The 55,204-nt window shown below is 71.2% G+C and carries 61 protein-coding genes (1 of these 61 cut by a window edge); 41 read left to right on the forward strand and 20 right to left on the reverse strand.

Annotated elements, in window-relative coordinates:
- The 5 genes from cysD to AB0878_RS24425 form a co-directional block, all read right to left on the reverse strand.
- Positions 1-587 (reverse strand): sulfate adenylyltransferase subunit CysD (cysD, locus tag AB0878_RS24405; RefSeq protein WP_366582553.1); only part of this gene is annotated, 587 nt, incomplete at its 3' end.
- A 20-nt stretch (positions 588-607) separates the two neighbouring features.
- Positions 608-1,303: a phosphoadenylyl-sulfate reductase gene (locus AB0878_RS24410; protein WP_366582554.1), complete on the reverse strand. Its 696-nt coding sequence runs from the start codon at positions 1,301-1,303 to the stop codon at positions 608-610.
- A complete protein-coding gene (locus AB0878_RS24415) occupies positions 1,300-1,458 on the reverse strand; it encodes an Insertion element protein (RefSeq protein WP_354874043.1) in 159 nt (52 codons plus the stop codon). Before AB0878_RS24415 ends, AB0878_RS24410 begins: the two co-directional genes overlap by 4 nt.
- Complete coding sequence (locus AB0878_RS24420) at positions 1,455-3,146, reverse strand: nitrite/sulfite reductase (protein ID WP_366582555.1); 1,692 nt, start codon at positions 3,144-3,146, stop codon at positions 1,455-1,457. The genes AB0878_RS24415 and AB0878_RS24420 overlap by 4 nt, the downstream gene beginning before the upstream one ends.
- A 126-nt stretch (positions 3,147-3,272) precedes the next feature.
- Positions 3,273-3,359, reverse strand: coding sequence for a putative leader peptide (locus AB0878_RS24425; RefSeq protein ID WP_354874210.1), 87 nt, complete (start codon positions 3,357-3,359; stop codon positions 3,273-3,275).
- A gap of 269 nt (positions 3,360-3,628) precedes the next feature.
- On the opposite strand from AB0878_RS24425, the gene hemW reads away from it, so the two are divergent.
- The gene (gene hemW / locus AB0878_RS24430) at positions 3,629-4,837 is read left to right on the forward strand and encodes a radical SAM family heme chaperone HemW (RefSeq protein WP_366582556.1); all 1,209 of its coding nucleotides are present in this window, start codon (positions 3,629-3,631) and stop codon (positions 4,835-4,837) included.
- A gap of 72 nt (positions 4,838-4,909) precedes the next feature.
- Positions 4,910-5,830, forward strand: coding sequence for an NADP-dependent oxidoreductase (locus AB0878_RS24435; protein ID WP_366582557.1), 921 nt, complete (start codon positions 4,910-4,912; stop codon positions 5,828-5,830).
- Here AB0878_RS24435 and AB0878_RS24440 read toward each other — a convergent pair.
- Positions 5,820-6,527: a TetR/AcrR family transcriptional regulator gene (locus AB0878_RS24440; RefSeq protein ID WP_366582558.1), complete on the reverse strand. Its 708-nt coding sequence runs from the start codon at positions 6,525-6,527 to the stop codon at positions 5,820-5,822. The genes AB0878_RS24435 and AB0878_RS24440 overlap by 11 nt on opposite strands.
- A 96-nt stretch (positions 6,528-6,623) precedes the next feature.
- Between AB0878_RS24440 and AB0878_RS24445 the strand changes: the two genes are divergently transcribed.
- From AB0878_RS24445 to AB0878_RS24460, 4 genes are all read left to right on the forward strand, one after another.
- Positions 6,624-7,031 (forward strand): SgcJ/EcaC family oxidoreductase, encoded by a 408-nt coding sequence (locus AB0878_RS24445; protein ID WP_366582559.1) that lies wholly within the window; start codon positions 6,624-6,626, stop codon positions 7,029-7,031.
- 37 nt (positions 7,032-7,068) lie between these two features.
- Entirely contained in the window at positions 7,069-8,268 is a 1,200-nt protein-coding gene (locus tag AB0878_RS24450; protein ID WP_366582560.1) for an amidohydrolase family protein, read from the forward strand.
- An 81-nt stretch (positions 8,269-8,349) separates the two neighbouring features.
- Positions 8,350-9,165, forward strand: a complete 816-nt coding sequence (locus tag AB0878_RS24455) for a siderophore-interacting protein (protein WP_366582561.1) — start codon at positions 8,350-8,352, stop codon at positions 9,163-9,165.
- Positions 9,166-9,175: 10 nt separating this feature from the next.
- A complete protein-coding gene (locus tag AB0878_RS24460; protein ID WP_366582562.1) occupies positions 9,176-10,396 on the forward strand; it encodes a serine hydrolase domain-containing protein in 1,221 nt (406 codons plus the stop codon).
- A 44-nt stretch (positions 10,397-10,440) separates the two neighbouring features.
- Here AB0878_RS24460 and AB0878_RS24465 read toward each other — a convergent pair whose 3' ends face one another.
- The 6 genes from AB0878_RS24465 to AB0878_RS24490 all read right to left on the reverse strand — a co-directional run bounded on the left by AB0878_RS24465 (position 10,441) and on the right by AB0878_RS24490 (position 17,070).
- On the reverse strand, positions 10,441-11,664 hold the full coding sequence (locus tag AB0878_RS24465; RefSeq protein ID WP_366582563.1) for a glycoside hydrolase family 71/99-like protein: 1,224 nt from the start codon (positions 11,662-11,664) through the stop codon (positions 10,441-10,443).
- A 113-nt stretch (positions 11,665-11,777) separates the two neighbouring features.
- Entirely contained in the window at positions 11,778-12,293 is a 516-nt protein-coding gene (locus tag AB0878_RS24470) for a pyridoxamine 5'-phosphate oxidase family protein (protein WP_366582564.1), read from the reverse strand.
- A 39-nt stretch (positions 12,294-12,332) separates the two neighbouring features.
- Positions 12,333-13,331 (reverse strand): TIGR03842 family LLM class F420-dependent oxidoreductase, encoded by a 999-nt coding sequence (locus AB0878_RS24475; RefSeq protein WP_366582565.1) that lies wholly within the window; start codon positions 13,329-13,331, stop codon positions 12,333-12,335.
- A 10-nt stretch (positions 13,332-13,341) separates the two neighbouring features.
- A complete protein-coding gene (gene hydA, locus AB0878_RS24480; protein WP_366582566.1) occupies positions 13,342-14,736 on the reverse strand; it encodes a dihydropyrimidinase in 1,395 nt (464 codons plus the stop codon).
- Positions 14,736-15,578 (reverse strand): nitrilase-related carbon-nitrogen hydrolase, encoded by an 843-nt coding sequence (locus AB0878_RS24485; protein WP_364066729.1) that lies wholly within the window; start codon positions 15,576-15,578, stop codon positions 14,736-14,738. Before AB0878_RS24485 ends, hydA begins: the two co-directional genes overlap by 1 nt.
- Positions 15,529-17,070, reverse strand: a complete 1,542-nt coding sequence (locus AB0878_RS24490; RefSeq protein ID WP_366582567.1) for an NCS1 family nucleobase:cation symporter-1 — start codon at positions 17,068-17,070, stop codon at positions 15,529-15,531. Before AB0878_RS24490 ends, AB0878_RS24485 begins: the two co-directional genes overlap by 50 nt.
- A 230-nt stretch (positions 17,071-17,300) precedes the next feature.
- On the opposite strand from AB0878_RS24490, the gene AB0878_RS24495 reads away from it, so the two are divergent.
- The 3 genes from AB0878_RS24495 to AB0878_RS24505 all read left to right on the forward strand — a co-directional run bounded on the left by AB0878_RS24495 (position 17,301) and on the right by AB0878_RS24505 (position 20,650).
- Entirely contained in the window at positions 17,301-17,996 is a 696-nt protein-coding gene (locus AB0878_RS24495) for a response regulator transcription factor (RefSeq protein ID WP_366582568.1), read from the forward strand.
- Positions 17,993-19,039 carry a HAMP domain-containing sensor histidine kinase gene (locus AB0878_RS24500; protein ID WP_366582569.1) on the forward strand — a complete coding sequence of 349 codons (1,047 nt, stop codon included), beginning with the start codon at positions 17,993-17,995 and terminating at the stop codon, positions 19,037-19,039. The genes AB0878_RS24495 and AB0878_RS24500 overlap by 4 nt, the downstream gene beginning before the upstream one ends.
- Before the next feature lie 72 nt (positions 19,040-19,111).
- Positions 19,112-20,650: a DUF4173 domain-containing protein gene (locus AB0878_RS24505; RefSeq protein ID WP_366582570.1), complete on the forward strand. Its 1,539-nt coding sequence runs from the start codon at positions 19,112-19,114 to the stop codon at positions 20,648-20,650.
- Here the strand turns inward: AB0878_RS24505 and AB0878_RS24510 are convergent.
- Both AB0878_RS24510 and AB0878_RS24515 read right to left on the reverse strand, forming a co-directional pair.
- Positions 20,647-21,018, reverse strand: coding sequence for an SSI family serine proteinase inhibitor (locus tag AB0878_RS24510; RefSeq protein ID WP_364066719.1), 372 nt, complete (start codon positions 21,016-21,018; stop codon positions 20,647-20,649). The genes AB0878_RS24505 and AB0878_RS24510 overlap by 4 nt on opposite strands.
- Before the next feature lie 28 nt (positions 21,019-21,046).
- Positions 21,047-22,696: a PucR family transcriptional regulator ligand-binding domain-containing protein gene (locus AB0878_RS24515; protein WP_366582571.1), complete on the reverse strand. Its 1,650-nt coding sequence runs from the start codon at positions 22,694-22,696 to the stop codon at positions 21,047-21,049.
- A gap of 146 nt (positions 22,697-22,842) precedes the next feature.
- On the opposite strand from AB0878_RS24515, the gene AB0878_RS24520 reads away from it, so the two are divergent.
- The 4 genes from AB0878_RS24520 to AB0878_RS24535 all read left to right on the forward strand — a co-directional run bounded on the left by AB0878_RS24520 (position 22,843) and on the right by AB0878_RS24535 (position 26,746).
- Complete coding sequence (locus AB0878_RS24520) at positions 22,843-24,333, forward strand: CoA-acylating methylmalonate-semialdehyde dehydrogenase (protein WP_366582572.1); 1,491 nt, start codon at positions 22,843-22,845, stop codon at positions 24,331-24,333.
- Positions 24,334-24,448: 115 nt separating this feature from the next.
- On the forward strand, positions 24,449-25,315 hold the full coding sequence (locus AB0878_RS24525) for an aldo/keto reductase (protein ID WP_366582573.1): 867 nt from the start codon (positions 24,449-24,451) through the stop codon (positions 25,313-25,315).
- Positions 25,312-26,139, forward strand: a complete 828-nt coding sequence (locus AB0878_RS24530; protein ID WP_366582574.1) for an oxidoreductase — start codon at positions 25,312-25,314, stop codon at positions 26,137-26,139. Before AB0878_RS24525 ends, AB0878_RS24530 begins: the two co-directional genes overlap by 4 nt.
- A 25-nt stretch (positions 26,140-26,164) precedes the next feature.
- A complete protein-coding gene (locus tag AB0878_RS24535) occupies positions 26,165-26,746 on the forward strand; it encodes a TetR/AcrR family transcriptional regulator (RefSeq protein WP_366582575.1) in 582 nt (193 codons plus the stop codon).
- Here the strand turns inward: AB0878_RS24535 and AB0878_RS24540 are convergent.
- The 4 genes from AB0878_RS24540 to AB0878_RS24555 are packed head-to-tail and all read right to left on the reverse strand — an operon-like array spanning position 26,733 to position 29,525.
- Complete coding sequence (locus AB0878_RS24540) at positions 26,733-27,248, reverse strand: hypothetical protein (protein ID WP_366582576.1); 516 nt, start codon at positions 27,246-27,248, stop codon at positions 26,733-26,735. The genes AB0878_RS24535 and AB0878_RS24540 overlap by 14 nt on opposite strands.
- Positions 27,245-28,510: a hypothetical protein gene (locus tag AB0878_RS24545; protein WP_366582577.1), complete on the reverse strand. Its 1,266-nt coding sequence runs from the start codon at positions 28,508-28,510 to the stop codon at positions 27,245-27,247. The genes AB0878_RS24540 and AB0878_RS24545 overlap by 4 nt, the downstream gene beginning before the upstream one ends.
- On the reverse strand, positions 28,507-28,830 hold the full coding sequence (locus AB0878_RS24550; protein WP_366582578.1) for a type VII secretion target: 324 nt from the start codon (positions 28,828-28,830) through the stop codon (positions 28,507-28,509). The genes AB0878_RS24545 and AB0878_RS24550 overlap by 4 nt, the downstream gene beginning before the upstream one ends.
- Entirely contained in the window at positions 28,830-29,525 is a 696-nt protein-coding gene (locus AB0878_RS24555; RefSeq protein ID WP_366582579.1) for a YbaB/EbfC family nucleoid-associated protein, read from the reverse strand. The genes AB0878_RS24550 and AB0878_RS24555 overlap by 1 nt, the downstream gene beginning before the upstream one ends.
- Positions 29,526-29,660: 135 nt before the next feature.
- On the opposite strand from AB0878_RS24555, the gene hrcA reads away from it, so the two are divergent.
- The 18 genes from hrcA to AB0878_RS24645 all read left to right on the forward strand — a co-directional run bounded on the left by hrcA (position 29,661) and on the right by AB0878_RS24645 (position 44,701).
- Positions 29,661-30,686 (forward strand): heat-inducible transcriptional repressor HrcA, encoded by a 1,026-nt coding sequence (gene hrcA / locus AB0878_RS24560; protein WP_366582580.1) that lies wholly within the window; start codon positions 29,661-29,663, stop codon positions 30,684-30,686.
- Between the two features lie 36 nt (positions 30,687-30,722).
- Complete coding sequence (dnaJ, locus tag AB0878_RS24565; protein WP_366582581.1) at positions 30,723-31,889, forward strand: molecular chaperone DnaJ; 1,167 nt, start codon at positions 30,723-30,725, stop codon at positions 31,887-31,889.
- A gap of 3 nt (positions 31,890-31,892) precedes the next feature.
- Positions 31,893-32,645: a 16S rRNA (uracil(1498)-N(3))-methyltransferase gene (locus AB0878_RS24570; protein ID WP_366582582.1), complete on the forward strand. Its 753-nt coding sequence runs from the start codon at positions 31,893-31,895 to the stop codon at positions 32,643-32,645.
- A 479-nt stretch (positions 32,646-33,124) separates the two neighbouring features.
- On the forward strand, positions 33,125-33,481 hold the full coding sequence (locus AB0878_RS24575; protein ID WP_366582583.1) for a histidine triad nucleotide-binding protein: 357 nt from the start codon (positions 33,125-33,127) through the stop codon (positions 33,479-33,481).
- Positions 33,482-33,571: 90 nt separating this feature from the next.
- Positions 33,572-34,651, forward strand: coding sequence for a PhoH family protein (locus AB0878_RS24580; RefSeq protein WP_366582584.1), 1,080 nt, complete (start codon positions 33,572-33,574; stop codon positions 34,649-34,651).
- Positions 34,648-35,229, forward strand: a complete 582-nt coding sequence (gene ybeY / locus AB0878_RS24585; RefSeq protein ID WP_366582585.1) for an rRNA maturation RNase YbeY — start codon at positions 34,648-34,650, stop codon at positions 35,227-35,229. Before AB0878_RS24580 ends, ybeY begins: the two co-directional genes overlap by 4 nt.
- 9 nt (positions 35,230-35,238) lie before the next feature.
- Positions 35,239-36,588: a CNNM domain-containing protein gene (locus tag AB0878_RS24590; RefSeq protein WP_366582586.1), complete on the forward strand. Its 1,350-nt coding sequence runs from the start codon at positions 35,239-35,241 to the stop codon at positions 36,586-36,588.
- Positions 36,581-36,916: a cytidine deaminase gene (locus AB0878_RS24595; protein WP_366582587.1), complete on the forward strand. Its 336-nt coding sequence runs from the start codon at positions 36,581-36,583 to the stop codon at positions 36,914-36,916. The genes AB0878_RS24590 and AB0878_RS24595 overlap by 8 nt, the downstream gene beginning before the upstream one ends.
- On the forward strand, positions 36,916-37,815 hold the full coding sequence (gene era / locus AB0878_RS24600) for a GTPase Era (protein WP_366582588.1): 900 nt from the start codon (positions 36,916-36,918) through the stop codon (positions 37,813-37,815). Before AB0878_RS24595 ends, era begins: the two co-directional genes overlap by 1 nt.
- Positions 37,816-37,875: 60 nt before the next feature.
- A complete protein-coding gene (locus AB0878_RS24605) occupies positions 37,876-38,235 on the forward strand; it encodes a CD225/dispanin family protein (protein WP_366582589.1) in 360 nt (119 codons plus the stop codon).
- Entirely contained in the window at positions 38,232-38,681 is a 450-nt protein-coding gene (locus tag AB0878_RS24610; protein ID WP_366582590.1) for a DUF2752 domain-containing protein, read from the forward strand. The genes AB0878_RS24605 and AB0878_RS24610 overlap by 4 nt, the downstream gene beginning before the upstream one ends.
- Positions 38,682-38,876: 195 nt before the next feature.
- Positions 38,877-40,070: an RDD family protein gene (locus tag AB0878_RS24615; RefSeq protein WP_366582591.1), complete on the forward strand. Its 1,194-nt coding sequence runs from the start codon at positions 38,877-38,879 to the stop codon at positions 40,068-40,070.
- Positions 40,071-40,191: 121 nt separating this feature from the next.
- Positions 40,192-40,650, forward strand: coding sequence for a CD225/dispanin family protein (locus tag AB0878_RS24620; RefSeq protein WP_366582592.1), 459 nt, complete (start codon positions 40,192-40,194; stop codon positions 40,648-40,650).
- 57 nt (positions 40,651-40,707) lie between these two features.
- Positions 40,708-41,469: a DNA repair protein RecO gene (gene recO / locus AB0878_RS24625; protein ID WP_285973984.1), complete on the forward strand. Its 762-nt coding sequence runs from the start codon at positions 40,708-40,710 to the stop codon at positions 41,467-41,469.
- Between the two features lie 43 nt (positions 41,470-41,512).
- Positions 41,513-42,349, forward strand: coding sequence for an isoprenyl transferase (locus tag AB0878_RS24630; RefSeq protein WP_366582593.1), 837 nt, complete (start codon positions 41,513-41,515; stop codon positions 42,347-42,349).
- The gene (locus tag AB0878_RS24635) at positions 42,346-42,768 is read left to right on the forward strand and encodes a YbjN domain-containing protein (protein WP_285973986.1); all 423 of its coding nucleotides are present in this window, start codon (positions 42,346-42,348) and stop codon (positions 42,766-42,768) included. Before AB0878_RS24630 ends, AB0878_RS24635 begins: the two co-directional genes overlap by 4 nt.
- Before the next feature lie 131 nt (positions 42,769-42,899).
- Positions 42,900-43,919 (forward strand): permease, encoded by a 1,020-nt coding sequence (locus tag AB0878_RS24640; protein ID WP_366582594.1) that lies wholly within the window; start codon positions 42,900-42,902, stop codon positions 43,917-43,919.
- Positions 43,916-44,701, forward strand: a complete 786-nt coding sequence (locus AB0878_RS24645; RefSeq protein ID WP_366582595.1) for a TIGR03943 family protein — start codon at positions 43,916-43,918, stop codon at positions 44,699-44,701. Before AB0878_RS24640 ends, AB0878_RS24645 begins: the two co-directional genes overlap by 4 nt.
- A gap of 7 nt (positions 44,702-44,708) precedes the next feature.
- On the opposite strand, the gene AB0878_RS24650 is transcribed toward AB0878_RS24645, so the two are convergent.
- Positions 44,709-45,164: a Fur family transcriptional regulator gene (locus tag AB0878_RS24650; RefSeq protein WP_366582596.1), complete on the reverse strand. Its 456-nt coding sequence runs from the start codon at positions 45,162-45,164 to the stop codon at positions 44,709-44,711.
- Positions 45,165-45,166: 2 nt separating this feature from the next.
- Positions 45,167-45,568 carry a metalloregulator ArsR/SmtB family transcription factor gene (locus AB0878_RS24655; protein WP_366582597.1) on the reverse strand — a complete coding sequence of 134 codons (402 nt, stop codon included), beginning with the start codon at positions 45,566-45,568 and terminating at the stop codon, positions 45,167-45,169.
- A 281-nt stretch (positions 45,569-45,849) separates the two neighbouring features.
- Here AB0878_RS24655 and AB0878_RS24660 point away from each other — a divergent pair, with 281 nt between their 5' ends.
- The 10 genes from AB0878_RS24660 to AB0878_RS24705 form a co-directional block, all read left to right on the forward strand.
- On the forward strand, positions 45,850-46,959 hold the full coding sequence (locus AB0878_RS24660) for a hypothetical protein (protein ID WP_366582598.1): 1,110 nt from the start codon (positions 45,850-45,852) through the stop codon (positions 46,957-46,959).
- Between the two features lie 7 nt (positions 46,960-46,966).
- Positions 46,967-47,605, forward strand: coding sequence for a class F sortase (locus AB0878_RS24665; RefSeq protein ID WP_366582599.1), 639 nt, complete (start codon positions 46,967-46,969; stop codon positions 47,603-47,605).
- 75 nt (positions 47,606-47,680) lie between these two features.
- Complete coding sequence (locus AB0878_RS24670) at positions 47,681-48,322, forward strand: class F sortase (protein WP_366582600.1); 642 nt, start codon at positions 47,681-47,683, stop codon at positions 48,320-48,322.
- A gap of 91 nt (positions 48,323-48,413) precedes the next feature.
- The gene (locus AB0878_RS24675) at positions 48,414-49,802 is read left to right on the forward strand and encodes a glycine--tRNA ligase (protein ID WP_366582793.1); all 1,389 of its coding nucleotides are present in this window, start codon (positions 48,414-48,416) and stop codon (positions 49,800-49,802) included.
- Positions 49,803-49,951: 149 nt separating this feature from the next.
- Positions 49,952-50,908: an ABC transporter ATP-binding protein gene (locus AB0878_RS24680; RefSeq protein ID WP_366582601.1), complete on the forward strand. Its 957-nt coding sequence runs from the start codon at positions 49,952-49,954 to the stop codon at positions 50,906-50,908.
- The gene (locus AB0878_RS24685) at positions 50,905-51,645 is read left to right on the forward strand and encodes an ABC transporter permease (protein WP_366582602.1); all 741 of its coding nucleotides are present in this window, start codon (positions 50,905-50,907) and stop codon (positions 51,643-51,645) included. The genes AB0878_RS24680 and AB0878_RS24685 overlap by 4 nt, the downstream gene beginning before the upstream one ends.
- Positions 51,646-51,666: 21 nt before the next feature.
- Positions 51,667-52,890 (forward strand): sensor histidine kinase, encoded by a 1,224-nt coding sequence (locus tag AB0878_RS24690; protein ID WP_366582603.1) that lies wholly within the window; start codon positions 51,667-51,669, stop codon positions 52,888-52,890.
- Positions 52,887-53,492 carry a response regulator transcription factor gene (locus AB0878_RS24695; RefSeq protein ID WP_360600620.1) on the forward strand — a complete coding sequence of 202 codons (606 nt, stop codon included), beginning with the start codon at positions 52,887-52,889 and terminating at the stop codon, positions 53,490-53,492. The genes AB0878_RS24690 and AB0878_RS24695 overlap by 4 nt, the downstream gene beginning before the upstream one ends.
- A 52-nt stretch (positions 53,493-53,544) precedes the next feature.
- On the forward strand, positions 53,545-54,186 hold the full coding sequence (locus AB0878_RS24700) for a YdcF family protein (protein WP_366582604.1): 642 nt from the start codon (positions 53,545-53,547) through the stop codon (positions 54,184-54,186).
- A gap of 144 nt (positions 54,187-54,330) precedes the next feature.
- Positions 54,331-55,204 carry the 5' portion of a deoxyguanosinetriphosphate triphosphohydrolase gene (locus AB0878_RS24705; RefSeq protein ID WP_366582605.1) on the forward strand. The gene runs 404 nt beyond the window's last position, so only the first 874 of its 1,278 coding nucleotides appear in the window; it begins with the start codon at positions 54,331-54,333; its stop codon lies off the right edge, out of view.

The following is a 55,204-nucleotide window of genomic DNA, read 5'->3' on the forward strand; positions in this document are numbered from 1 at the left end:
TTCCACACGTCCGCTTCGGTCCAGTTCGACAACGGGAACACCCGCACCTGCTCGCCCGGACGGTGACGGCCGTTGTAGAGGTTCCACAGCTCCGGCCGCTGCCGCCGCGGCTCCCACTGCCCGAACGAGTTGCGCAGGCTGAAGATGCGTTCCTTGGCCCGCGCCCGTTCCTCGTCGCGGCGGCCGCCGCCGAACACCGCGTCGAACTTGTTCTCCGCGATCGTGTCCAGCAACGGCGTGGTCTGCAGCGGGTTGCGCAGGCCGTCGGCGCGCTCTTCCAGACGGCCGTCGTCGATCCAGTCCTGCACCTTCGCCACCACCAGCCGCAGCCCGTATCTCTCGACGACGCGGTCGCGGAACTCGATGACCTCGTCGAAGTTGTGCCCGGTATCCACGTGCAGCAACGGAAACGGCACCGGCGCGGGCCAGAAGGCTTTGATCGCCAGGTGCAGCAGCAGCGTCGAGTCCTTGCCGCCGGAAAAGAGGATCACGGGCCGGTCGAACTCACCCGCCACCTCGCGGAAAATGTGGATGGCTTCGGATTCCAGCGCGACCAGGTTGTCGACCGCGGGTTCCAGAGTGGTCATCGGTCCCTCTGTGTTCGCCATCAGCCGTGCAGTCCGCACTCGGTCTTCGACTGGCCGGCCCAGCGGCCGCTGCGCGGGTCCTGCCCGGCCTCGACCTTCGCCGTGCACGGCGCGCAGCCGATGGACAGATAACCCACTGACACCAACGGGTTCTCGAGCACGCCGTGGTCGCGGATGTAGCCGTTGAACTCGTCGTCGGTCCACGCGGCGAGCGGGTTGACCTTCACGAGGCCGTTGCGCTCGTCCCAGGTGACGATCGGGGTGTTCGCGCGGGTCGGCGCGTCCACGCGGCGCACGCCGGTGACCCACGCCGAGTACTTCGCCAGCGTGTCGCGCAGCGGCACCACCTTGCGCAGGAAGCAGCACTGGTTGGGGTCCCGGGCGAACAGGTCCTTGCCGTACTCGGCGTCCTGCTCGGCCACGCTCTGCGCGGCCTGCGCGTTGACGATCGTCACGTCGGGGTACACCGTCTGCACGGCGTCGCGCGTGCCGATCGTCTCCGGGAAGTGGTAACCGGTCTCGAGGAACAAAACGTCCACATCGGACTTGACCTGGGTCGCCAGGTCGATGAGCACGGCGTCCTGCATGTTCGACGCGACGATGAAGTCGTCGCCGAACTGCTCGACCGTCCAGCGCAGTGCTTCCTCCGCCGTGGCCTGGGCCAGCTCTTTCTCCGCGCGTTCGGCCAGGGTCCGGTAGTCAGCTGTGGCCGTCATCCGAGCGTCTCCTCCGGTAGGGACAGTCCGTGGAACTTCACCGAGAACCCGCGCCGGCAGGCGCCGCAGAGCCAGCCGCCGTCTTCGGCGGGGCGCAGGTCCTCGTCACCGCAGAACGGGCAATAGTAGGGCACCGCTCGTTCTGTCGAGGTCACTGCAGCAGGCTTTCGTCGGCCCGCCCGACCCACTGCGCGAAGCGCTCGCCGGGCTCGCGGCCCTCGAGGTAGGCGCGGACCACGCGCTCGACGTAGTCGACCAGCTCGTCGGCGACGACCTTGTGCCCGCGCAGCTTGCGGCCGAACCCGGCGTCGAGGCCGAGCCCGCCGCCGAGGTGCACCTGGAACCCCTCGACCTGGCGGCCCTCGGCGTCGGTGACGATCTGGCCCTTGAGCCCGATGTCGGCGGTCTGGATGCGGGCGCACGAGTTGGGGCAGCCGTTGAGGTGCACGCTGACCGGGTTCTCCAGGTCGCCCTGCACGTCGGCGAGCCGCTTCTCGAGGTCGGTGACCAGCGCCTGGGCGCGGGCCTTAGTCTCGACGATCGCGAGCTTGCAGAACTCCAGCCCGGTGCACGCCATCACGCTGCGCCGCCACGGCGAGGGCTTGGTGTGCAGGCCCAGCTCGGCGAGCTCCGTCTCCAGGCCCGGCACCTCGGACTCGGGCACGTCGAGGACCACGAGCTTCTGCTGCGGCGTCAGGCGCACCCGCCCGGAGCCCGCGCGTTCGGCGGCCTTGGCCACGGCCAGCAGCGTCTCGCCGTTCACTCGGCCGGCGACGGGCGCGGCACCGACGTAGAACTTGCCGTCGACCTGCCGGTGCACGCCGACGTGGTCGATCGGGGCGGGCGGCACGTCCGGCGCGGGGCCGTCGAGCAGCGGGCGCTTGAGGTACTTCTCCTCCAGCACCTCGCGGAACTTCGCGGCGCCCCAGTCCTTCACCAGGAACTTGATGCGGGCGCGCGAGCGCAGGCGGCGGTAGCCGTAGTCGCGGAAGACGCTGATCACGCCTTCCCACACGTCCGGCACCTCGTCGCGCGGCACCCAGGCGCCGAGGCGCTGGCCGATCATCGGGTTGGTCGAGAGGCCGCCGCCGACCCAGACGTCGAAGCCCGGGCCGTGCTCGGGGTGGTTCACGCCGACGAACGCGACATCGTGGATCTCGTGCGCCACGTCCTGCTGGCCCGACACCGCGGTCTTGAACTTGCGCGGCAGGTTCGCGTACTGCGGGTCGCCGATGTAGCGGCGCTTGATCTCCTCGATGGCGGGTGTGCCGTCGATGATCTCGTCGGCCGCGATCCCGGCGACGGGCGAGCCCAGGATCACGCGGGGGCTGTCGCCGCACGCCTCCATGGTGGTCATGCCCGCGTTCTCGAGCTTCTGCCAGATCGTGGGCACGTCCTCGATCCGGATCCAGTGGTACTGGATGTTCTGCCGGTCGGTGATGTCCGCGGTGCCGCGCGCGTGCGTCTGGGAGATCTCCGCCAGCACGGCCAGCTGCTGCGTGGTGAGCATGCCGCCGTCGAGGCGCACGCGCATCATGAAGTAGCGGGCGTCCAGCTCCTCGGGCTCGAGCGTGGCCGTGCGGCCGCCGTCGATGCCTTCCTTGCGCTGGGTGTAGAGGCCGAACCAGCGGAACCGGCCGCGCAGGTCACCGGGGTCGATCGAGTCGAAGCCGCCGTGGGCGTAGATGTTCTCGATGCGCGCGCGGGCGTTGAGCGGGTTGTCGTCCTTCTTCGACCGCTCGTTGGGGTTCAGCGGCTCTCGGTAGCCGAGCGCCCACTGTCCCTCGCCGCGCTTCTGCCGCGGCCGGCTCTTCGCGGGGGTTTCACGCGTGGGTGAGGCCATGAGGAGTCCTCCGGTTAGTGGCTCCGGACGCCGCTGAGGTCGTGCCGCTTCGAGGCGGGCGACGGGGATCGCGGCGGGTCCGGCGCCGGCGGTCCAGATGTGGTGGGCTGGGTCGGGCGTCGGGAGTCAGCGGGCAGGCCGGCAGAGCGCGCTCGCGACCCGCAGAAGGTCGACGTGGCGGCGCGCCACGAGAAGGACACCGGCAGGACTCACCGGCCCAGATAACCACGCGTTCAGAACGTGGTTCAAACGCGTCCGGATGGTGGGAGGGCCTGCGCACGGGGCTTGCGCGCGGGCCCGGACTGTGGGTGATCGGGCTCGCTGCCTGCGGTTTTGCCGCCGAACGGGGGTCGCCCGGAAGGCCGCTCGGGAGGGGTTCCGGCCGGCTCGGGTGACGCGGAGGTTCGTTCGGCGGCCGAACTTCCGCCCGGGTGGAGCAGGGCCCGGGTCGCGCCGGGGCGGTGCGAGGGACAATGGACGTCGTGCCTGACGTAGCCGAGCTGCCTGCCGAGACCGGATTGCCCGAAAGTGCCCTGGAGGGGCTCGGGCGACGGCCGTTCGGCGTCTACGTGCACGTGCCGTTCTGCGCCACGCGCTGCGGGTACTGCGACTTCAACACCTACACCGCCGGTGAACTGGGCTCTGCCGCGTCGCCGAGGTCGTGGCTCGACGGGCTGCGCCGCGAGCTGGAGCTGGCCGCGCGGGTGCTCGGGGAGCCGCCGGCGACCGACACGGTGTTCGTGGGCGGGGGCACGCCGTCGTTGCTGGGCGCGGACGGGCTGGCGGAGGTGCTCGAGGTCGTGCGCGACGCGTTCGGGCTGGCGCCGGGCGCCGAGGTCACGACCGAGTCCAACCCCGAGTCGACGTCGCCGGAGTTCTTCGAACGGATCCGGGCGGCCGGGTACACGCGGGTGTCGCTGGGGATGCAGTCGGCCGCGCGGCACGTGCTGCAGGTGCTCGACCGCGTGCACACGCCCGGCCGGCCCGTGGACGCCGCGCGCGAGGCGCGGGCCGCCGGGTTCGAGCACGTGAACCTCGACGTGATCTACGGCACGCCCGGCGAGCGCCCGGAGGACCTGCGGGCCTCGCTCGACGCCGTGCTGTCCGCGGGTGTCGACCACGTGTCGGCGTACGCGCTGATCGTGGAGGAGGGCACCGCGCTCGCCCGCCGCGTGCGCCGGGGCGAGCTGCCCGCGCCCGACGACGACGTGCTGGCCACCGACTACGAGATGATCGACTCCGTGCTCTCGGCCGCCGGCCTGCGGTGGTACGAGGTGTCCAACTGGGCCTCCGGCGACGCGGCCCGCTGCCGGCACAACCTCGGCTACTGGCAGGGCGGCGACTGGTGGGGCGCGGGCCCCGGCGCGCACAGCCACGTGGGCGGCGTGCGCTGGTGGAACGTCAAGCACCCGGCCAAGTACGCGTCGCTGCTGGCGGAGGGGAACAGTCCCGAAGCCGGCCGTGAGCTGCTCACCGAAGAGGACCGGCACCTCGAACGCATCATGCTCGAACTCCGGGTCGCGGAAGGACTCGCGCTCGATGCGCTCGACGCCGCCGGAATCGCCGAAGCCCGCGCCGCTGCGGCGGAAGGACTCCTGGAACCGTCCCTTCTGGACAGTCGCGGCCGCGCCGTGCTCACGGACCGCGGGCGGCTGCTCGCCGACGGTGTGGTCCGTCGCCTGGCCGGCTGAATTTTCGCTCAGCGGGCATAAACCGGGCTGATGGTTCGTTGGTCGAAGTATCGACGAGCGAGGGAGTCGCGCATGCCGCAGGCGGTCAGGTACAGCGAACACGGCGGGATCGACGTCCTGGGAGTGGAAGAGGTCGCCCGTCCGGTGCCCGGTCCCGGCCAGGTGCTCGTGGAGGTCAGAGCCGCCGGGATCAACCCCGGTGAAGCCGCCATCCGCGAAGGCGTGTTCGCGCAGCAGTTCCCGTCGACGTTCCCGTCCGGGCAGGGCAGCGACCTCGCCGGCGTCGTCGCCGAGCTGGGTGCGGGCGTCGAGGAGATCCAGGTCGGTGACGAGGTCATCGGCTTCGTGCACACGCGCTCCAGCCAGGCCGAGTTCGTGCTGGTGGACGCCGAGAACCTGACGCCGAAGCCCAGCGGCGTGTCGTGGGAAGCGGCGGGTGGGCTGTTCGTCGCGGGCACCACCGCGTACGCCGCCGTGCGCGCGGTTCACCTGCACGACGGCGACACCCTCGTGGTGTCCGGTGCGGCCGGCGGTGTCGGCTCCCTGGTCGTGCAGCTGGCGAAGCTCACCGGTGCGACCGTGGTCGGGATCGCGAGCGAGGCCAACCACGCGTGGCTGGCGGAGCAGGACGTGCTCCCGGTGGCCTACGGCGAGGGTCTCGAAGAGCGCCTGCGCGAGGTCACCGGCGGCAAGGTCGACGCGTTCATCGACACCTACGGCGACGGGTACGTCGAGCTCGCGCTGCGCCTGGGTGTCTACACGGGACGGATCGACACCGTGATCGACTTCGCCGCCGCGCAGAAGTACAACGTGAAGACCGAGGGCAACATGGCCGCCGCGAGCGCCGAGGTCATGCGCGACCTCGCTGCGCTGGTGGACAAGGGCCTGCTCGAGGTGCCCGTCGCGGCCACCTACCCGCTGGCGCGGGTGCAGGACGCCTACCGCGAGCTGGAGCGGCGCCACACGCGCGGCAAGATCGTGCTCAAGCCCTGACGAGGCTCTGCAGTCCGCCCACGAACATCGCGAGGGCGAACTCGAAGCGGTCCTTGCTCGTCTCGCCGGTGAAGAACTGCCCCGACTGCAACAGGTTCGGGAACGCACCGGCAGGCAGGGACCGCATGTAGTCGGCCATCTGCCGTTCGCGTTCGGCGACTTCCGCCTCGTCGTAGTCGCCGAACGTCCAGCTGCTCGCCTCGAACGCGTACGCCTTGGCGTACAGGCTCAACGCGTCGCCCGCGAACACCGCCTGTTTCAGATCCAGGCCCCCGGCGCGCAGGATCGCGAGCATCGCCTCGCCCTGGCGCAGCGAGTTCGGCGTGACGGGCACCGGCGTGTTCCACGCGACCTTCGCGATGCCGGGGTAGGCCACCATCGCGCGGACCTGCTGGCGCACCTGCTCTTTCACCTGCTCGGCCCAGTTCCCGGGATCCGGCTCCGGCACCGGCACGTCGCCCAGGACCGCGTCGAGCATGAGCTCGTCGAGCTCCTCCTTGTTGGCCACGTGCGCGTAGAGCGACGCGGGCCCGGTCTCCAGCTGCTGGGCGATCCTTCGCATCGACACGGCCTCGAAGCCCTCGGCGGCGAGCAGGCCCAGCGCCGTCTTCACCACCAATTCCCGTGACAGCAACGGCTTTTCGGCGCGCCGGCGAGGGCTCGGGCCACGGCGCCACGGCGGGGGCGGGACGGTCATGGACAGCAGCCTAGACGAATCGGGCCTTGACTCGAACACCGTTCGCGGATAGAACGGTGTTCGTTACGACGAACGCCGTTCGACAAGGAGCTCACCATGACCGACCGGGAAGAAGTCCTCGCCGTGCTCAGCCGGCTCGCCGACGCCTGGAACAGCGGCGACGCCGCCGCGTACGCGAGTTTGTTCACCGAAGACGCCGATTACGTGACGTTCTTCGGGATGCGCCTGCCCGGCCGCGAGCTGATCGAGAGCTCGCACCGCGCGTTGTTCGAGGGTCCGCTGCGGGGTTCGAAGATCGGGGGACCCGGCGACGCGTCGGTGCGGTTCCCGGCCGAGGACGTCGCCGTCGTCGTCTCCGGCGGCGGTTCGGCGCTCGACGGGGGCGACGCCGTGGCTCAGGGGCGGGAGAGCACCTTGACGTTCGTGCTGGTCCGCTCGGGAACGGGCTGGCTGATCACGGCGTTCCAGAACACCCGGGTGAGCGATCCGCGCGCGGCGGCGTGATCCGATTCGGTCGGACCAGCGCGCTACGGTTCGTCCCGTGTTGATCCGTGATGTCCGCCCCTGGGGTGGCGAGCGCAGCGACGTGGAGCTGACCGGCGACCGGATCGCGGCGGTCCGCCCGCACGACCCGGCCCCGGTCGCCGACGCGATCGAGGGCCGGGGCCGGCTGCTGTTCCCGTCGTTCAGCGACGTCCACGTGCACCTGGACTCGACGCGGATCGGCTTGCCGTTCCGTCCCCACACCGGCGGCCCCGGCGTGTGGGCGATGATGACCAACGACCGTGAGAACTGGCGGTCGGCGGAGGTGCCGCTGCCGGAGCGGGTGGCGGGCACGCTGGAGCGGATGATCGCGCACGGCACCACGCGCGTCCGCAGCTACGCGCAGGTCGACGTCGACTGCGGGCTGGAGAAGCTCGACGCCGTGCTGGCCGCGAAGGACAAGTTCGCGGACCAGGCCGAGGTGCACGTGATGGCGTTCGCCCAGGCGGGCATCCTCCGGGAACCGGGCACGCTCGACGTCCTGGACGCGGCGCTGCGGTCCGGCGCGACGGTGATCGGCGGCATCGACCCGTGCACGGTGGACCGCGACCCGAAGGGCCACCTGGACGCGGTGTTCGGCCTGGCGGAGAAGCACCAGGTCGAGGTGGACATCCACCTGCACGAGCCGGGCCACCTCGGCCTGTTCTCGACGGACCTGGTGCTGGAGCGCGTCCGGGCGCTGGACCTGCGCGGCAAGGTGACGATGTCGCACGCGTACGACCTGGGCTCGATCTCCGAGTCGGTGAGCCGCCGGGTGATCGACGACTTCGCCGAGCTGGACGTCGCGATGACCACGGTGGCGCCGTCTTCCGCCGGGCAGCTTTCCTTGCTGGACCTCGTTTCCGCCGGCGTGCGGATCGGCCTGGGGGAGGACGGGCAGCGCGACTACTGGAGCCCGTACGGCAACTGCGACCTGCTGGACCGGACCTGGCAGCTCGCGTTCACGCGCGGGTTCCGCCGGGACGAGCACATCGAGCTGGCCCTGGCCGTGGCGACCATGGGCGGGGCCTCGATCATGAGCCACGACGTGCCCCGCCTGGCCGGGGTGCCGGACCGCCCGGGGCTCGGCGTGGGCGACCGGGCCGATCTCGTCCTCGTGGACGGGGAGACGCCCACGAGCGCGGTGATGGACCGCGGCCGGGACCGGACGGTCCTGCACGACGGGGTGGTGGTGGCCGACGGTCTCGCAGTCGTCTGACCAGTGCCGCTAGGCGGGACGGGGGAGGGGCGCGTACGGTGGACCCAGATTAGGTAAGCCTTAGTGAATGGGTGGTGTCCGATGGCCGATGCGCCGGCGCGCAAGGGGAACCCGGGCGTGCGCTTGTCGGTTCTGCGCAAGGAGAACCTGACCCCGCACATGATCCGGATCGTGGCCGGGGGCGAAGGCCTGCGCGATTTCCAGCCCAACGCGTTCACCGACGCGTACGTGAAGGTGATCTTCAAGGTGCCGGGCGTCGAGTACCCGGAGCCGTTCGACCTGCAGCGCATCCGCGCGGAGTTCCCGCGGGAGCAGTGCCCGCGGATGCGTTCGTACACCGTGCGGTCCTACGACGAAGCGGCCGGCGAGCTCGTGCTCGACTTCGTGGTGCACGGCGACCAAGGGCTGGCCGGCCCGTGGGCGATGCGGGCGCAGCCGGGCGACGAGCTGCTGCTCGCGGGCCCCGGTGGGGTCTACGCGCCGCGCGCCGACGCGGGCTGGCACCTGCTCGTGGGCGACGAGGCCGCGTTGCCGGCCATCGCCGCGTCGCTGGAGGTCATGCCGGCCGGCGCTCGCGCGCACGTGTTCCTGCTCGTGTCCGACGCTTCGGAGGAACAGCCGCTGGTGACGAAGGCCGACGCGCAGATCACGTGGCTGCACCGGTCGGCTGGTGCAGACCTCGCGGCCGAGGTGAAGGCGCTGCCGTGGCCGGGTGAGGACGTGCACGCGTTCGTCCACGGCGAGGCCGGCTTCGTGCGCGAGCTGCGGCGGTACCTGTTCGCCGAGCGCGGCGTGGCGAAGGAGTCGGTGTCGATCTCCGGCTACTGGCGCGAAGGCAAGAACGACGAGGCGTGGCGCGAGGAGAAGGCGGCCGAGCGGGCGCGCGAAAGGGCGTAATGTCGCCGGCATGAACGTGGAGACCGACCCGTCTTCGGCGGGGTTCGACGCTGACCGTCTGAAGCGGATCGACCGGCATTTCGACGCCTATGTGGACGACGGGCGGCTGCCCGGTTACCTCGCGGTGGTGAGCAGGCACGGACGCGTCGTCCACGTCGCTTCCCACGGAAAGCGGGACGTCGAGTCGGGCGCCCCCGTGGACCACGACACCATCTGGCGCATCTTCTCGATGACCAAGCCGATCACCTCGGTGGCGGCGATGACCTTCGTCGAAGAGGGCGTGATCGACCTCAACGACCCGATTTCCCGCTGGCTGCCCGAATTCGCGGCGCCGCAGGTGTACGTGAAGGGCTCGGCGCTGAGCCCGATGACGGTGCCCGCGACCGAGCCCATTCGCCTGTGGCACCTGCTCACCCACACCAGCGGCCTCACCTACGGCTTCCACCACACGCATCCCGTCGACACGATCTACCGCGCCGCGGGCTTCGAGTGGGGCACCCCGCCGGGTCTGGACCTCGCCGCCTGCACCCGCGCGCTGGCCGAGCTCCCGCTGGTCTTCCAGCCCGGCAGCGAGTGGAACTACTCGGTGTCCACCGACGTCCTCGGCCGGCTCGTGGAGGTCCTCGCGGGCAAGCCCCTGGACGAAGTCTTCGCGGAGCGGATCTTCGGGCCCCTGGGCATGACGGACACCGGCTTCTCCACGAAGGACACGGACCGCCTCGCGGCCCTGTACGTCGCGCATCCGCGGACCAAGCTGCCCACCCGCAACGAGGCTTTCGGCTCCATCGGCGTCGCGCGGCCCGACTCGTTCTCGGGCGGCGGCGGGCTGGTCTCGACCGCGGCCGACTACCACCGCTTCACGCAGATGCTGCTGCGCGGCGGTTCGCTGGACGGCGCCCGGATCCTGGGCCCGCGCACGGTCGACCTCATGGCGAGCAACCACCTGCCGGGCCACGTGGACCTGGAGGCCTTCGGGCGGCCGCTGTTCGCGGAGATGCCCTTCGACGGCTTCGGCTTCGGCCTGGGCTTCTCCGTGCTGGAAGACCCGGTCAAGGCCAAAACCCTCTCCAGCCCCGGCGAATACGCCTGGGGCGGCGCCGCTTCGACGGCCTTCTGGGTGGACCCGGTGGAGGACCTGACGGTGGCGTTCTACACGCAGCTGCTCCCGTCGAGCACCCATCCCATCCGGCAGCAGCTGCGGCAGCTGGTTTACCAAGCGATCGTCGACTGAGCCTGTCGGGCGGTGCGCCGTTCGGGCGCACCGCCTGCTTCGGCTCAGCCCGCCGGTGACGTCGGCCGGTTCGAGGTCAGCCCGATCTCTCCGCGCAGCATGCGGCCGCCGTCGCCGGTGAGGCGCAGGTAGTAGTCCGAGGTGCAGTGGGTGCCGTCTTCGTCGAGAGCCCAGAGGCCGGAGCCGGCCGGGATCATGGACGCGTCTTCGGCGGTTTTGGCGATCTGGTTGCCCTCGTTGTACTCGTCGAACATCGAGATGTAGATGCCCTGGGCGCCGGCGCGGATCATGTTGTAGAACTGGCGCCACATGAAGTCGCCGTGGGCGCGTTGGCGGGCCTGGGTGTCGCCGGGCAGGACGCAGGGCTGGTAGTCGATGCCGTGCGCGGTGCAGTCGGCCTGGTCGCCGACGGTGATGGTGGTGTAGACGTTGTCGGAGTCGCCCGCGTTGCCGATCGCGCCGACCATCCAGGGCGAGAGCGCGTCGAAGGCGTGGTACACGTCGGAAAACCCGGTGCGGGTCCCGGATCCGCCGACGCGCCATTCGCGCGGCACGCCGCCGATCACGTAGCAGCCCTGGCCTTTGAACCAGTTCACCACGTCGAGGCACGTGCCGGCGTCCCACGGGTGGTTGTCGTCGTTGAACCCGAAGCCCCAGACGCAGACGACGGGCTTGCCGTTCTGCCGGGCGTACGCGCTCGATGCCGTGTGCGCCGCCATCTTCGCCGTCCAGTCGGCCTTGATCTCCTGCTGCATCGAGGCCCAGCCGCTGACGTCGTACATGACGTAGAACTTCCGGCCGTACGCCTCGGCCGCAGTGCGCACCTTCTGCGCCAGGGCATCCCGCGTCGGTCCCTCACCGCCGGTCGGGTTGAAGCGCTGCAGGGCCGCGGTGTCGATGCCGTACTGGCGCAGCCACGAAAAATGCGTGTCCACGGTCTGCTGGTCGTAGGAGGAGAACAGGCTCGCCGGCCGCCCGTCGCCCAGGTTCGCGTAGGCGCTCGGGTACGTCCGCTGGTAGTCGCGTACGTCGGGCCACGACTTGATCCCCGTGTTCGACGGTGACGGCGCCTGGCCCCAGTTTTGGCTCCAGTGCCACCAGCCGTTGATCGGTGCGCCGTCGCCGGCGCAGGCGAACCAGCCCTGGTAGCCGACGGTGATCTTGCCGACCACGTCACCGGGCGGGCTCGCGGCCGCCACCCCGGCCACCGAAGGCCACGCGGCAGCCGCGGCGGCGAGCGAAAAGAAGGTACGACGGGACACGCCCATGGGGAAGCTCCTCGATGCGCGGGACAGGAGGTGGCGGCCTGGGGCGAGAATACGAATCTTTCACGCGTTTGTATAGCGGGCAGAGACTTTCTGTCGGCTTGCCGCAAGCCGGGTCACGCGGCGAAATCCCACCGTGTCGCGCCGTGGGGTTCGGCCGTGGCGACGCCCACGGCGGTGTGCAGGGTCAGCGCGTAGACGTGCCACGGCGCCGGACCGGCGCTGGGGGCGCTGTAGGGAGCGGTGAAGGCGTCGCCGGCCACGGCCGCGGGCCAGCCGCCCGAGCGGTACACGGCGGCGAGGCGGTCCAGGACAGCGGAATCCGTGACGCGGGCGGCGGTGCCCTCCAACGTCAGGTCCAGGCCGGACAGTCGCACGCCGATGCTGCACCACGGGTTCGCCGCGAGCAGGCGCGACTTCAGGGCGCCCGGCCCGCTGGTGAAGTACAGCGCGTCGGAGTCCCACACCGCGCCCACGCCGGCCGTGTGCGGGCGGCCGTCGGCGCGCACAGTGGTGAGGAAAAACGTCAGGTCTGCGGTCGGCGAGGGACTGAGGGCGTCACGGGCGCGGCTCCAGGGGAGCTCGGCGTGGTCGTAGATGTCCAGGTTCCGGGTGCGAGTGGATTCAGTCATGCCAACGCGTCGAACGGCGGCACCGGGAATCGACAAGCTCTACGCGGTGAGTTTGCCGACGATCTGCCCGCCGTACGCGGCCAGCGTCTGCTCGCGTTCGTCGTGCATCAGGTACAGCGCGAACTGGTTCACACCCAGCTCCGCGAGCTCCTGCAGGCGCGCGATGTGCGCGGGGGCGGGCCCGAGCAGGCAGAACCGGTCGACGATCTCGTCCGGCACGAAGTCGGTGGACGGGTTTCCGGCGCGGCCGTGGTGGCTGTAGTCGTAGCCGGTGCGGGCGCGGATGTAGTCGGTGAGCTCGTGCGGCACCGGGCCGGAGTCGCCGTAGCGCGCGACGAGGTCCGCCACGTGGTTGCCGACCATGCCGCCGAACCAGCGCAGCTGCTCGCGCTGGTGGGCGAGGTCTTCGCCGACGTACGCGGGCGCCGCCACGCAGATCGTGATGCCACCCGGGTCGCGGCCCGCGGCGCGCGCGGCCTCGCGCACCGCGCCGATCGTCCAGCGCGCGATGGCCGGGTCGGCGCACTGCAGGATGAAGCCGTCGGCGTGCTCGCCCACGGTCTTCAGCGCCTTCGGCCCGTACCCGGCCATCCACATCTCCAGCCGCCCGTTGCGCACCCAGGGGATGCGCACGGCCGTGTCGTTCATCGTGACCTCGCGCCCCTCGGCGAGGTCACGCACCACCTGCATGCAGTCGCGCACCGTGGCCAAAGTGGACGGTGGGTTCCCGACGACCCGGTGCGCCGAGTCGCCGCGCCCGATGCCGCACACCGTGCGGTTGCCGTACATGTCGTTGAGCGTGGCGAAGGTCGACGCCATCACCGACCAGTCGCGCGTGGCCGGCGAGGTGACCATCGGCCCCACCACCAGCGACGACGTCTCCGCCAGGATCCGCGAGTAGATCACGAACGGTTCCTGCCACAGCACGGCCGAGTCGAACGTCCAGCCGTACCGGAACCCCTGGTCCTCGGCGGCCTTCATCAGCCGCACGACGTCCGACGCCGGCGGGTCCGTCTGCAGCACGATCCCGAAATCCACGACGCACCCCTCAATTCAGGTACTGGTTGAGTCCACGCGACAGGAACTTCCCGTGCCCGGCCGAACCGCTGAAGCCGGAAGGAGACACCACGACCCGGCCTCGCGACAGGACAGTGTGGACCTTCCCGGTCAGCTCGAAGCCTTCATACGCCGAGTAATCCACGTTCATGTGGTGCGTCGAAGCCGACAACGTCTGCGTCGCCGCGGGATCGTAGATCACGATGTCCGCGTCCGACCCGGCCGCGATCACGCCCTTGCGCGGATACAGCCCGAACATCCGCGCCGGCGTCGCCGAGCACGTCTCGACCCAGCGGCCCAGCGTGATCTCACCCGCGACCACGCCCTGGTGCAGCAGGTCCATCCGGTGCTCGACGCCCGGCATCCCGTTGGGGATCGCGCGGAAGTCGTCGCGGCCGAGCTCCTTCTGGTCCTTGAAGCAGAACGGGCAGTGGTCCGTCGAGACCACCGACAGGTCGTTGGTCCGCAGCCCCCGCCACAGGTCGGCCTGGTGCGACTTCTCCCGCAACGGCGGCGACGCGACGAACTTCGCACCCTCGAACCCCGGCCGGGCGAGGTCCTCGATGGACAGGTAGAGGTACTGCGGGCACGTCTCCGCGAACACGTTCTGCCCGGCCTCGCGCGCCTCCGCCACCGCCGCAAGCGCTTGCGCCGCCGAGAGGTGCACGATGTAGAGCGGCGCGCCCGTCACGGCCGCGAGCGTGATGGCCCGCGAAGTCGCCTCGCCTTCCAGCTCGGGCGGCCGCGTGAGGCCGTGCTGCACCGGGTCCACCCGGCCGGCCGCCACGGCCTGCGCGGCCAGCTGGTCGATCGCGATGCCGTTCTCCGCGTGCATCATGATCGTCGCGCCGATCTCACGCGCCTGCTGCATCGCCAGCAGGATCTCGCCGTCGGTCGAGTAGAACACGCCCGGGTAGGCCATGAACATCTTGAACGAACCGACGCCCGCGTCCACACAGGACTGCATTTCCTTGAGCGTGGAATCGTTCACGTCCGACATGATCATGTGGAACCCGTAGTCGATCGCGCAGTTGCCGTCGGCCTTCGAGTGCCACTTGTCCAGGGTGGACTGCAACGACGTGCCCTTGGCCTGCACGGCGAAGTCGATGATCGTGGTCGTCCCGCCCCAGGCCGCCGCGGTGGTGCCCGTCTCGAACGTGTCCACGGAATGCGTGCCGCCGAACGGCATCTCCATGTGCGTGTGCGCGTCGATCCCGCCGGGCAGCACATACTTTCCGGTGGCGTCGATGGTCTCGTCGGCACCGAGTCGCCCGAGCACGCCGGGTGCGGCGACGGCGGCGATGCGCTCGCCGTCCACCAGCACGTCGGCGAGCACCGCACCGGACGGTGAGACGACCTGGCCACCCTGGATCAGGAGCGTGCTCATCAGGCCTCCGTCAGGGGTCCGTAGCTGTCCGGGCGGCGGTCGCGGTAGAACGCCCACAGGTCGCGCACCTCGGCGAGCCGGCCCATGTCGAGGTCGCGTACCACGATCTCCTCCTCGGTGTCCGACGCGGCGTCGCCCACGAGCTGCCCGCGCGGGTCCGCGAAGTACGACTGGCCGTAGAAGTCGTTGTCGCCCAAAGGTTCCACGCCGACGCGGTTGATCGTGCCCACGTAGTACTCGTTCGCCACCGCGGCCGCCGGCTGCTCCAGGCGCCACAGGTACTCCGACAGGCCGCGGCTGGTCGCCGACGGGTTGAACACGATCTTCGCCCCCGCCAGGCCCAGCGCGCGCCAGCCCTCGGGGAAGTGGCGCTCGTAGCAGATGTAGACGCCGATGCGGCCCACCGCCGTGTCGAACACCGGGTAGCCGAGGTTGCCGGGCCGGAAGTAGAACTTCTCCCAGAACCCCTTCACCTGCGGGATGTGGTTCTTGCGGTGCTTGCCCAGGTACTTGCCGTCCGCGTCGATCACCGCCGCGGTGTTGTAGTAGACGCCCGGCTGCTCCTGCTCGTACATCGGCACCACCAGCACCACGCCGTGGCGCTCGGCCACCTCCTGCATGAGCTTCGTGGTCGGGCCGTCGGGGATGCCCTCGGTGTAGGAGTAGTAGTCGGCGTCCTGGATCTGGCAGAAGTACGGGCCGTAGAACAGCTCCTGCAGGCAGACGACCTGGGCTCCCTGCGAGGCCGCCTTGCCGATGGCGTCGACGGCGTTGGCGATCATCGAGTCCTTGTCACCCGTCCACCGCTGCTGGATCAATCCGGCTCGAACCAGGTCGCTCACTTGTCTCCTCCTTCTTCACGGGCAGGGCGAGCAGCCAGTACACGACGAACGCGCCGGCGAAGCCGATCACCCAGTTGTAGTCGTAGAGCGGTTTGAGGAACGGGATGAGACCGTCCGCGGGGAAGGGGCCGCCGTAGGCTCCGCCGACGGCGAGCACTGCCCCCACCAGCGTCGCGACGAGGGCGCGCCAGTTCCAGCCCCCGCGGAACCAGTACACCCCATCGGGCGTGTAGAGATCGCGCAAACGAAGCCGCGTCCGGTTGACCGCCCAGTAGCCGGCCACCAGCACGCCGGCGACGGCGCCGAGCAGGCCGCCGTAGAACCCGAGCCACGCGAAGATGTAGATGCTCGGGTCGGAGTAGAGCCGCCACGGCTGGATCGCGACGCCGAGGATGCCCGTGATCAGGCCGCCGATCGCGAAGGTGATGCGCTTCGGGAAGGCATTGGAGAAGTCGTAGGACGGGCTCACGACGTTGGCCGCCAGGTTCGCCGAGATCGTCGCGAACACCAGCGCGGCCAGCGCCACGACCACCACGATCGGACTGGAGAAGCGGTCCGCGAGCTGCGCGGGGTCCCAGATGTCCTCGCCGTAGAGCACGTGGCCGCCCGACGTCGTGAGGATCGCGACGATCGCGATGAACGTCATCGTGGTCGGCAGGCCGAGGATCTGCCCGCGCACCTGCTTGCGCTGGCTGCCGCCGAAGCGCGTGAAGTCCGGCATGTTCAGCGAGAGCGTGGACCAGAACGCGATCATCGCCATCAGCGACGGCGCGAACACCTTCCAGAAGTCCGGGCCCCAGCCGAGCTTGCCGCCGTCTTCGAGGATCGGGCCGAGACCGCCGGCCTTCACGAGCACGTAGCCGAGCATGATGAGGAACCCGACGGACACGAGCGGCGCCGTCCAGTTCTCGAACTTGCGCACCGCGTCCATGCCGCGCCAGATGATCAGCATCTGCACGATCCAGAACACGGCGAAGCTCAGCCACAGCGTCCAGTGCTGGCCCCACACCACCGTCGAGTCGCGCCAGCCGGAGCCGGCGAGGCGCCCGACGATCACGTAGATCGCCTCGCCGCCCACCCACGTCTGGATGCCGAACCAGCCGCACGCGATGAACGCGCGCAGCAGTGCGGCCAGGTTGGCGCCGCGCAGGCCGTAGAACGCGCGGGCGAACACCGGGAACGGGATGCCGTACTTCGTGCCGGCGTGGCTGTTGAGCAGCATCGGCGCGAGCACCACGATGTTGCCGATGGTGATCGTGATGAGCGCCTGGACCCAGTTCATGCCGAGCGCGATGAGCGACGCGGCCAGGGCGTAGCTGGGGATGTTGTGCGCCATCCCCATCCAGAGCGCGAAGTAGTTGTACGTGGTCCAGGTGCGTTTGGCGACCGGGACGGGGGCCAGTTCCTCGTTGAAGAACCGGCTGCCCGCGAGGGACCGCACATCGGCGAGTTCCACGCGGCCGTCGGCGTGTTCGCGTGTCGTCGGCTCCATTGCGGAATCCTGCGCGCCTGTCGAGGGCGGGTGGCAGAGGCAGACTGTTCACTCTTCGCGTGCGCTCGGCGCAGACTGTCGATTGCGCTTCGCCGCCCGGCAGTGCATGACCTGCGTCACAATCTGCCGGTATCTTCTGCGCAAAGTGAACGAAACACGACGGCAGTTCTCCACAAGATCTCCACAGCTCACCCGGATGGCCTCCACGCCGGTTCCCTAGAGTCAGCGACATGGACAAAGGGGGACGGCGGGTGCTGGTCGTCGAGGACGACCTCACGATCGCCGCGTCGATCGCGGCCCGGCTGCGGGCCGAGGGGTTCACCGTGGACGTGGCCCACGACGGTCCGGCCGCGGTGGCGGGCGAAGCCGAGTTCGGCCCCGACCTCGTGGTGCTCGACGTGATGCTGCCGGGGTTCGACGGGCTCGAGGTGTGCCGCCGGATCCAGGCGCGGCGGCCGGTGCCGGTGCTCATGCTCACCGCGCGGGCCGACGAGACCGACCTGCTCGTGGGCCTCGGCGTGGGGGCCGACGACTACCTGACCAAGCCGTTTTCGATGCGCGTGCTCAGCGCCCGCGTGAGCGCCCTGCTCCGGCGGGTCGAACGGTCGGCGCAGGCCACGGCCCCGGAACGGATCGTGCTGGGCGACCTGGAGATCGACATCGACCAGCGCCGGGTGGCCCGTGGCGGCGTGCCCGCGCAGCTCACGCCCATCGAGTTCGACCTGCTGGTGCACTTCGCGCGCCGGCCGCGAGCGGTCCAGCCGCGTGAACGGCTGCTCAGCGAGGTGTGGGACTGGGACGTGCCGGCGGGCGGCGCCGGCACCCGCGCGGTCGACAGCCACATCAAGGCGTTGCGGCGCAAGCTCGGCGCGGATCTCATCCGCACCGTGCACGGGGTGGGCTACGCGTTGGAGGTGCCGGCGTGAAGGCGCTGCTGTCGAAGGCCGTCGACTTCCTGCCGCGGCCGCTCGACCCGATCCGGTCGATCAAGCTGAAGCTGGCGATCCTCATGCTGGCCGCGGGGGCGATCGCGTTTCTCTTCTTCTGGTCCCGCATCGGCTGGCTGCCGCCCGCGACCACGATCACGGCCATGCTCATCGCCCTGGTCACGTCGCAGATCCTGGCCCACGGCATGACCCGGCCGCTGCGGGAGATGACGGCGGCGGCCCGGGCGATGGCGAAGGGCGACTACACGCGCCGCATCCGCGCGACGGCCCGCGACGAGGTCGGTTCGCTGGCTCAGGCGTTCAACCAGATGGCCGCCGACCTCGCGACCGCCGACCAGCAGCGGCGCGAGCTGATCGCGAACGTCTCGCACGAGCTGCGCACGCCCATCACCGCGTTGAGCGGCGTGCTGGAGAACCTGGTGGACGGCGTTTCGTCGCCCGACACCGCGACGCTGCGCACGGCCCTGCACCAGAGCGAACGGCTGGGCCGGCTCGTCACCGAGCTGCTGGACCTCTCGCGCATCGACGCCGGGACGCTGTCGCTGGACCTTTCGCGGGTGGACCTGGAGGAGCTGCTGGCCGAGGTCGCCGCCGAGGCGGAGGCGATGGCCGCGGCGGCGGGGCGCGGTGTGCGCTTCGACGTGTCGGTGTCGCCGCCGGGCGCGTGTGTGCGGGCGGATCGCGAGCGGCTCTACCAGGTCGTGGTGAACCTGCTGGAGAACGCCGCTCGGCACGGTCCCGCCGGTGGCTCGGTGGAGGTCCGCGCGGTCGTGGCCGCGGGGGAGACCCGCATCGAGGTCCGTGACGAAGGCCCCGGCATCCCCGCCGCCGACCGCGACCGCGTCTTCGAACGCTTCACCCGCGGCGAACGCGCCGGTGGCGGAGGGACCGGGCTCGGCCTGGCCATCGCGCGCTGGGTGGTGGAGCTGCACGGCGGGACCATCGCCGTGGTCGAACCCCCGGCCGACGTCGTGCCCGGCGTGGCGCCGGGGTGCCGGATCCGCGTGACGTTGCCGGCCTGATCTTCCTGGCGCTTCCCGGGTGGGGAGCTGCCGCGCTTCATGATTTGCTAATGCGAACAGGGAGGCTGTTTCGTGACCGAGGAAAAACCGAGGCCGGCCCACGCGGTGCCGCCGGGGAACGCGGTGGGTGGGACAGTCGAGGGGGCTGCCCCATCCACCGAAGGCGGCGTCGCCGTCGCGGAGCCGTTCACGCCGGTGCTGGTGCGGCCCGTACCGAGGTCGGTGGTGGTGCCGATGGCGGCCGGGGTGCTGCCGGCCGTCGCGGTCGCCGGTGTGGTGACCGCGACGCTGGTGCCGCTGGACCGGCCCGGGATCGGGTGGCTGCTGGCCGCGCTGGTGGTGACGGCGCTGATCGTGGTCGTGGATCGCCGGGCTCGCGAGGAGAAGACGACCCGGCGGGCGAGCGTCGCGTGGGCGGCGCTGGCGCTCGCGCTGGTGGCGGTCGGCGCGGTGCGGGCGTCGGAGTGGCTGTTCGGGTTGTGCGTCGTGGCCGCGCTCGTGGCCGGATCGCTCGCGGTGGTGGGACCGCGGTCGGTGAACTCGGCGCTCTACGACGCGCTCGCCGTGCCGCTGGAGGCGTTCCACGCGATCCCGTGGGTCGCGCGCGGGCTGCGGGGCCGCGGGACGCAGCGCGGTCGCGTGCTCGGCGCCGTGCTGGGGGCGGCGGCGGTGCTGGCGGTGTTCCTGCCGTTGCTGACGAGCGCGGACGCGACCTTCGCCCACTTCGTCGGGTCGCTCGTGCCCGACCTGCGCCTGGATTCGGCCGTGCGGTGGGGATTCCTGTTCTGCGCCGGCGCGTTCGGCACGGCCGGGGCGTACTACGTGCTGGCCTCGCCACCGCGCCGGGCGACCGACGGCGACCGCAAAGCCCAGGGTGACAGTCTCCTGTGGACGGTCCCGCTCGGGACGCTGGTGGTGCTGTTCGGCGCCTACGTCGTGGTGCGGATCGTGGAGTTGTTCGGTGGCCGGGACTACGTGCTGCGCACCGGTGGCCTCACGTCGGCCGAATACGCGCGCGGCGGCTTCTGGCAGCTGTGCGCTTGCACGGTGCTCACGTTGGGCATCATCGCGCTGGCGTTGCGCTGGGCGCCGCGGGAGACGGCCGCGGAACGGCTGCGGCAGCGGGTGCTGCTCGGTGCCCTGGCGGCGCTGAGCCTCGTGCTCGTGGTGTCCGCGTTGAGTCGCATGTGGACCTACCAGCAGGCCTACGGCTTCACCGTGCTGCGAGTGCTCGTGGAGGTCTGCGAGCTCTGGCTCGGCTGCGTGTTCCTGCTCGTCGGGGCGGCGCTGGTCACCCTGCGCTCGTCGTGGCTGCCGCGCGCGGCCATCGCGACGGCCGCCGGCGCGTTGCTGGCGCTCGCCGTCGCGAACCCGGAGGCGCTCATCGCCGGCGCGAACCTCGACCGCGCGGAGCACGGGAAACCGCTCGACCTGGCCTACCTGCGCGGGTTCTCCACCGACATCTTCCCCGTGGTCGCCGAACGGCTGCCGGACGCCGACTGCGTGCTCGGGCCGATGCGTTACGGGGTGGACGACGACAGCTGGCCCGGCTGGAACCTCAGCCGGGCCAGGGCACTCGACGTCGAGCTACCGCCACCGGGGCACTGCTAGAAGCCGAACACTCCCGCGGTCTGGGCGTCGGCCGCGCACTTGTTGGAGAACGTGGCGTGGAACGTGACCGGCTTGCCGTGCCACGTGCCGAAGGCGGCGGCGTCGACCGGGGAATAGATCATCGTGCAGCGCTGCAGCCGCGGCTTGATGTGGGCGATGTCGCCGTCGACGCCCGTGAGGGTGGCACAGGCCGCGTCGGACTTGGGGTGGCTGCCGCCGGCCGGGTCGCAGGTGAGCGAAACCGAGCTGAGACGGCCCGTCGTCTCGTGCAGGCTCAGCTGGAGGGTGGACGCGGGCAGCTGCGGAGCCGCCACACCACTGAGGCCGAGCACGCACGCGGCGATCGGAGCGAAAGAAGAAAACACCATACTTCGGCTATCGGTTGCCGGAAGCTGATCACTGTGCTGCACGTCCGGGTGAGTTTTCCTCCCCCGAAAGGGTGGGACCACTGGTCAGGTCGTGGGCCAGGAGCGCGACGTAGAGCGACAACATCGACTCCGGGTCTTCCAGCCGCACGCCGAGGACCTGCTCGATCCGCGCGAGCTGCTGGTAGTAGGCCGTGCGCGAGGTGTGGGCCGCGACGGCCGCCGCCGACTTGTTGCCGCCGTGGGCGCAGTAGTGCCGCAACGCCTGCACCAGCCGGCTGCCCGATGCGGCGTCGCGCTGCAGCAGCGGCCCCAGCTCGCGCGCGGCGAACGACGTCACGCGCTCGTCGTCGGCCAGCAGGTGCAGGAGCCCGCGCAGCCGGACGTCACGAAGGCGGTGCAGCGGCCGTTCGGTTTCTTCGCTCAACGCGGCCGCGGCCACCTGCGCGGCCTCGACCAGCGTCCGCCGGGCCTCGGCGGGCCCGGTCACGGTCGTGCCGACGGCGAGCACGGCGGGCGCGCTCGCGCGGGCTTCGTGGATGTCGGCGGCCAGCCGCTGCAGCACGGCGTCGGCGTGCGCCTCCGGCGAAAGGGCGAGCAGGGCCCGCACGCCCGTCTCGTCGGTCGCCACGAGCGCCGAGACCTTCGCCCGCCGCGCCGCCAGCGCCGTCGCCTCGGCCAGCTCCCGCAGCAGCAGCGGCGTCGACAGCGACTGCCGCGTGGTCGCCGTGATGCGCGGGCGCACCGCCAAGCCGATCAGCCGCCGCCCGGTCAGCGGCACGGCCAGTGCCGAGGCCCGCGCGAGCAGTTCCGCCGACGGCGCCGGCGAGGCCAGCAGCTCCGTGACCACGGCCCGGTGCGCCAGGCGTTCCAGTGTGTCGGAGTCGCGGGCCACCAGCCGGTGCACGGCCAGCGCCGACGCCGCGCGTTCGGCCACCACGCGGTGACGGTGCGGCGGCGGCTCCGCGCAGACGAGCACGAGCCGGCCCCAGTCGTGGCCGCGGGCGCCGACCACGGTCACGAGCCAGCCCGCGTTCGCGTGGTAACCCGTGCGTTCGCCGAGCTGCACCACGCGTGAGCGCGCCGGCCAGCCCGTGAGCAGCTCGGCCGGGTCCGTACCGGCCGCGTCGTAGGCGAGCACCTCGTGGGCCAGCGTCTCCAGCACCACCGGCTGTTCGGTCAGCCGGGTCACCTCGCCGAGCACCACCCCGGGCTCCGCACCCGCGACGGTGAGCGCGGTGAACGTCTCGTGCACCCGCTCGGCCGCGCGCAGCTCGGCCACCTGCGCGTCGACGATCAGCCCGTTCACGGCCTCGGTCACGGCGACGTAGCGGGTCTCGCGCGACAGCGTGATCAGCGGCAGGCCGCGGTGCTCGGCCGCCTCGACCAGGGCGTTCGGCAGGCGGTCGCTCCAGTGCCGGACCAGCTCCACCACCACGCCGGCCACACCCACCTCGGCGAGGTCGGCGACGTAGCGGGCGAGCGACGGGCCGTCGTCCGGCAGCGCGACGCCGGTGGTGAGCACCAGCTCGCCGCCGCGCAGGAGGTGGGCGATGTCGGCGACCTCGGCCACGTGCGCCCAGCGCACCGGCCGGTCGAGCCCGGCGCTGCCCGCGACGACGTGCGGCCGGCCCTGGCGCAGGGCCGGCAGCGCGAGCACCTCGGACACGGTCGGGTACATCCGGTTCTCGCCCCTCTTTCGCACACCGGCAGGCACAGACTGTACGGCCGGGCGCGGGACTCCGTACACGTTGCCGATGGCGTCCGCGTGGCGCGCGAGCCGAGACTCGGGGGAGACAAGCGCCCCGCGAGCGAGGAGCCGACGCTGTGACCGACCGCATCAGCCACTGGATCGACGGCAAGCCCTACACCGGCGTGGCCGGGCGCACGGGCGACGTGTACGACCCGGCGACCGGCGAGGTCCGGGCGAAGGTGGACTTCGCCGGCCAGGCCGAGGTCGACCAGGCGGTGGCGGCTGCCGCCGCCGCGTTGCCGGGTTGGCGTGGCACCTCGCTGGCCGGGCGCACGCGGGTGCTGTTCGCGTTCCGCGAGCTGCTGTCGGCGCGCAAGCACGAGCTGGCGAAGATCATCACGAGCGAGCACGGCAAGGTCGAGTCCGACGCGGCGGGCGAGATCGCCCGGGCGATCGAGAACGTCGAATACGCGTGCGGCGCCGCGCAGCTGCTCAAGGGCGGCTTCAGCGAGAACGCCTCCACCGGCGTGGACGTGTACTCGATCCTGCAGCCGCTCGGGGTGGTCGGCGTGATCTCGCCGTTCAACTTCCCCGCGATGGTGCCGCTGTGGTTCGTGCCCAACGCGCTGGCGTGCGGCAACACCGTGGTGCTCAAGCCGAGCGAGAAGGACCCGTCGGCCTCGCTGTTCATCGCCGAGCTGCTCGCCGAGGCCGGGCTGCCCGCGGGCGCGCTCAACGTGCTGCACGGCGACAAGGCCGCCGTCGACGGGTTGCTGGAACACCGGGACGTCAAGGCGATCTCGTTCGTCGGCTCCACGCCGATCGCGCGCTACGTCTACGAAACGGGCACCCGCCACGGCAAGCGCGTGCAGGCGCTCGGCGGGGCGAAGAACCACATGGTCGTGCTGCCCGACGCCGACCTCGACCTCGCCGCCGACGCCGCCGTGTCGGCCGGGTTCGGGTCCGCGGGGGAGCGGTGCATGGCGGTGTCGGTGGTGGTGGCCGTCGACCCGGTCGGCGACGAGCTGGTGGCGAAGATCACCGAGCGGATGTCCCGGCTGCGCGTCGGCGACGGCCGCGAGCCGGAGTCGGAGATGGGTCCCCTGGTGACCAAGGCGCACCACCAGCGGGTGACGTCCTATGTGGACGCCGGCGTCGCCGAAGGCGCGGAGCTCGTGGTGGACGGGCGCGGCATCGAGATCGCCGGCGACGGTTTCTGGCTCGGCCCGACGTTGTTCGACCGCGTCGGACCCGGGATGTCGGTCTACACCGACGAGATCTTCGGCCCCGTGCTCTCGGTGGCGCGCGCGACGAGCTTCGACGACGCGCTCGGCCTGGTCAACGCCAGCCCCTACGGCAACGGCACCGCGATCTTCACCGGCGACGGCGCGGCCGCGCGGCGCTACCAGAACGAGGTGGAGGTGGGCATGGTCGGCGTGAACGTGCCCATCCCGGTGCCCGTCGGCTACTACTCGTTCGGCGGCTGGAAGGACTCGCTCTTCGGCGACACCCACGCGTACGGGCCCGAGGGGTTCCACTTTTTCACGCGCACGAAGGTGGTCACCTCGCGCTGGCCGGACACCTCGCACGCCGGGGTGAACCTGGGTTTCCCGAAGAACAGCTGATCTCCTGGCCCGGGGCAGCTTCGCGGGGTGCTGCACCCGGGTCAGGTTGGCGGGCTCGCCGGAACGGGCGTAAAGTGAACTGTACGTTCAGTTCACTTTTGAAGGAGAACGTTCCATGTCAGCACAGCCCGCGAAGTCGTCCGGCACGTTCGCGATCGGCGGGGACCTGCCCGTCGTGCGGCTCGGGTTCGGCGCGATGCAGCTGCCCGGCCCCGGCGTGTGGGGGGAGTCTCGTGACCCGGAGGGGGCCGTGCGCGTGCTGCGCAGGGCCGTCGAGCTCGGGGTCAACCTCATCGACACCGCCGACTCGTACGGCCCGTTCGTGGCCGACCTGCTCATCCGCGAAGCCCTGCACCCGTACGCCGACGACCTGGTGATCGCCACCAAGGCCGGGTTCACCCGGCAGGGCCCGAACCAGTGGACCCCCGTCGGCCGGCCCGAGTACCTGCGCCAGCAGGTGGAGCTGAACCTGCGCCACCTCGGCCTCGAGCGCATCGACCTGCTGCAGCTGCACCGCATCGACCCGAAGGTGCCCGTCGCGGACCAGGTCGGGGAGCTCGCCACGCTGCAGTCGGAGGGCAAGATCCGGCACATCGGCCTGTCGGAGATCTCGGTCGAGGATCTCGTCGAGGCGCAGAAGACGGCCACGATCGTCTCGGTGCAGAACCGCTTCAACCTGGCCGACCGGTACTCCGAGCCGCTGCTGGACCACGTGGCGAAGGAGGGCATCGCGTTCATCCCGTGGTTCCCGCTGGCCACGGGTTCGCTGGCGGGTCCGGACAGCCCGCTTTCGCAGGTGTCGAAGGAACACGGCGCGTCGCCCTCGCAGCTCGCGCTGGCGTGGCTGCTCAAGCGTTCGCCGGTGATGCTGCCGATCCCGGGCACGTCCAGCGTCGGCCACCTCGAGGACAACGTGGCGGCGGCCGAGATCGAGCTGACCGACGACGAGTTCGCGGCGCTGAGCAAGGCGGCTTCTCGATGAGCGTCTGGTTCGTCACCGGCGCGTCGCGGGGTTTCGGCCTCGAGATCGTGCGGGCGGCGCTGGAGCGCGGTGACCAGGTCGTGGCCACCGCGCGCCAGGCGTCGGCCGTGGAGAAGGAGTTTCCCGGCAATCCGTCGGTTCTGGCGGTGGCGCTCGACGTGACCGACGAGGCTGCCGCGGCCGCGGCCGTCGGTGCGGCTTTGGATCGGTTCGGGCGCATCGACGTGCTGGTGAACAACGCCGGCCGCGGCCTGCTCGGCGCCGTGGAGGAGGCGTCGGACGCGGCCGTGCGCGCGGTGTTCGACGCCAACGTGTTCGGTCTGCTCTCCGTGACGCGCGCGGTGCTGCCCGTGCTGCGGCGGCAGCGTTCGGGGCACGTGGTGAACATCAGTTCGGTCGGCGGCTTCACGACCGGCCCGGGCTGGGGCGTGTACGGGGCGACGAAGTTCGCCGTCGAGGCGCTTTCCGAGGCGCTGCACGGGGAACTGGCGCCGCTCGGCGTGCACGTGACGGTGGTCGAGCCGGGCTTCTTCCGCACCGACTTCCTCGACTCGTCGAGCCTGCACCGCGCCGAGGACGAGATCGCCGACTACGCGGCCTCCGCCGGCGCGACCCGCGCGGCGGCGGATTCCCGCAACCACGAGCAACCGGGCGACCCGCGCAAGGCGGCGCTCGCGATCGTTTCCGTCGTGGCTTCTCCCTCGCCGCCCCTGCGCCTCCAGCTGGGCGCCGACTCGGTCGCCCGGGTGGAAGCGAAACTCGACTTCGTCCGCGACGAACTTTCCCGCTGGCGCGAGCTTTCGGTTTCCACGGACCATGGCTGAGTCGCCGGTTCCTGCGCCTGTGTCTGTGGCTGCGCCTGTGTTGCCGCCTCGCAGCGCGCGCGCCCACGCGTGCGCGCTGTCGGCGGCGCGCGACCTGCTCGCCGAGGGCGGCCTCCCGGCCGCCACGGTCGACGCGATCAGCGCCCGGTCCGGGGTGAGCAAAGCGACGTTGTACAAGCACTGGCCCAGCCGCACCGCGCTGGCCGCGGAGGCCTTCGGGCGGGAAATGGCGGACGCCATTCCCTTGCCCGACACGGGGGACCCGCGGGCCGACCTGGAGGAGCAGGTGCGCCGGGTCTCGGCGTTCTACGCCGGCCCGACGGGGGCGGTCTTCGCCCAACTGCTGGCCGCATGCGTCACGGACCCGCCCGCCGCGCCGTACTTCCGCGAGTTCTTTTTGGACGGTCGGCGGGCGGCTATATCGGTGCTGTGGAAGCGTTTGGTGGACGCAGGCCTGGCTTCCCCGTCGGTTTCGGCCGAGACGGCCACGGATATTCTGTTCGGGCCCTTGATCTTCCGCCGCCTGACGGGCCACGCACCGTTGACCGCTTCGGAGGCCAATGCGATCTCCTCGGCGGCCTTGGAGGGGCTGCTCAGGCGGGAATGACGTTGATGATCAGCTTGGTCTTCGGGTACAGGCACAGGGTGTTGTTCCGCTCGGGCTTGATCTTCTCCCACGTTTCGAGGTCGGTGTTGTAAGTCTTTCCCCCAACCCGGACCTCACACCGTTGCATCGTGCGGGTGGTGCCCGCTTCGAACCGCAGCCCGATCGGGTAGGCGTCCGTGATCGGTGATCTGCCGAAGTCGTGGGTCCACCCGGTGACCACGACCAGCGGCTTGTGCAGGTCGCGGTAGCGGCGCGCGCAGAACGCCAGGCACACGACGGCGAGCACCACGAGGAAGGGCAACGCGCCGAACGACGCGGCCCTGTTCGGGCCTTCGAACACGTCCGTGGTCGTCGGCACGACCACGCAGAACACGGTGGTGAGCACGCCGACGGTCAGGGAGAGCCAGAACGCGAAGTCGAGGACCCGATGACGCTGAGACGGGTGGAGCCGCCCGGCGAGATTGGCCGCTGCGACTTCGGCCGGGCTGACCGGAGTGGTCACTCGCCGTCGCCTTCGATCGTGCCTTCTCCTCCGCCTTCGCCGCCCTCACCTTTGTGCTCGTTCTCGTAGGCCTCGGAGGCCTCCTTGGAGCGGTCGCGCTGTTCGTTTTCCTGTCGGCGAGCTTCTTCGCCCGCACCGAGCGTGTCGGTCGGCGTCCACTTCGGCACTTCGCCGCCGGCTTTCTCCCACTCCTCGGGGTTGAGGAAGCTGCGACCGGGCTCGGTGAACGGCTTGACTTTGGTGTCGAGGAAATCGTGGCCGGGCACCTTCTCCGACGAGCCGTCCTTCCAGCCTTCGGCCTTCTCCTTGACCTTCGCGGCCTTCTCGGCGTCGGTGAGTTTGTCCCAGGACGCGCCGGTCTCCTTGAGGTTGTTGGCCTTCTTCTCGATGCTCACGGCGGCGTCGAGGCTCTTGTCGGAGACTTTGCCCGCGGTCTTGCCGAGCTTGTCGAGGATCTTGGCTGCTTCCTCGATGGCGCCCTTCGCCTTGCCGGCGCTCTGGGCCAGCTTGTCGAGCTTCTCCACGACCTGCGCGATGCGGGTGCTGATCTTCTCCGCGAGGATGCCGCCTTCGACGACCGCGTCCGCGATGAAGGCCGCGATGGTGCCGCCGAAGGTGAACCAGGAGGAGGCGAGCGCGGCGAGCGCCTTGATGATCAGGTTGCCGATGAACGACGAGATCATGTCCCGGATCAAGCCGCGTTCGGTGCCCACCAGTGCGCCGGCGACGTTCATCGCCACCGACGCCGCCTGTGCCTGCCCCGCCGCGCCGCGCAGCGTGGCGACGTAGCCCTTGGCCATGTTCTGGTATGCCTGGCCACCCGCGCTCTGGAACTCCGGGGCCACGTTGGCCGCGGCCTGCTCGTACTGTCCGGCGCTGGTCGTGAGCTGCTTCGAGACGTTGGTCCAGGTCACCGCCTTGGCTGTGATTTCCTCGGGGTTGCCCGCCAGCTGGTCGAGGAAGTCCTTCAGGAAGCTGATGTGCTCGATGAGCCAGCCGACGCCGGCGGCCGCCAGCGTGCCGAGCGGGTCGATGAGCGCGCCCAGGATGTCGAGACCGTCGGTGACCGCGTCGACACCCACGTTGAACCAGTCATGGTTGCGGATGTCGGTGAGCGTGGACGCGGCGTCGTTCAGTGCGCCGCTGCCGGCCGTCTGCGGGTTGAGGTTGTCGAGCTCGTTCTTCGACGTCCCCATGTTCGACCACAACCCGCTCGAGGGCTCCGCGGTCGCGACCAGCGGGTTCTCCTGCGTCTCGGTCATTCCGGGAGCTCCTTGCCGAACGAGTTGACCCTGTCCTTCGTGCCCTGTTCGTTCGCGTCGTAGTGGTCGTGGGCCTGCTGGAGCTTGTCGGCGATGTCGTCGGCGGACGACGCGACCTTGTCGATGAAGCTGCTCGCCACGCTCAAGTACAGCTGGAGGGGAGCGGCGAAGACCTGTCCGACGATGCCGAACGAGTCGTCCATGAACGCCTGCGCGGACCCGGTCGCGTCCGCGGCCGTCTTCACGCCCGCCCCGATGTCCTGCACCTCACCCTTGTGGGTCTGCAGCGCCGTGAGGTTCACCTGCTGTGTGCCGGCCATCAGTAGCCCCTCCCCAGGATCGAGCCGCCGTTGTAGTAGTCGTCGTCATCGGAGTTGTCGGCCGGGGGGCGGGCCGGGCGCGCGGGGCGTGCGGGCGGGGCCGGCGGAGCAGGCGGACGCATCCCCGGAGCAGGCGGCGCCGGTGGCCGCATCCCCGGAGCAGGCGGAGGAGGCACCGACCCGTCCTCGTCGCGGTTGAAGAATTGTCGCGTGTCGCCCGGACCCGAGGCCGGGGGCTGTTCCTCGGGCACTTCCGGAGTCGGAATCTGCTCGTCGAGGAATTTCATCGCGTCGCTGTTTTCGCCGATGAGCGGGGCCATGATGGCGTGCAGCTGCTGGGCCGCCTGGGCCTGCGCGCGGTGTGCGGTGGCGACGACGGCGGCGGCGAGCGCGCTGCGGCTGATCTCGTCGGCGCGGGGGCCGAAGCTGAGCTGTTGCAGGGCTCCGCTGGTGTTCACGGTGACGGTCACCGCGCCGTCGTTGCTCGTCGCCGTGGCGGCGACGCGCTTGAGGCGCTCCTGGGCCTCCGCGGCTCGCTGTCCGATTTCGGCGATTTCGGGTGCGCGCCCGTTATTGTCCACGACTGCCCTCGGCTCTTGGGGATTCACCACGTTCTTCTGAGGCAGCAAACCGGTTAACGGTTCCCCTAGCAAGCGAAGATTTGATATGTCCGGTTCGCCGTTATTAATGGCCATTTGCCATTCTTTTACCTTCGCCCGGCCGCCGCCCGCGGGCGGCCGAGACACCACCGTGTCCGCCGGGTTGAGCGCCGGGCACTCAGGCTTCCGTAAACTCGTTGTGAGTAGCGGGTCGAAAGCAGGGAGGTGCCGGTGGCGAACACGGACGAGCGTCGCTTCGAGGTGCTGCGCGCGATCGTGGCCGACTACGTCTCGAACCAGGAGCCGGTGGGTTCCAAGACGATCGTCGAGCGGCACAACCTGGGCGTTTCGAGCGCGACGGTGCGCAACGACATGGCCGCGCTCGAGGAAGAGGGGTACATCACCCAGCCGCACACCAGCGCGGGGCGGATCCCCACGGACAAGGGCTACCGGCTGTTCGTGGACAAGCTCTCGGAGATCAAGCCGCTCTCGGCGGCCGAGCGGCGGGCGATCACGTCGTTCCTCGACTCGGGCACCGACCTCGACGACGTGCTGCGCCGGTCGGTGCGGCTGCTCGCGCAGCTGACCCGGCAGGTCGCGGTGGTGCAGTACCCGATGCTGACCAACGCGGCGGTGCGCCACCTCGAAGTGGTCCCGCTCACGCCGGCGCGGCTGATGCTGGTGCTCATCACCGACTCGGGCCGGGTCGACCAGCGTACGGTCGACCTCGGCGACGTGCTCACCGAGGAGAACGTGCTGCGCCTGCGGACCGTGCTCAACGGCGCGCTCGCCGGGCGCCGCCTGGTCGAAGCCGCCGCACGCGTGGCCGAGCTGCCCGAGGTGGCGCCGAGCGAGCTGCGCGACAGCCTCACCCGCATCTGCACGGTGCTGGTCGAGTCGCTGGTCGAGCACCCGGAGGAACGCCTGGTGCTCGGCGGCACGGCCAACCTCACCCGCAACGTCGCCGACTTCCCGGGCTCGCTGCGGCAGGTCCTCGAAGCGCTCGAGGAGCAGGTGGTCGTGCTCAAGCTGCTGGCCGCGGCTCGCAACCCCGGTGCGGTGACGGTCCTCATCGGCGAGGAAAATGAAGATGAGCAGATGCGCAGCACCTCGGTCGTGTCGATCGGCTACGGCCGGGACGACATGCTGCTGGGAGGAATGGGCATCGTCGGACCCACCCGGATGGACTACCCGGGCACCATCGCGGCCGTCCGCGCGGTGGCCAACTACGTGGGGCAGATCCTGTCCGGCCGCTGACGGCCCGGGCAGAGCAGAAGGAGAAGGCAGAAAAACGTGGCGAGGGACTACTACGGGATCCTCGGGGTGGCCAAGAACGCGTCGGATCAGGAGATCAAGCGCGCGTACCGCAAGCTGGCCCGTGAGCTGCACCCCGACGTGAACCCGTCGGAGGACGCGCAGCACAAGTTCGGCGAGGTGACCACCGCCTACGAGGTGCTCTCCGACCCGCAGAAGCGCAAGATCGTCGACCTCGGCGGCGACCCGATGGACTCGGGCGCGCGCGGCGGCGGTGGCGGCGACCCGTTCGCCGGCTTCGGCGGGCTGGGCGACATCATGGACGCGTTCTTCGGCGCGGCCGGCGGTGGCGGCGGAGGACGTGGCCGGGGGCCGCGCAGCCGCGTGCAGCCGGGCTCCGACGCGCTGATCCGCCTCGCGCTCACGCTCGAGGAGTGCGCCACCGGCGCCGACCGCGAGATCACCGTCGACACGGCCGTGGTCTGCGACCTGTGCCGCGGCGCGGGCACCGCGGAGGGCACCACCACCAAGACCTGCGACACCTGCGGCGGCGCCGGCGAGGTGCAGTCGGTGCAGCGCTCGTTCCTCGGCCAGGTCGTCACGGCCCGCCCGTGCCCGGTCTGCCGCGGCTTCGGCGAGGTCATCCCCGACCCGTGCCGCCAGTGCGGCGGCGACGGGCGCATCCGCGCGCGCCGCAACGTCACGGCGAAGATCCCGCCGGGCGTCGGCGACGGCATGCGCATCCGGCTCTCCGGCCAGGGCGAGGTCGGCCCCGGCGGCGGCCCCGCGGGCGACCTCTACGTGGAGATCGACGAGCTGCCCCACGAGGTCTTCGTGCGCGAGGGCAACGAGCTGCACTGCAACTTCCGCATCCCGATGACCACGGCGGCGCTCGGCGCGACCGTGCCGATCAGCACGCTCGTCGACGGCGACTACGAGCTCGACGTCGAACCCGGCACCCAGCCCAACACCGAGCTCGTGCTCACGGGCAAGGGCATGCCGCGGCTGCGCTCGTCCGGGCGCGTCGACGGCCGCGGCGACCTCCACGTGCACATCGACGTGGTGGTGCCGACCAAGCTCGACGAAGCCCAGCGCGACCTGCTCGTGGAGCTGGCCCAGCAGCGCGGCGAAGAGGTGCCGACGCTGGCGGCCAACGGCAGCAAGCACGGCGGCCTGTTCTCCAAGCTGCGCACGAAGCACCGCTGACCCGTGCCCGACACCACGCTGCCGGTCTTCCTCGCCACCGCCGTACCCGACCGGGGTTCGGCCGTGCTCGACGGCGAGGAAGCCCGGCACGCCGCCACCGTGCGCCGGCTGCGCGTGGGGGAGCAGCTCGTGCTCTCCGACGGCGCCGGCGCCATGGCCCGCTGCGTCGTCGACGCGGTGCAGACCGGGCGAGACGCGTTCCTCACCCTGACGGTCGTCGAACGCTGGGACGAGGAACCGCCTGCGCTGCGCGTCCACGTCGCGCAGGCGCTGGCCAAAGGCGACCGCGGTGAGCTGGCCGTGGAGCTCGCCACCGAGGCCGGCGCCGACGCGATCGTGCCGTGGCGCGCCACCCGCAGCGTCGCGAAGTGGGAAGACGGCACGCGCGGCGACAAGGCGCTGGCCCGCTGGCGCGCGACCGCCCGCGCCGCCGCCAAACAAGCTCGTCGCGCCCACGTGCCCGAGGTGATCGAGCCCGTCGGCACCCGCGAGCTCGCCCAGCTGGCCGCCACGATGTCCCGCACGCTCGTGCTGGAGTCGGGCGTGACCAGCCGCCTCACCGAAATCAGCCTCCCGGACACCGGCGACATCCTGCTCGTCGTCGGCCCCGAAGGCGGCATCACCGACGACGAGCTGGCCACGCTCGAAGCCGCCGGCGCCACCACCGTCCGCCTCGGCCCGACCGTGCTGCGCACCTCCACCGCGGCCGCCGTCGCCCTCGGCGCCCTCGGCGCGCTGACCGGCCGCTGGGCCTGACCAACGGACACCGCCACCGGACACGTTGCGGGCCCATTTTGCGGCGAGTCATGGCGCGATCACGCTCCGAGCAGCTACGCTCGTCACCAACGCGCAAGACGTTTCGGCGCGCCACTGGGTGGGTAACCCCTGGTGGCGCGTACCCGAAACCGCGTACGTCACAAGCTCCGCCGGGCACCTCCCCCCTCGGTCCGGCGGCGCCGCGGCGGCGCGGTGGGCCGACCCCCAGGGCCCACCGCCCCCGCGGCATCTCCTCGTCGTTGGCTGTCGTCGACGATCCTTCGGATCGGCTTCGCCGTCCGAGGAGATGCGTATTGTCCGGGGGCCGAGCCCCCGGAACCCCCACGGTGCGGTGGTTGCCAAGGGGGTCGAGCCGCCGGAGCCCCGAGGTGCGGTGGTTGCCGAGGGGGTCGAGCCGCCGGAGCCCCTGCGGTGCGGTGGGCGCCGATCATGGCGGGGCGGGTTTGTAGGGTGGGCGCATGAGTGATGCGGAGACGTTGTTCGAGCGGATCATCGCGGGGGAGATCCCGGCGGATGTGGTGTACGAGGACGACCGGACGTTCGCGTTCCGCGATATCAATCCGCAGGCCAAGGTGCACGTGCTGGTGGTGCCGAAGAAGCGCTACCGCAACGTGGGCGAGCTGGCCGCTTCGGATCCGGAGCTGCTGAGCGCCGTGGTGCTGAGCGCCCGCAAGGTGGCCGAGCTCGAGGGCATCGTGGAGTCCGGGTACCGCGTGGTGTTCAACACCGACGGCGACGCGGGACAGACCGTCTTCCACGTCCACGCGCACGTGCTGGGCGGCGAGCAGCTCGGGTTGTTCGGGCGCCACGCCTAAACCGACCTGCGGTGGGCAGTCGCGAGCAAGTAGCATCGGCAACGTCAGAAGTCCGTCAGGCGAAGCAGCAGAAAGCAGGCCAGAGGCCACGTGGCCGGAACCGCACAGGGTGGAGCCGCCCGACCCGACGCCACCGCCGGCAAGGCGGCGCAGTCGAAGAACGAGGACGCCACCCCCGTGGCCCAGTCCCGCTTCCCCATCCCCGAAGCCGCCGTCCTGAGCCTGCTCGGCTCGCGTGACGAGAACCTGCGCGTCGCCGAGGAGCTCCTCGCCGCCGACGTGCACGTCCGCGGCAACGAAGTGACCCTCACCGGCGCGCCCGCCGACGTGGCGTTCGCCGAACGCGTCTTCACCGACCTCGTGCAGCTCGCCACCGGCGGCCAGCAGGTCGGCCCCGACACGGTGCGCCGCACCGTCGGCATGCTGTCCTCCGGCGACGCGTCCCCGGCCGAGGTCCTGAGCCTCAACATCGTCTCCCGCCGCGGCAAGACGATCCGGCCCAAGACGCTCAACCAGAAGCGCTACGTCGACGCCATCGACAAGCACACCATCGTCTTCGGCATCGGCCCCGCCGGTACCGGCAAGACGTACCTCGCCATGGCGAAGGCCGTGCAGGCGCTGCAGGCCAAGCAGGTCACGCGCATCGTGCTGACCCGTCCCGCCGTCGAGGCGGGCGAGCGGCTCGGCTACCTGCCCGGCACGCTCAACGAGAAGATCGACCCGTACCTGCGCCCGCTCTACGACGCGCTGCACGACATGGTCGAGCCCGAGTCGATCCCGCGCCTCATGCAGGCCGGCACGATCGAGATCGCGCCGCTCGCGTACATGCGCGGCCGCACGCTGAACGACGCCTTCATCATCCTCGACGAGGCCCAGAACACCACGCCCGAGCAGATGAAGATGTTCCTCACGCGCCTCGGCTTCGGCTCGAAAATCGTGGTCACCGGTGACATCACGCAGGTCGACCTGCCCAACGGCCAGAAGAGCGGCCTGCGCGTGGTCCGCGACATCCTCGACGGTGTCAACGACCTCCACTTCGCCGAGCTGACCAGCCAGGACGTGGTGCGCCACCGGCTCGTCGGCGACATCGTCGACGCGTACGAGAAGTGGCAGGCCGTGCAGGACGCCCAGGACCAGCAGCAGGGCGGCTGGAAGGGCAACCGCCGATGAGCATCGAGATCGCCAACGAGTCGGGCGTCGACGTCGACGAGGCGTCGATCGTCTCGGCCGCGCGCTACGCGCTCGACAAGATGGAGGTCAGCCCGCTCGCCGAGCTGTCCATCCTGCTCGTCACGCTCGAAGTCATGGAAGACCTGCACGAACGCTGGATGGACCTGCCCGGGCCCACCGACGTGATGGCCTTCCCGATGGACGAGCTCGACTCGTCGCGCCGCCCCGACGCGCCCGACGCGTCGCCGGCGCTGCTGGGCGACATCGTGCTGTGCCCGGCGTTCGCGAAGGACCAGGCGAAGACCGCGGGCCACGCGCTGATCGACGAGCTGCACCTGCTCACCGTCCACGGCGTGCTGCACCTGCTCGGCTACGACCACGCCGAGCCGGCCGAGGAACGCGAGATGTTCGGCCTGCAGAAGCGCATCCTGACGGAATTCCAGTCGGCCGTGGCCGAGCTGAACCGGAAGAACGCGCAGCGCAACGCCGACGACCGCGTGCTCGGCATCGCGGGCTTGGACACGCCGGACGTGGCGACGACCCCGACCGCGGCGAAACCGGCCGAGGAAACCCCCTAGGCAGCGATCATGGGCAGTCCCACGGCACAGCTGGTCGTCGCGGTGGCGCTCGTGCTGCTGGCGGGGGTGTTCGCGGCCGCCGACGCGGCCGTCAGCACCGTTTCGCAGGCCCGCACCGAAGGGCTCGTGCGCATCGGCCGGGCCGGTGCGCGCCAGCTCGCCGCCGTCGTCGCCGAACGCCGCCGCCACATCAACCTGCTCCTGCTGCTGCGCCTCGGCTGCGAGCTCACGGCCACGGTCCTGGTCACCGTGTCGTTCCTCGCCTGGTTCGGCAAGCTGTGGCTCGCCGTGCTCGTCTCCGCCGTGGTGATGGTGGTGGTGAGCTACGTGCTCATCGGCGTCGGGCCGCGCACCATCGGCCGCCAGCACCCCTACCGCGTCGGCACGATCGTCGCCGGGCCCGTGCGCGTCCTCGGCTCGATCCTCGGCCCGCTCTCGCGGCTGCTGATCGTGATCGGTAACGCGATCACCCCCGGCCAGGGCTTCCGCGAAGGCCCGTTCACCTCCGAAGTCGAGCTGCGCGAGCTGGTCGACCTCGCGCAGGAACGCGGCGTGGTCGAGGACTCCGAGCGCGAGATGATCCACTCGGTGTTCGAGCTGGGCGACACGATCGCGCGCGAGGTGATGGTGCCGCGCACCGAGATCGTGTGGATCGAGCGCACCAAGACCGTGCGCCAGGCGCTCGCGCTCGCCCTGCGCACCGGCTTCACGCGCGTACCGGTGATCGACGAGTCCGTGGACGACATCGTCGGCGTGGTGAACATCAAGGACCTGATGCCGGCGTACATGGACCCGGACGGCCCGAGCACGGTCGTGGACCAGGTCATGAACCCGGCGAGCTACGTGCCCGACTCCAAGCGGCTCGACGAGCTGCTCAAGGAGATGCAGCGCACGCACAACCACATGGCCATCGCGGTCGACGAGTACGGCGGCACCGCGGGCCTGCTGACCATCGAGGACATCCTCGAGGAGATCGTCGGCGAGATCACCGACGAGTCCGACACCGACGAGCGGCCCGACGTCGAGGAGCTCGAGGGCGGCGCGGTGCGCGTGTCGTCCCGGTTGAGCGTCGACGACCTCGGTGAGCTCTTCGGCATCGACCTCGAGGACCACGACGTGGAGACCGTGGGCGGGCTGCTCGCGGAGCGACTGGGTAGGGTCCCTCTTCCGGGGGCCGAAGCCGAGGTCGCCGGCCTTCGGCTGTTCGCCGAAGGGGGCAAGGACCGCCGTGGCCGCATGCGGATCACGTCGGTCGTCGTCCACCCGGCCGACGCGGACGCCGTGACCGAGTCCGGCACGCGCCGGCGCACCCGGGTGCCCCAGCCCGAAGAACGCGACAGGAGAGTCGAACATGCCTGACCTCGACGCCGAGGACCAGAAGCTCGTCACGCTGGCCCGGTCGGCACGCGCCCGCGTCGGCGCCGAGGAGGGCGCGGCCGTGCGCGACACCGACGGCCGGACGTACACCGCGGTGACCGTCGACCAGCCCTCCTTCAAGCTCACGGCCGTGCAGGCCGCCGTCGCGGCCGCGCTGTCGAGCGGCGCCGAAGGGCTCGAGGCGGCGGCCGTGGTGACGGGCGACGCGCTGGTGCAGGAGGCGTCGGTGCAGGCGGTCCGCGACGTCGCGAAGACCGCGCCGATCATCCTGGCCGACCCGAAGGGCGACGTCGTCGAGGTGCTGCGCTGATGGCCGGCGCGCACCGCTCCGGCTTCGCCTGCTTCGTCGGCCGTCCCAACGCGGGCAAGTCGACGCTCACGAACGCGCTCGTCGGCTCGAAGGTCGCCATCACCTCCAGCAAGCCGCAGACGACCCGGCACGCGATCCGCGGCATCGTGCACCGCGAGGACGCGCAGCTGGTCATCATCGACACGCCCGGCCTGCACCGCCCGCGCACGCTGCTCGGGCAGCGGCTCAACGACGTGGTGCACGAGACGTGGTCCGAAGTGGACGTCGTCGGGTTCTGCGTGCCCGCCAACGAAAAGATCGGCCCCGGGGACAAGTTCATCGCCGCCGAGCTGACGAAGATCGCCCGGCGCACGCCGGTGATCGGCGTGGTGACCAAGACCGACCTGGTGAAGCCCGAGCAGGTGGCCGAGCAGCTGCTGGCGCTGCAGGGCGTGATGGAGTTCGCCGACCTCGTGCCGGTGTCCGCTGTGGACGGTTTCCAGGTGCAGACCGTGGCCGACCTGCTCGTGGCGCGGCTGCCGGAAGGCCCGCAGCTCTACCCGGGCGGCGAGCTCACCGACGAGCCCGAGATGACGCTCGTGGCCGAACTGATCCGCGAGGCGGCACTCGAAGGCGTGCGTGACGAGCTGCCGCACTCCATCGCCGTGACGGTGGAGGAGATGCTGCCGCGCGAAGGCCGCGACGACCTCGTGGACGTGCACGCGTTCCTGTACGTGGAGCGGCCCAGCCAGAAGGGCATCATCCTCGGGCACAAGGGTGAACGCCTGCGTGAGGTCGGAGCCGCGGCGCGCAAGCAGATCGAGGGCCTGCTGGGCTCGAAGGTGTACCTCGACCTGCACATCAAGGTGGCCAAGGACTGGCAGCGCGACCCGAAGCAGCTGCGCCGTCTCGGCTTTTGACGCCGCGCTGCGGGCGGTAGCGTCAGTACCCTCGCCCACGACCGACAGCAGGGGGACGCGATGACCGGCCCGTACCCGCCACCCGGCGGGCCGTACCCGCCGCCTCCCGGCGGCCCGTACTACTACGGCGGCCCACAGCCGAACTTCCCGCCGCCGCCGGACAACCGGCTCGTGTGGGGCATCCTCACCACGATCTTCTGCTGCCTGCCGCTCGGGATCGTGTCCATCGTGAAGGCCAACGAGGTCAACTCCCTGTGGTACCAGGGCCGCTTCGCCGAAGCGCAGCACGCCGCGGACCAGGCGGGGAAGTGGGCCATGTGGTCGGCGCTGGCGATTCCGATCGGCATCGTGGCGTACCTGCTGGTGGTGCTGTTCGTGTTCCTGATCGCGGGGACGTCCGCCGGGTTCTGGTCGTCGTGAGCACCGTCTACACGGGAATCCCGGCGCGGGGCGCGCGAGCCACGGCGCGGGCGCTGGCGGGCCCGGCGGCCGTGGTCGCGGGCCTCGGCGTGTGCTGCGCGGCGGTGTGGTTCGGCGATCCGACGACGCCGGGCGGGCCGTTGCCGGTGTGCCCCACCAAGTTCCTCTTCGGCATCGACTGCCCCGGCTGCGGCGGCATGCGGATGGCCTACAGCCTCATGCACGGCGACCTCGCCGGCGCCGTGCACTACAACGCGGTGGCGCTCGTGTTCGTGGCGCTGTTCGCGTGGAGCGGTGTCGCGTGGACCGTCGGGCGGCTGCGCGGACGGGCGGTCCGGTCGTGGCTGCACTGGCGCCGCACGCCGCTCGTGGTGGCGGTGGTGTTCGCGATCTGGTTCGTGGTGCGGAACCTGCCGTTCGCGCCGTTCACCGGTTTGTCGGTCTGAGTTTCCCTGCCGCCGGAACCGTCTTCGCTTCCCGTTCGTCGTACGGGTTTCCGGCCGCCACCCGGTGCGGGCGCCTACCTGGGCCGACCTCGTCCGGACCAGGTACGCTCCCGCGCACCGGCCCGTCCTCATCGGACTCGGCCGGTTCTCGCGTGCCACCGCACGCGGGTCAGGACGAGCGAGGGGGAGAACACGATGACCGATCCCTACGGCCGGCCCATGGGGCAGCCGCAGGGCCAGCCGCCCTTCGGACAACCGCAAGGGCAGCAGCCGTTCGGAGCACCCGGCGGCTTCGGCCAGCAACCGCCTTCGGGCGGGTTCCCCCAGCAGCCCGGCGGTTTCGGGCAACAGCCCGGTTTCGGGCAGCCGGGTCAGGCGCAGCCGGGCTTCGGCCAGCCGGACGCGCAGGGCCAGCCGGGCTTCGGACAGCCCGGGTTCGGTCAGCCGCCCGCCGGTGGTTTCGGCCAGCCGCCCGCGTTCGGGCAGCCCGGCGGGTTCGGCCAGCCGAACCCGTACGGCCCGCCCGGCGGCGCCTACGCGAACTGGGGCCAGCGCGCCGGCGCCTACCTGATCGACTTCGGGCCGTTCCTCGCCGCGATCATCATCGCCCTGCTCGTCTCGATCGCGTCGTGGAGCGCCGGGGCGATCATCTACGGGCTCGCGATCTTCGGGAACATCGGCTGGCAGATCTACAACCGCTGGATCACGGCCGGGAACACCGGGCAGTCGCTCGGCAAGCGCGTCGTCGGCATCAAGCTCGTCAGCGAGGCCACCGGGCAGCCGATCGGCGCCGGCATGGCCTTCCTGCGCGACCTCGCGCACGTCCTCGACGGCTTCCTCTGCTCGCTCGGTTACCTGTGGCCGCTGTGGGACGCCAAGTCCCAGACGTTCTCCGACAAGATCGTCGGCACGATCGTGGTGCCCGCCGACACCGCGCCCGCGGGCCAGGCGGGGCAGCCGGGCTTCGGCCAGCAGCAGCCCTTCGGCGGCGGGTTCCCGCCCGCCGGGCAGCAGCCGGGCGGGTTCGGGCAGCAGCCCGCCGGCTTCGGCGCGCAGCCCGGGTTCGGGCAGCCGGGCCAGCCGGCCGCCGGCGGTTTTGGCCAGCCGGGTCAGGCGCCGTCGGGCGGCTTCGGCCAGCCGGGCGCCCCGGCCAGTGGCGGGTTCGCGCAGCCGGGCGCCGAGTCGCCGGGCGCGACCGCGTTCGAGCAGGCCGAGCCCACGCAGATGCTCAAGCCGGGCGGCGCCGCCGAGCCCGAGAGCGGCGCGTTCGACGGAGCCGAGCGCACGCAGATGCTGCAGCCGGGTGCGCCGGTCGCGGAAGCGCCCGCGCAGCCCGAAGAGACGCAGAAGATCCAGCCGGGCGAGTTCGGCCGGCCGCCGCAGCACTGACGCGCGAAGCCGCCGCACCGATCGACGGCGCCGAGTCGCGCCTTCGATCGGGCAGTGGTGCGGACCAAGACCCGCGGCGGGGGGAGCTCGCCGGAAGCACGAGAAGTTTGGGGAACCAGTCATGACCAATCCGTACGGTCAGCCGCAGCCGCCCTACGGTCAGCAGCCGTATGGCACGCCGTCCGGCCCGATGCCGACGCCGTATGGCCAGTACGGCCAGCAGGGCCAGTTCGGGCAGCAGGCGCCGTTCGGGCAGCCCGGCTACGGCCCCGGCATGGGGATGCCGCCGGGTGGCGACATCAACGCCATCAAGGAGTACAAGGGCTGGGCGATCGGCTGCATCTTCCTGATGTGGATCCTCGCGATCTTCGCGATCATGAAGTCCAACGAGGTCCGCACCTTCAAGATGCAGGGCAACTACGCGATGGCCCAGCAGGCGTCGCAGACCACGAAGACGCTGTGCCTGATCGCCACGATCATCGGCGGCATCGGCTACGCCCTCGCGATCACGTTCCTCATCATCGGGATCGTCGCGGCGACCACGGTCACCACGTACTGCACCGGCTACTACGGCTGCTGACGCGCCCAACCAGGGTGTCACCGCCCCGGCATCGCCCGGAAGTGGGACGATGTCGGGGTGGTGAACCTCTACCGCGACACCGGAGTGGTGCTGCGCACGCACAAGCTGGGTGAGGCCGACCGGATCGTCACCCTGCTGACCCGCCGGCACGGGAAGGTCCGTGCCGTGGCCAAGGGCGTGCGCCGCACCTCGTCGCGGTTCGGGGCCCGGCTGGAGCCCTTCGGGCACGTGGACGTGCAGTTCTACACCGGCCGCACCCTCGATGTGATCACCCAGGTCGAGACCGTGGACGCGTTCGCGCTGCCGCTGGTCGCCGACTACCAGCGCTACACCGCGGCCAGCGCGATCGCGGAGACGGCCGACCGGCTCTCGGCCGAAGAGGGTGAGCCGGTCCTCAAGCTGTACCTGCTGGTCGTGGGCGCGTTGCGTGCGCTCGCGGGTGGCGAACGCGACGCCTCCCTCGTCCTCGACGCGTTCTTCCTGCGGGCCATGGCCTACGCCGGCTGGGCGCCCGCCATCACCGAGTGCGCCCGCTGTGGCCTGCCCGGCCCGCACGCCGCGTTCAACGTGGCCGCCGGCGGCTCGATGTGCCCGGACTGCCGCATCGCGGGTTCCGTGCACCCCGCGCCCGAGGTGCTCACCCTGCTCGAGGCCCTCCTGCACGGCGAATGGCCGGTGGCGGAGGCCTCGCACGGCGTGACCCGACGGGACGCGTCGGGCCTGGTGGCGGCCCACCTGCAGTGGCACCTCGAACGCCAGCTGCGTTCGCTTCCGCTGGTCGAAAGGCGTGCCCGGGAGACCGTGACACCGGCCAAGTAGGGTCTTGCGCGTAGGAAATTTTCACTCTTCCAGGAGGCGCGAAGTGCTGCGCAGGGGACGCGAGGTCCGGGCGTCGGGGTACGAGCTGCGGGCACCGGATCCGCACCCGTCGGGAGCCAGGCCGCCGGAGATCCCGAAGGATCTCGTGCCGAAGCACGTGGCGCTGGTGATGGACGGCAACGGGCGCTGGGCCAACCAGCGGGGCCTGCCCCGCATCGAGGGCCACAAGCGCGGCGAGGCCGTGATGATCGACGTGGCCAGCGGCGCCGTCGAGCTCGGGGTGAAGTGGCTTTCGGTCTACGCGTTCTCCACGGAGAACTGGAAGCGCAGCCCGGAGGAGGTCCGCTTCCTCATGGGCTTCAACCGCGACACCATCCGCCGCCAGGTCGACTACCTGGGCTCGATCGGCGTGCGCATCCGCTGGGCGGGGCGCCGGCCGAAGCTGTGGGCCAGCGTGATCAAGGAACTGCAGGTCGCGGAAGAGAAGACCAAGAACAACACCAAGCTCAACATGACGATGTGCGTCAACTACGGCGGCCGCGCCGAGCTGGGCGACGCGATGCGCCGGATCGCGCAGGACGTGGTGGACGGCAAGGTCAAGGCCGACAAGATCGACGAGCGCACCATCGCGAAGTACCTGTACCAGCCCGACATGCCCGACGTGGACCTGTTCCTGCGGCCCTCGGGCGAGCAGCGGACGTCGAACTTCATGCTGTGGCAGTCGGCGTACGCGGAGATGGTCTTCCAGGACACGCTCTTCCCCGACTTCGACCGCACGCACCTGTGGAACGCCTGCCTCGAGTTCGCCAAGCGCGACCGCCGGTTCGGTGCCGCGGTCGACCAGGCGGAAGCCGAGCGCGCGGCCGGGGAAGCGTCGTGAGCACCTCCGAGGCGGCCGACACGGCCGCGCTGCTCGCGCTCGCGCGCGAGGCCCTGGAGCGCTACCTCGACGTGCACGTGGACGACGACGGTGCGATCACCTTCCGCCACGCCGAGGTCCCGTGCGTCATCCAGGCCACGCGCCTGGCCGACGGGCTCACGGTGCTGAGCCTGACCTGCGTGGTCGCCTGGGACCTGCCGGACAACCCGGCGATCGCCGTCGCCGTGGCCGAACGCGCGGGGCAGGGCCTGTTCGGCACGCTCGGTGTGGGCCACACCGACAGCGGGGTCGACGTGACCCTGCGCTACGCGTTCCCGGCCGAGGGCATGGATCCGTCGGCGCTGGGCACGTTGCTGATGCTCGTGGTCTCCACCGCGTCGCAGCTGCGGACGGAACTGCCGGGGCTGGGCCAGGACTGACGTTTTCGCGCCCGGCTTGTCCGGTTGGCGGGCGCGCGAACGGCGGATTCGGGCCGAAAACGGTCCGAGCGGTCCCGTCGCGCTGTGTCCCGCTGGGGTCGGGCGGGTCCGGGCTGGCATCATCGGGCCTCGTGAAAACCCTTGTCGACAACGCGCCCGAGCAGAAGCGGCGCGCGCGGCGGATCCGGGTCAGCTCGATCGAGATCCTGTGCGCGGTGCTGCTCGTCGCGATCCTCGCTCAGGGCCGGCTGCAGGACCTGTTCGACGTGCCCGCGCTGCGCACCGGCTCCACGGTGTTCGTGGCCGTGTGCGTGCAGGCGCTGCCGTTCCTCGTGCTCGGCGTGCTGATCAGCGGTGCGATCGCCGCGTTCGTGCCGGCGCGGGTGCTGGAACGCGTGCTGCCCAAGCGCGCGGGCGCGGCGGTGGGGGTCGCCGGGCTCGCCGGCGTCGCGCTGCCGGGGTGCGAGTGCGCGTCCGTGCCGGTGGCGCGGCGGCTGATCGGCCAGGGGGTCGCACCGGCCGCGGCGCTCACGTTCCTGCTGGCGGCGCCCGCGGTGAACCCGGTGGTGCTGGTGGCCACGGCGGTCGCGTTCCCGGGCCGGCCGGAGATGGTGCTGGCGCGGTTTCTCGGTTCGCTCGCGACGTCGATGGTGATGGGCTGGATCTGGGCCCGCTGGGGCAAGCTCTCGTGGATCACCGAACGCGCGCTGCGGCGGCTGCCCGACGTCGAGCCGGGGCAGCGCTGGAAGGTCTTCGCGGAGACCGCGCGCACGGATCTCGTCGAAGCGGGCGGGTTCCTCGTGCTGGGCGCGCTGATCTCGGCGACGCTCAACGTGCTCGTGCCCGCGAAGTGGTTCGGGGTGCTGGCCGACCAGGTCGTGGTCGGCGTGATCGTGATGGCGGTGCTGGCCGTGGTGCTCGCGCTGTGCAGTGAGGCCGACGCGTTCGTGGCCGCTTCGCTCACGGCGGTGCCGATGCTGCCGAAGCTGGTGTTCCTCGTGGTCGGCCCGGCCATCGACGTGAAGCTGTTCGCGCTGCAGGCCGGCACGTTCGGGAAGTCGTTCGCGGTGCGGTTCGCGCCGGTGACGTTCGTGGTGGCGCTGGCGTGCGGCACGGTCGTGGGCGCGCTGCTGCTGGGGGGTGCGCGATGAGGCGCGAGACGCAGAACGTGCTGCTGATCCTGCTCGGCGGGGCGCTGGTGAAGATCGCCGTGAACGGCGACTACCTGCGCTACGTCAAGCCCGCGCAGCAGCCGTGGATCATCGCGGGCGGCGTGGTGATGCTGGTGCTCGGCGCGGTCGCGATCCTGCGTGACCTGGTGACGGCGCGGGCCGCGGCCAAGGCGGCGGCGCTCGAGTCCGAGGCGGCCGGCCCTCAATCCCACGAGAGCCACGGCCACGGCCACGTCGACGACGGCCACGGGCACGCCCACCCGGCGCGCTCGGCCTGGCTGCTGGTGGTGCCCGTGCTCGCGGTGTTCCTGGTGGCGCCGCCCGCACTCGGCGCCGACTCGGTCACGCGCACCACGGCGCGCGTGCCGCAGAGCGCCGCGACCACGTCGGCGGCCGCGTTCCCGCCGTTGCCGGCGGGCAAGGTCGTGGAGCTGGCGATGAACGAGGTCGTCACCCGAGCGGGCTGGGACTCCAACGGGACGATGAACGGCCGCACCATCGGCATGTCCGGGTTCGTCGTGCACGAGGGCAGCACCACGCTGCTGGCGCGCCTGGTGATCAGCTGCTGCGCCGCCGACGCCGCACCCGTGACCGTGCACCTGAAGGGCGGCGCCGCCGACCGGTTCCCGAGCGACACGTGGCTGAAGGTCACCGGGCAGGTCGTGCCCGGCACGGCGAACGAGAACAACTCGTACACGCCGGATTTCGTGCCCGCGACCGTCGAGCGGATTGCCGCGCCGAAGGACCCCTACGAGTACTGAGGGCGCGTCAGCTCGCGTGCTCGGCGCAGGTGCCCGTGATCTCCACGGTGTGGCTGATGTCGGAGAACCCGTGCTCGGACGCGATCTTCTCGGCCCAGCGCTCCACGGCGGGGCCCTCGACCTCCACCGTGCGCCCGCACACGCGGCACACCAGGTGATGGTGGTGGTGCGTGGAGCAGCGGCGGTAGATGGCCTCGCCGGAGTCGGTGCGCAGCACGTCGATCTCGCCGGCCTCCGACAGCGACTGCAGCGTGCGGTACACGGTAGTCAGGCCGATGCCGTCGCCGCGCTTGCGCAGCTCGTCGTGCAGTTCCTGCGCGGACCGGAAGTCGTCGACCGTGTTGAGCAGGTCGACCACCGCCGTGCGCTGCTTGGTCGAGCGGCGCCCGGGCACCGGGGCGGAGTTGGTACTGGGGCTCGGGGTGGGGGCCGATGGGGGCGCCGGGTGGGGGGTCGAGGTCATGGTCACTTCCCTTCCTGCACGTGGGCGACCGCGTCGACGACGATGTGGGCCAGGTGGTCGTCCACCAGGCGGTACACGACTTCCCGGCCCCGGCGTTCGCCCTGCACGACGCCCGCCGTCTTCAGCACGCGCAGGTGCTGGCTGATCAGCGGCTGAGCGACGTCGAGGGCGTCCACCAGCTCGTGGACGCACCGGTCGGCCTCGCGCAGCTGCAGCACGATGGCGATCCGGACGGGGGCGGCGAGCGCGCGCAGCAGGTCGCCGGCGTCGGCGAGCGCGGAGCCCGACGGACCCAGCGGGCCCGAGGCGGAACCCGGAGCCTCGAGCGGGCCGGCCGGCGCCGTCACCGGGTCACCGGACGTGCCGGTGCCGGCCGAAAGAGCGCCCGTGCTGGCCGGTGCCATCGTTGCCTCCCCTTGCGCGCGAAGCCGCCGGACGAGCCGGCGGGTTCCGAAGTCGGATGTCATTGTCGACAACGGTCATCGCCATCGTAGTGTTCCCCTCCGTGGCCCCGGTCGGTCACCGGTCACCCACACCAGTCTCACCCGATCGGGTGAGTTCGTCAGGAATCGGCACTTCGGCTTCGCAACCGGTGGCCGACGGTGCAAGGTTGACGCGGGGGCGTTTCGTCGCTTCTCGTACGCTGACGATCCGCCCGGATCGAGGCGGAGGCAGTGGGGAGACAATGACTCGTTTCGTGACGAAGGCGGCAATTCTGGCGGTGGCGGCGTTGCCCGCACTCGCTCCGGTGGCCGCCGCGCAGACGACGCAGACCGTGAAGGCCGTCGACGAGAAGACCGGTCCCGTGTCGTTCGCCAACGTGGCGTCGGTGCGGCTGGGCTCCGACCCGCAGCACGGCGGCTCGCTGATCACCGAGACGCAGCGTTCACCGCTCACCCCCGGCCAGTCGAAGCTCTCGGCCGACCGCGTGGCCGTGCCGAAGAACGACGGCGAGCGCTCGACGTTCGGCGGCAACTGGGAAATCGACCTCGGCAAGTTCGGCGACGCGGCCACGAGCCCGTACCCGGCCGGGATCGCGAGCCGCGACCACAACGTCGTCGCGGCCCTGCAGGCCACGAACGTGCCGACGGCCGTCGCCGAGACCAACTACGCCCTGCGTGACAACGCCCGCAGCAAGGCCCGCCCGGTCGACAACACGATGCTGGTGCTGGAGAACGCGCGCAGCGCCGCCGACTGCTCGGCCCCGAACAAGGTCACCGGCACCACCACGCTCACCCGGCTCTGGGTGCGCGGCGAGGACGACACGCTCAAGCAGGTCTCGATGCCCGCGGGCTCGGCTTCGCTGAGCGTGAAGAACCTGCGCATGGGCGCGCCCGGCTCCGTGCCGCAGGCCGACGCCGGCAAGACGCTGTCGGACGTCGTGGTGTCGCGGATCTCGGCGTTCGACCAGCTGATCAAGCAGGACGGCTGGCGCGGCGGCGACGTCACGGCGCAGGCCGGCTGGCGCGTCGACGTGACCACCCACGTGCACGACGCGTCGAACGCGTTGCTGCAGGACGTGAACACCACGCTGGTGCTCGGCGGCGTGAGCTGCTCGATCCCGAAGAACTTCGTGGCCGTGTCCGGCGGCAGCGGAAACGGCAACGGCGCGACCGCGACGCAGCCGCCGGTGCCGACCGAGGTCCCGGCCGGTTACCTCGGCACGACGGCCGCTGCTCCGGCGAGCGACTACCGGCTGCCGCTGGGCCTCGGCCTGCTGGTCGCCGGCCTGGTGTTCGGCGGGCTCGCGATCGGGCTGGGCCGCCGGCGCACGGCGCGTTCGCGCGGCGAGTAGGTCCCCCGTGCTGCGCACCGCGCTGGCCGTCGTGTCGGCGGTCGTCGCCGTGCTCGCGCTGGCCGCGGGCGTGGTCGTGCTGACCTGGGGCCCCGCGCCCGTGCCCGCCGCCGCGGCCGAACCGCCGCCCGGCTCGCTGCCGGGCGAGGACGGCGCGCCCGCCGAGCTGCCCGCGGACGGCGCCGCCGTCGGGGTGCAACGGCCCGGCAGCGTCCGCCTGCCCGACGGGTCCGAGGCCCGGCTCGTGCGCACCGAGGTGACGCTCGACGGGATCCTGCCGATCCCGCGCGGGCTCGGCGACGCCGCGTGGTGGGGCGCGCGCCTCGGCTCGAAGCAGGGCGCGGCCGTGCTGTCCGGGCACGTGAACTGGGCCGGCACGAAGGGACCGTTCGACGACCTGTGGCGCGTGCGCACGGGCGACAACGTGAGCATCGTCGACTCCGCGGGCGGGCGCTGGCTCTACCGCGTGACCGGCGCGGCGACCGTGCGCAAGGAGCAGCTCCCGGAGCAGGCGCCGCAGTGGTTCGCGCAGACCGGGCCGCACCGGCTGGTGCTCGTGACCTGCGGCGGCGACTACGTCGGCGGCACCGAGGGCTACGACGAGAACCGCATCGTCACGGCGAACCTGGTCTCGCGTCCGGACTGAGCCCGATCGGGTGCAACCCCGCCCGCGTCCCGCGGCATGTCTTCCTGCGCACGACACACCGAAGCAGGGAGCACGATGCAAGGGACACAGGAACGGCCCGCGAGGACCAAGTGGGCAGCGGCCGCCGTCGGGGCCGTGGTGGTGGCGGCGCTCGTCGCCGCCCTCCTGATTTTCACCCGAAACGATGAACCCGGTCTCGCCAGTACCGCGGCCTCGGTGCCGGTACCGACGGCGGGAGCGGGCGCGGCGCAGCGGCAGGCCGACCCGGGGCGGACGCCGGGCACCGTGCTGCTGCCCGGCGGTGGCACGGCGAAGCTCGTGCAGGAACCCGTGGGTGACGACGGCGCGCTGGTGATCCCGCAAAGCCTCGCCGAAGCCGCGTGGTGGGGCTCGGGTCTGGGTGCCGACCAGGGCGTGACGCTGTTCTCCGGGCACGTGAACTGGAAGGGCCGCACCGGTCCGTTCGACCAGCTGTGGCAGGTGAAGCAGGGCCAGACCGTGACGGTCACCGACACCTCGGGCGGCAAGTGGAGCTACCGCGTGGACGAGGTCCGCACGATCCACAAGTCCGGGCTCGCCGCGGAGTCGGCGAAGCTGTTTTCCCCGGACGGGCCCCACAAACTGGTGCTGGTGACGTGCGGCGGCGACTACGTCGGCGGCACCGAGGGCTACGACGACAACCGGGTCGTCACGGCGTCGCTGACGGGCCGGCCCTGAGCCCTGCTCACCTCGCCGGAAGCACCGCGGGGGCGGCCGGATACGCTGAACCTCCTAGTCCAACCGTCCCCGCATGCGTCCGGAGCGTGGAGTGCCCGCCAACACCATCGAAACCGTCGTCAGTCTGTGCAAGCGCCGTGGCTTCGTCTTCCCGTCGGGAGAGATCTACGGCGGCACCAGGTCGGCGTGGGACTACGGGCCTCTCGGCGTGGAGCTGAAGGACAACATCAAGCGCCAGTGGTGGAAGACCATGGTGCAGGGCCGCGAAGACGTGGTCGGTCTCGACTCGTCGGTGATCCTGCCGCGCCAGGTCTGGGTCGCCTCGGGCCACGTGAACGTGTTCACCGACCCGCTGATCGAGTGCCTCCACTGCCACAAGCGCTTCCGCGCCGACCAGCTCGCCGAGGACTACGAGGCCCGCACCGGCAAGGCGACGTCGGAGGACGACCTGTCCGACGTGCCGTGCCCCAACTGCGGCACGCGCGGCAGGTACACCGCGCCGCGCGACTTCAACATGATGCTCAAGACCTACCTCGGCCCGGTCGAGTCCGAGGAAGGCCTGCACTACCTCCGCCCGGAGACCGCGCAGGGCATCTTCGTGAACTTCCTGAACGTGCAGACGGCTTCGCGCAAGAAGCCGCCGTTCGGCATCGGCCAGGTCGGCAAGTCGTTCCGCAACGAGATCACGCCGGGCAACTTCATCTTCCGCACGCGCGAGTTCGAGCAGATGGAGATGGAGTTCTTCGTCGAGCCGGGCGAGGACGAGCGCTGGCACCAGTACTGGATCGACGAGCGCACCAAGTGGTACACGGACCTCGGCATCAAGCCGGAGAACCTGCGCCACTTCGAGCACCCCAAGGAAAAGCTCTCGCACTACGCGAAGCGCACCGTGGACATCGAGTACCGGTTCGACTTCAACGCGGGCCAGGAGTGGGGCGAGCTCGAGGGCATCGCCAACCGCACCGACTTCGACCTCACCACGCACTCGAACCACTCGGGCGTGGACCTGTCGTTCTTCGACCAGGCCTCGGGCCAGCGCTACCGCCCGTTCGTCATCGAGCCGGCGGCCGGTGTAGGCCGCTCGATGATGGCCTTCCTCGTCGACTCCTACGACGAGGAAGAGGTGCCGAACGCCAAGGGCGGCACCGACAAGCGCACCGTGCTGCACCTCGACCCGCGGCTCGCGCCGTTCAAGGCCGCGGTGCTGCCGCTCTCGCGCAACGCCGACCTTTCGCCCAAGGCCCGCGACCTGGCCGCCACCCTGCGCAAGCACTGGAACGTCGACTTCGACGACGCCCAGGCCATCGGCCGCCGCTACCGCCGCCAGGACGAGATCGGCACCCCGTACTGCGTCACCGTGGACTTCGACTCGCTCGAAGACCAGGCCGTCACCGTCCGCGAACGCGACAGCATGACCCAGGAACGCATCGCGATCGACAAGGTCGTGGACTACCTGGCGCCTCGGCTGCTCGGCTGCTGATTTCTTTCCGCGCAACGGCCCTTCCCCGGTTTCGGGGGAGGGCCGTTGCGCTTTGCCGGGCCACGACCGGGGACCCCTGACACCTGTCACGGTCACGTCGTGACGCTCGGCCTGCGGACCGACGCCGAAATCCCGGCAGTCTTCAAGCCATGGAAACCACACAGGCCACGCGCGGGGCGCGGGACGTCGCGGCGGGGGCCGCCGTTCGGTTGGGCGGGTTGAGGAAGCACTACGGCGCCGTGAGGGCCGTCGACGGGGTCGAGCTGACGATCGCGCCGGGGGAGGTGGTGGCGTTGCTCGGGCCGAACGGGGCGGGCAAGTCGACCACCGTCGACATGATCCTGGGGCTCAGCAAGCCCGACGCGGGCGAGGTCACGGTGTTCGGCAAGACGCCGGGTGACGCGGTGCGCGCCGGGATGATCGGGGCGATGCTGCAGGGCGGGGCGCTGCTGGAGGACCTGACCGTTCGCGAGACCGTGCGCATGGTCGCGAAGCTGCACCGCACGCCGATGCCGCTCGATCAAGCGCTGCAGCGGGCGGGCATCGAGGACATCGCCGACCGGCGGGCCAACAAGCTCTCCGGTGGGCAGAAGCAGCGCGTGCGCTTCGCCGTCGCGCTGGTGTCGGACCCGGATCTGCTGGTGCTGGACGAGCCGACGGCCGCCATGGACGTGGGGACGCGGCGCGAGTTCTGGAAGTCCATGTACTCCTTCACCGACAGCGGCCGCACGGTCCTGTTCGCGACGCACTACCTCGAAGAGGCCGAGGAGTTCGCCGACCGCGTGGTGCTCATGCGGGCCGGGCGCGTGGTCGCCGACGGGTCCGTCGCGCAGGTGCGCGCGCTGGCCGGGGGACGCACCATCCGGGCCGTGCTGCCGGGCGCCACCGAACAAACCGAACGGCTTGTGGCGACGCTGCCCGCGGTGACCGACTTCGAGCTGCGGGGCGAGCGCGTGGCGATCTCCAGCAGCGAGTCGGACGCCACGCTGCGCGCGCTGATGGCCGCCGTGTCGGCCGTGCACGACATCGAGATCGGCGCCGTCGGCCTCGAAGGCGCGTTCCTGTCCCTGACCAGCGACGAAAACCAGGAAGAAGCAGCCCGATGAACCCGTCCTACCTCGCCGTCGAGATCCGGCGGCTGTTCCGCTCCATGCGGTTCCTCATCTTCGTCGTTGCGTTCCCCGTGGTGATGTTCCTGTTGCAGGCCAACGTCTTCACGAAAGCGTCGGCCCCGGACCACGCCGCCGTGGTGGCCGTGGTGATGGTCAACATGATGGCGTTCGGGCTCTTCGCCGCGGCGACCACCAACGGCACGCGCCTGGCTCTCGAACGCGCCAGCGGCTGGCAGCGGCAGCTGCGGCTGACCCCCTTGTCGGGTACGTCCTACCTCGGCGGCAAGGCCGTGGCGGGCATGCTCGTGGGCCTGCCCGCGCTGCTGCTGGTGCCGCTCGTGGCGATCTTCGCCGAGGGCGTGCACCTCGACGGGGCCGGCTGGCTGCGCGTGATCGCGGGCCTGTGGCTCGGCACCATCCCGCTCGTGCTGCTGGGCCTGCTGATCGGCCAGATCGCGACGCCCGAGTCGATGCAGCCGATCTCCATGATCGTGATGCTCGGCATGGGTTTCCTCGGCGGCCTGTGGATCCCGCTGGAGGGCATGCCGGCGTGGATGCAGGACGTGTCGCAGCTGCTGCCCACCTACTGGCTGATCGGGCTGGTGCGCCCGGCCGTGACCAACGAGCTGCTCGTGAGCTTCCCGGCCGCGCTCGCGGTGCTGGCAGGCTGGACCGTGGTCCTCGGAGCGCTCGTGATCAGGCGATACCGTAAGGACAGTGCCCGGGTCTGACCGGGTCAGGAGGGAACGACGGTGGAGCGGACGAAGGACGACCCCGGGTCGATCGCGGTCACCCGGTTCCGGTTCGCGCTGAACGACCGGGCCTCGTGGTGGGACGACCCGATGGTCGGGCACCGGGGCGGGCCCAACAAGATCGGCTGGCCGATCTTCGCGGTGCTCTTCCTGCTGCCGTTCCTGATCCCGGCGACACACGGGCTGGTCGAGAGCACCGACCCGCTGTGGGCGCGGGTGCTGATGGGCGTGCTGTTCTACGCCTACGGCGCCTGCTACGCGATCTTCCCCGCGGTGTTCGGAAAACCGACCAGGGTCAAGCTCGTCTTCGGCTGCGCGATGCTGGCGCTGGGCCTGCTGTCGGCGCTGCTCACCGACGTCAGCCCGTACATCCTGCTCTACGCCACCGCCACGCTCGCGTTCCTCTTCCCGGCCGGCTGGGCGGCGATCCTCGACACGCTCGCGTTCGGTGCCGTGGCGATCGTGCTGCTCGCCGGCGGCAAGATGGACGCCGACGGCGGCGACCTGATCTCCGTCGCCGCGATCACGCTGGCGATGTTCTTCATGGCCAACCTCATCCGCGCCATCCGCCGGCTGGAGATGGCCAACAAGGAGATCGCCACCCTCGCCGTCGCCAACGAGCGCCAGCGCGTGGCCCGCGACCTGCACGACCTGCTGGGCCACAGCCTCACCACGATCACGGTGAAAGCCGGCTTGGCGCGGCGGGTGCTGGAGAGCTCCGGCGACATCCCGCGCGCGGTCGAGGAGATCCGCGAGGTCGAGGGCCTGACGCGGAGCGCGCTGTCGGACGTGCGGCTGACCGTGTCGGAGTACCGCGAGGTGTCGCTGGCCGCGGAGCTCGCGGGGGCGCGGGCGGCGCTGCGGGCGGCGGAGATCGAGGCGGACCTGCCCTACGCCGTGGACAACGTGCTGCCGCAGTTGCAGAGCACCTTCGGGTACGTGCTGCGCGAAGCGGTCACCAACGTGCTGCGCCACTCCGGGGCCAAGTGCGTCAGCGTCCGGTTCGGGCGCGACTGGCTCGAGGTGGAGGACGACGGCGCGGGGGCCGATGCGGTGCAGGGCAACGGGCTGCGTGGGCTCACCGAGCGCGTCGGCGGCGTCGGGGGGACGCTGCGCAGCGGGCCGCGGGCCGGGGGAGGATGGGTGGTCCGGGCGGAGGTTCCGGAACCGGAGCCGCCGGCCGTGCAGGCCGTGCGCGCCGAACCCGCGGGAGGACTGGCGTGATCCGCGTTCTGCTGGCCGACGACCAGGCGATGGTGCGGGGCGCCCTGGCCACCGTGCTCGGGCTGGAGGCCGACATCGAGGTCGTGGCGCAGGTCGGGTCGGGCGACGAGGTGCTGGCCGCGGCGAAGGAATCGGCGCCGGACGTCGCGCTGCTCGACGTCCAGATGCCCGGCAAGGACGGCCTCGCCGCGGCCGCCGAGCTGCACACCGCGTTGCCCTCGTGCCGTGTGATCATCTGCACCACCTTCGGCCGGCCCGGGTACCTGGCCCGCGCGATGGCCGCGGGCGCCGCGGGGTTCGTGGTGAAGGACGCGCCGCCGGAGCAGCTCGTGGAGGCCGTCCGGCGCGTCCACAGTGGACTGCGGGTGGTGGATCCCGCGCTGGCGGCCGAATCGCTGGCGACCGGGGCGAGCCCGCTCACCGGGCGCGAGCGCGACGTGCTCTCGACCGCGCGCGACGGCAGCACCGTCGCGGACATCGCGAAGGCGCTGTTCCTCTCGGAAGGCACTGTGCGCAACCACCTTTCGGCCGCGATCGGCAAGACGGGCGCCCGCACGCGCGCCGAGGCCGTGCGGCTGGCGGAGGAACGCGGCTGGCTCTGACGCCCGGGGTGCCTCCGTCCGGATCACGCGCGGCTCTGAAAAGATGACTGGCATGAGGACACCACCCACGTGGGCGAACTGGCTGCGCCGCGTCGCGTTCGGCGCGGTGCTCGTGGTGCTCGCCGTCGTCGGCGGCACGGCGTTTCGCGTGTGGCAGGTCGCGCGCGAGAACGACCGCACGCCGGCCGACGTGATCGTGGTGCTGGGGGCAGCGCAGTACAACGGCAAGCCGTCGGACATCTTCACGGCGCGGCTGGAGAAGGCGCGCCAGCTCTACGACGCGGGCGTCGCGAAGATCGTGGTGACCGCCGGGGGCAAGAAGGCGGCCGACAACTTCACCGAGGCCGCGGCCGGCGCGCGGTGGCTGACGCAGCACGGCGTGCCCGCGTCGGCGACGCTGGCGGTCGGCGAGGGCAGCGACACGCTGCGGAGCCTGCGGGCCGTGGCCGACCAGGTGCAGGCGCGCGGCTGGCACACGGCGGTGCTCGTGAGCGACCCGTGGCACTCCTACCGCGCGCGGACGATGGCGGCGGACCTCGGTCTGGACGCGTGGACCGCCCCGACGCACAGCGGCCCCATCGTGCAGGAGCGCGTGACGCAGGTCCGCTACATCTTCCGCGAGACGGGCGCGCTGCTGTTCTACGAGCTCACGAAATCGCCGGCCGACGAGCTGTTCGACACCTTCATGGGCTGAACTTCCCCGGGGAATTGTCGGTGGCCGCGCTACTGTGCCGATTATTACTAATCCGACCACAGTCACGGCCGAATGGCTTCATAGCAACGGTTGCGTGTCGCTCGGGGGTCGGTCTACTTTTGGCCGGATCAGTAAACTGACCGGGTGAGCGACGGGTACTCCGAGTACGACCGCGCCCGGGTGCTGGCCGAGGCACCCAAGGGCGCGGCGCTGGCCGGCGCGCGGCCCGACGGGCGCAGCGACTTCGCGCGCGACCGCGCCCGCGTGCTGCATTCGGCCGCGCTGCGCCGGCTGGCGGGCAAGACGCAGGTGGTCGGCCCCGGGGAGGGGGCCGAGGTCAGCGGCGTGCCGCGCACGCGGCTCACGCACTCGCTGGAGGTCGCGCAGATCGGGCGCGGCATCGCCGAGGAGCTGGGCGCCGACCCGGACCTCGTCGACACGGCCGGGCTCGCGCACGACATCGGGCACCCGCCGTTCGGGCACAACGGCGAGCAGGCGCTCGACGACGTCGCCCAGGCGTGCGGCGGCTTCGAGGGCAACGCGCAGACGCTGCGCATCCTCACGCGCCTCGAACCGAAGTCCCTCGACGAAGCCGGCGCGGCGGCCGGCCTGAACCTCACGCGCGCGTGCCTCGACGCGACCACGAAGTACCCGTGGCGGCGCCGGCCGGGGCAGCAGAAGTACGGCGTGTATGCCGACGACGTGCCCGTGTTCGAGTGGGTGCGTTCCCGGGCGCCGGGCGAGCGGCGGTGCCTCGAGGCCCAGATCATGGACTGGTCCGACGACGTGGCCTACTCCGTCCACGACGTCGAGGACGGCGTGCTGGCCGGGCGCATCTCGCTCGGCGTGCTGGCGGATCCGGACGAACGCGCGGCCGTCGCCGAGGCCGCCGCGCGGCACTTCTCCACGCTGTCGGCGTCCACTTTGGAGGGCGCGGCCAAGGAGCTGCTCGACCTGCCCGTGGTGGCCGCCCTCGTCCGCACCGCTCCGGACGGCTCGCTGCGCGCGCAGGTTGCTT

This window comes from Amycolatopsis sp. NPDC047767 (assembly GCF_040704195.1).
Classification (GTDB): domain Bacteria; phylum Actinomycetota; class Actinomycetes; order Mycobacteriales; family Pseudonocardiaceae; genus Amycolatopsis.

Coding starts and splice junctions, on each gene's coding strand:
- AB0878_RS24410 (WP_366582554.1), bottom strand. CDS start 1,303: ATGACGGCCACAGCTGACTACCGGACCCTGGCCGAACGCGCGGAGAAA.
- AB0878_RS24420 (WP_366582555.1), bottom strand. CDS start 3,146: ATGGCCTCACCCACGCGTGAAACCCCCGCGAAGAGCCGGCCGCGGCAG.
- AB0878_RS24435 (WP_366582557.1), top strand. CDS start 4,910: ATGCCGCAGGCGGTCAGGTACAGCGAACACGGCGGGATCGACGTCCTG.
- AB0878_RS24440 (WP_366582558.1), bottom strand. CDS start 6,527: ATGACCGTCCCGCCCCCGCCGTGGCGCCGTGGCCCGAGCCCTCGCCGG.
- AB0878_RS24445 (WP_366582559.1), top strand. CDS start 6,624: ATGACCGACCGGGAAGAAGTCCTCGCCGTGCTCAGCCGGCTCGCCGAC.
- AB0878_RS24455 (WP_366582561.1), top strand. CDS start 8,350: ATGGCCGATGCGCCGGCGCGCAAGGGGAACCCGGGCGTGCGCTTGTCG.
- AB0878_RS24460 (WP_366582562.1), top strand. CDS start 9,176: ATGAACGTGGAGACCGACCCGTCTTCGGCGGGGTTCGACGCTGACCGT.
- AB0878_RS24465 (WP_366582563.1), bottom strand. CDS start 11,664: ATGGGCGTGTCCCGTCGTACCTTCTTTTCGCTCGCCGCCGCGGCTGCC.
- AB0878_RS24470 (WP_366582564.1), bottom strand. CDS start 12,293: ATGACTGAATCCACTCGCACCCGGAACCTGGACATCTACGACCACGCC.
- hydA (WP_366582566.1), bottom strand. CDS start 14,736: ATGAGCACGCTCCTGATCCAGGGTGGCCAGGTCGTCTCACCGTCCGGT.
- AB0878_RS24490 (WP_366582567.1), bottom strand. CDS start 17,070: ATGGAGCCGACGACACGCGAACACGCCGACGGCCGCGTGGAACTCGCC.
- AB0878_RS24495 (WP_366582568.1), top strand. CDS start 17,301: ATGGACAAAGGGGGACGGCGGGTGCTGGTCGTCGAGGACGACCTCACG.
- AB0878_RS24510 (WP_364066719.1), bottom strand. CDS start 21,018: ATGGTGTTTTCTTCTTTCGCTCCGATCGCCGCGTGCGTGCTCGGCCTC.
- AB0878_RS24515 (WP_366582571.1), bottom strand. CDS start 22,696: ATGTACCCGACCGTGTCCGAGGTGCTCGCGCTGCCGGCCCTGCGCCAG.
- AB0878_RS24525 (WP_366582573.1), top strand. CDS start 24,449: ATGTCAGCACAGCCCGCGAAGTCGTCCGGCACGTTCGCGATCGGCGGG.
- AB0878_RS24530 (WP_366582574.1), top strand. CDS start 25,312: ATGAGCGTCTGGTTCGTCACCGGCGCGTCGCGGGGTTTCGGCCTCGAG.
- AB0878_RS24545 (WP_366582577.1), bottom strand. CDS start 28,510: ATGACCGAGACGCAGGAGAACCCGCTGGTCGCGACCGCGGAGCCCTCG.
- AB0878_RS24550 (WP_366582578.1), bottom strand. CDS start 28,830: ATGGCCGGCACACAGCAGGTGAACCTCACGGCGCTGCAGACCCACAAG.
- AB0878_RS24555 (WP_366582579.1), bottom strand. CDS start 29,525: ATGGCCATTAATAACGGCGAACCGGACATATCAAATCTTCGCTTGCTA.
- AB0878_RS24575 (WP_366582583.1), top strand. CDS start 33,125: ATGAGTGATGCGGAGACGTTGTTCGAGCGGATCATCGCGGGGGAGATC.
- ybeY (WP_366582585.1), top strand. CDS start 34,648: ATGAGCATCGAGATCGCCAACGAGTCGGGCGTCGACGTCGACGAGGCG.
- AB0878_RS24590 (WP_366582586.1), top strand. CDS start 35,239: ATGGGCAGTCCCACGGCACAGCTGGTCGTCGCGGTGGCGCTCGTGCTG.
- AB0878_RS24595 (WP_366582587.1), top strand. CDS start 36,581: ATGCCTGACCTCGACGCCGAGGACCAGAAGCTCGTCACGCTGGCCCGG.
- era (WP_366582588.1), top strand. CDS start 36,916: ATGGCCGGCGCGCACCGCTCCGGCTTCGCCTGCTTCGTCGGCCGTCCC.
- AB0878_RS24605 (WP_366582589.1), top strand. CDS start 37,876: ATGACCGGCCCGTACCCGCCACCCGGCGGGCCGTACCCGCCGCCTCCC.
- AB0878_RS24615 (WP_366582591.1), top strand. CDS start 38,877: ATGACCGATCCCTACGGCCGGCCCATGGGGCAGCCGCAGGGCCAGCCG.
- AB0878_RS24620 (WP_366582592.1), top strand. CDS start 40,192: ATGACCAATCCGTACGGTCAGCCGCAGCCGCCCTACGGTCAGCAGCCG.
- AB0878_RS24645 (WP_366582595.1), top strand. CDS start 43,916: ATGAGGCGCGAGACGCAGAACGTGCTGCTGATCCTGCTCGGCGGGGCG.
- AB0878_RS24650 (WP_366582596.1), bottom strand. CDS start 45,164: ATGACCTCGACCCCCCACCCGGCGCCCCCATCGGCCCCCACCCCGAGC.
- AB0878_RS24655 (WP_366582597.1), bottom strand. CDS start 45,568: ATGGCACCGGCCAGCACGGGCGCTCTTTCGGCCGGCACCGGCACGTCC.
- AB0878_RS24660 (WP_366582598.1), top strand. CDS start 45,850: ATGACTCGTTTCGTGACGAAGGCGGCAATTCTGGCGGTGGCGGCGTTG.
- AB0878_RS24670 (WP_366582600.1), top strand. CDS start 47,681: ATGCAAGGGACACAGGAACGGCCCGCGAGGACCAAGTGGGCAGCGGCC.
- AB0878_RS24680 (WP_366582601.1), top strand. CDS start 49,952: ATGGAAACCACACAGGCCACGCGCGGGGCGCGGGACGTCGCGGCGGGG.
- AB0878_RS24685 (WP_366582602.1), top strand. CDS start 50,905: ATGAACCCGTCCTACCTCGCCGTCGAGATCCGGCGGCTGTTCCGCTCC.
- AB0878_RS24700 (WP_366582604.1), top strand. CDS start 53,545: ATGAGGACACCACCCACGTGGGCGAACTGGCTGCGCCGCGTCGCGTTC.